General features: G+C 66.6%; 50 protein-coding genes (1 of these 50 running past the window's edge). 26 read left to right on the plus strand and 24 right to left on the minus strand.

Annotated features, from left to right (window positions below):
* Positions 1-67 precede the first annotated feature (67 nt).
* The 7 genes from KHY18_RS08485 to KHY18_RS08515 all read right to left on the minus strand — a co-directional run bounded on the left by KHY18_RS08485 (position 68) and on the right by KHY18_RS08515 (position 8,208).
* Complete coding sequence (locus tag KHY18_RS08485; protein WP_213297980.1) at positions 68-1,126, minus strand: adenosine deaminase; 1,059 nt, start codon at positions 1,124-1,126, stop codon at positions 68-70.
* A complete protein-coding gene (locus KHY18_RS08490) occupies positions 1,126-2,097 on the minus strand; it encodes an aromatic ring-hydroxylating dioxygenase subunit alpha (RefSeq protein WP_213297983.1) in 972 nt (323 codons plus the stop codon). Before KHY18_RS08490 ends, KHY18_RS08485 begins: the two co-directional genes overlap by 1 nt.
* Positions 2,098-2,169: 72 nt before the next feature.
* Complete coding sequence (locus KHY18_RS08495; RefSeq protein WP_213297986.1) at positions 2,170-3,327, minus strand: BMP family ABC transporter substrate-binding protein; 1,158 nt, start codon at positions 3,325-3,327, stop codon at positions 2,170-2,172.
* A gap of 118 nt (positions 3,328-3,445) precedes the next feature.
* Positions 3,446-4,591: a BMP family ABC transporter substrate-binding protein gene (locus KHY18_RS08500; protein ID WP_213297989.1), complete on the minus strand. Its 1,146-nt coding sequence runs from the start codon at positions 4,589-4,591 to the stop codon at positions 3,446-3,448.
* Positions 4,592-4,629: 38 nt separating this feature from the next.
* Complete coding sequence (locus KHY18_RS08505) at positions 4,630-5,550, minus strand: ABC transporter permease (RefSeq protein WP_213297992.1); 921 nt, start codon at positions 5,548-5,550, stop codon at positions 4,630-4,632.
* Positions 5,550-6,647, minus strand: coding sequence for an ABC transporter permease (locus tag KHY18_RS08510; protein WP_213297996.1), 1,098 nt, complete (start codon positions 6,645-6,647; stop codon positions 5,550-5,552). Before KHY18_RS08510 ends, KHY18_RS08505 begins: the two co-directional genes overlap by 1 nt.
* Positions 6,640-8,208 (minus strand): ABC transporter ATP-binding protein, encoded by a 1,569-nt coding sequence (locus tag KHY18_RS08515; protein WP_213297999.1) that lies wholly within the window; start codon positions 8,206-8,208, stop codon positions 6,640-6,642. Before KHY18_RS08515 ends, KHY18_RS08510 begins: the two co-directional genes overlap by 8 nt.
* 400 nt (positions 8,209-8,608) lie before the next feature.
* Between KHY18_RS08515 and xdhA the strand changes: the two genes are divergently transcribed.
* The gene (gene xdhA, locus KHY18_RS08520) at positions 8,609-10,117 is read left to right on the plus strand and encodes a xanthine dehydrogenase small subunit (protein WP_213298001.1); all 1,509 of its coding nucleotides are present in this window, start codon (positions 8,609-8,611) and stop codon (positions 10,115-10,117) included.
* A gap of 65 nt (positions 10,118-10,182) precedes the next feature.
* Positions 10,183-12,468 (plus strand): xanthine dehydrogenase molybdopterin binding subunit, encoded by a 2,286-nt coding sequence (gene xdhB / locus KHY18_RS08525; protein ID WP_249728997.1) that lies wholly within the window; start codon positions 10,183-10,185, stop codon positions 12,466-12,468.
* 10 nt (positions 12,469-12,478) lie between these two features.
* On the opposite strand, the gene KHY18_RS08530 is transcribed toward xdhB, so the two are convergent.
* The 4 genes from KHY18_RS08530 to KHY18_RS08545 form a co-directional block, all read right to left on the minus strand.
* The gene (locus KHY18_RS08530; RefSeq protein WP_213298006.1) at positions 12,479-14,605 is read right to left on the minus strand and encodes a sensor domain-containing diguanylate cyclase; all 2,127 of its coding nucleotides are present in this window, start codon (positions 14,603-14,605) and stop codon (positions 12,479-12,481) included.
* 129 nt (positions 14,606-14,734) lie between these two features.
* Complete coding sequence (locus KHY18_RS08535; protein ID WP_213298009.1) at positions 14,735-15,367, minus strand: Crp/Fnr family transcriptional regulator; 633 nt, start codon at positions 15,365-15,367, stop codon at positions 14,735-14,737.
* A gap of 44 nt (positions 15,368-15,411) precedes the next feature.
* On the minus strand, positions 15,412-16,785 hold the full coding sequence (locus tag KHY18_RS08540) for a glycerate kinase type-2 family protein (protein WP_213298012.1): 1,374 nt from the start codon (positions 16,783-16,785) through the stop codon (positions 15,412-15,414).
* Positions 16,786-16,824: 39 nt separating this feature from the next.
* Positions 16,825-18,081, minus strand: a complete 1,257-nt coding sequence (locus tag KHY18_RS08545; RefSeq protein ID WP_213298015.1) for a urate hydroxylase PuuD — start codon at positions 18,079-18,081, stop codon at positions 16,825-16,827.
* A 456-nt stretch (positions 18,082-18,537) separates the two neighbouring features.
* Here KHY18_RS08545 and KHY18_RS08550 point away from each other — a divergent pair, with 456 nt between their 5' ends.
* From KHY18_RS08550 to KHY18_RS08570, 5 genes are all read left to right on the plus strand, one after another.
* Entirely contained in the window at positions 18,538-19,350 is an 813-nt protein-coding gene (locus tag KHY18_RS08550; RefSeq protein ID WP_213298018.1) for an IclR family transcriptional regulator, read from the plus strand.
* Positions 19,351-19,361: 11 nt separating this feature from the next.
* Positions 19,362-20,069 (plus strand): dipeptidase PepE, encoded by a 708-nt coding sequence (gene pepE, locus KHY18_RS08555; RefSeq protein WP_213298021.1) that lies wholly within the window; start codon positions 19,362-19,364, stop codon positions 20,067-20,069.
* 12 nt (positions 20,070-20,081) lie between these two features.
* The gene (locus KHY18_RS08560) at positions 20,082-21,008 is read left to right on the plus strand and encodes a DUF1177 domain-containing protein (protein ID WP_213298024.1); all 927 of its coding nucleotides are present in this window, start codon (positions 20,082-20,084) and stop codon (positions 21,006-21,008) included.
* Positions 21,009-21,019: 11 nt separating this feature from the next.
* Positions 21,020-21,697, plus strand: coding sequence for an AroM family protein (locus KHY18_RS08565; RefSeq protein WP_213298027.1), 678 nt, complete (start codon positions 21,020-21,022; stop codon positions 21,695-21,697).
* A 62-nt stretch (positions 21,698-21,759) separates the two neighbouring features.
* Positions 21,760-22,731 carry a Bug family tripartite tricarboxylate transporter substrate binding protein gene (locus tag KHY18_RS08570; protein ID WP_502768579.1) on the plus strand — a complete coding sequence of 324 codons (972 nt, stop codon included), beginning with the start codon at positions 21,760-21,762 and terminating at the stop codon, positions 22,729-22,731.
* 22 nt (positions 22,732-22,753) lie between these two features.
* On the opposite strand, the gene xdhC is transcribed toward KHY18_RS08570, so the two are convergent.
* Entirely contained in the window at positions 22,754-23,584 is an 831-nt protein-coding gene (xdhC, locus tag KHY18_RS08575) for a xanthine dehydrogenase accessory protein XdhC (RefSeq protein WP_249728995.1), read from the minus strand.
* 90 nt (positions 23,585-23,674) lie between these two features.
* Here xdhC and KHY18_RS08580 point away from each other — a divergent pair, with 90 nt between their 5' ends.
* Positions 23,675-24,205: a hypothetical protein gene (locus tag KHY18_RS08580; protein ID WP_213298036.1), complete on the plus strand. Its 531-nt coding sequence runs from the start codon at positions 23,675-23,677 to the stop codon at positions 24,203-24,205.
* 97 nt (positions 24,206-24,302) lie between these two features.
* Here the strand turns inward: KHY18_RS08580 and uraH are convergent, their stop codons facing one another.
* The gene (uraH, locus tag KHY18_RS08585) at positions 24,303-24,653 is read right to left on the minus strand and encodes a hydroxyisourate hydrolase (RefSeq protein WP_213298039.1); all 351 of its coding nucleotides are present in this window, start codon (positions 24,651-24,653) and stop codon (positions 24,303-24,305) included.
* Between the two features lie 92 nt (positions 24,654-24,745).
* On the opposite strand from uraH, the gene KHY18_RS08590 reads away from it, so the two are divergent.
* The 6 genes from KHY18_RS08590 (at position 24,746) to KHY18_RS08615 (ending at position 33,581) form a co-directional block, all read left to right on the plus strand.
* Positions 24,746-25,423, plus strand: a complete 678-nt coding sequence (locus KHY18_RS08590; protein WP_213298042.1) for a GntR family transcriptional regulator — start codon at positions 24,746-24,748, stop codon at positions 25,421-25,423.
* Positions 25,424-25,434: 11 nt separating this feature from the next.
* Positions 25,435-26,391, plus strand: a complete 957-nt coding sequence (gene puuE, locus KHY18_RS08595; RefSeq protein WP_213298182.1) for an allantoinase PuuE — start codon at positions 25,435-25,437, stop codon at positions 26,389-26,391.
* A 5-nt stretch (positions 26,392-26,396) separates the two neighbouring features.
* Positions 26,397-28,172 (plus strand): 2-oxo-4-hydroxy-4-carboxy-5-ureidoimidazoline decarboxylase, encoded by a 1,776-nt coding sequence (gene uraD, locus KHY18_RS08600; RefSeq protein WP_213298045.1) that lies wholly within the window; start codon positions 26,397-26,399, stop codon positions 28,170-28,172.
* Positions 28,169-29,443: a M20 family metallopeptidase gene (locus KHY18_RS08605; protein ID WP_213298048.1), complete on the plus strand. Its 1,275-nt coding sequence runs from the start codon at positions 28,169-28,171 to the stop codon at positions 29,441-29,443. The genes uraD and KHY18_RS08605 overlap by 4 nt, the downstream gene beginning before the upstream one ends.
* A gap of 180 nt (positions 29,444-29,623) precedes the next feature.
* Positions 29,624-31,111, plus strand: a complete 1,488-nt coding sequence (locus KHY18_RS08610) for a nucleobase:cation symporter-2 family protein (protein WP_213298051.1) — start codon at positions 29,624-29,626, stop codon at positions 31,109-31,111.
* A 169-nt stretch (positions 31,112-31,280) separates the two neighbouring features.
* Positions 31,281-33,581 carry an NADP-dependent malic enzyme gene (locus KHY18_RS08615; protein WP_213298054.1) on the plus strand — a complete coding sequence of 767 codons (2,301 nt, stop codon included), beginning with the start codon at positions 31,281-31,283 and terminating at the stop codon, positions 33,579-33,581.
* Between the two features lie 67 nt (positions 33,582-33,648).
* Here KHY18_RS08615 and KHY18_RS08620 read toward each other — a convergent pair whose 3' ends face one another.
* On the minus strand, positions 33,649-34,290 hold the full coding sequence (locus KHY18_RS08620; protein ID WP_213298057.1) for a flavin reductase family protein: 642 nt from the start codon (positions 34,288-34,290) through the stop codon (positions 33,649-33,651).
* 317 nt (positions 34,291-34,607) lie between these two features.
* Here KHY18_RS08620 and KHY18_RS08625 point away from each other — a divergent pair, with 317 nt between their 5' ends.
* The 6 genes from KHY18_RS08625 to KHY18_RS08650 all read left to right on the plus strand — a co-directional run bounded on the left by KHY18_RS08625 (position 34,608) and on the right by KHY18_RS08650 (position 39,850).
* Positions 34,608-35,633, plus strand: a complete 1,026-nt coding sequence (locus KHY18_RS08625) for an ABC transporter substrate-binding protein (RefSeq protein ID WP_213298060.1) — start codon at positions 34,608-34,610, stop codon at positions 35,631-35,633.
* 36 nt (positions 35,634-35,669) lie between these two features.
* The gene (locus KHY18_RS08630) at positions 35,670-36,704 is read left to right on the plus strand and encodes an ABC transporter substrate-binding protein (RefSeq protein ID WP_213298063.1); all 1,035 of its coding nucleotides are present in this window, start codon (positions 35,670-35,672) and stop codon (positions 36,702-36,704) included.
* 38 nt (positions 36,705-36,742) lie between these two features.
* The gene (locus tag KHY18_RS08635) at positions 36,743-37,573 is read left to right on the plus strand and encodes an ABC transporter ATP-binding protein (protein ID WP_213298066.1); all 831 of its coding nucleotides are present in this window, start codon (positions 36,743-36,745) and stop codon (positions 37,571-37,573) included.
* 22 nt (positions 37,574-37,595) lie between these two features.
* Positions 37,596-38,366, plus strand: a complete 771-nt coding sequence (locus KHY18_RS08640) for an ABC transporter permease (RefSeq protein ID WP_213298069.1) — start codon at positions 37,596-37,598, stop codon at positions 38,364-38,366.
* A 54-nt stretch (positions 38,367-38,420) separates the two neighbouring features.
* Positions 38,421-38,939, plus strand: coding sequence for a nucleoside deaminase (locus KHY18_RS08645; RefSeq protein WP_213298071.1), 519 nt, complete (start codon positions 38,421-38,423; stop codon positions 38,937-38,939).
* A gap of 80 nt (positions 38,940-39,019) precedes the next feature.
* On the plus strand, positions 39,020-39,850 hold the full coding sequence (locus KHY18_RS08650) for an urease accessory protein UreD (protein WP_213298074.1): 831 nt from the start codon (positions 39,020-39,022) through the stop codon (positions 39,848-39,850).
* Between the two features lie 19 nt (positions 39,851-39,869).
* On the opposite strand, the gene KHY18_RS08655 is transcribed toward KHY18_RS08650, so the two are convergent.
* Positions 39,870-40,418: a hypothetical protein gene (locus tag KHY18_RS08655; RefSeq protein ID WP_213298078.1), complete on the minus strand. Its 549-nt coding sequence runs from the start codon at positions 40,416-40,418 to the stop codon at positions 39,870-39,872.
* 14 nt (positions 40,419-40,432) lie between these two features.
* Positions 40,433-40,888, minus strand: a complete 456-nt coding sequence (locus KHY18_RS08660; RefSeq protein WP_213298081.1) for a type III secretion system chaperone — start codon at positions 40,886-40,888, stop codon at positions 40,433-40,435.
* A 231-nt stretch (positions 40,889-41,119) separates the two neighbouring features.
* Between KHY18_RS08660 and KHY18_RS08665 the strand changes: the two genes are divergently transcribed.
* On the plus strand, positions 41,120-42,187 hold the full coding sequence (locus KHY18_RS08665; RefSeq protein ID WP_213298084.1) for a 6-phosphofructokinase: 1,068 nt from the start codon (positions 41,120-41,122) through the stop codon (positions 42,185-42,187).
* A 143-nt stretch (positions 42,188-42,330) separates the two neighbouring features.
* Here the strand turns inward: KHY18_RS08665 and urtE are convergent, their stop codons facing one another.
* The 5 genes from urtE to urtA all read right to left on the minus strand — a co-directional run bounded on the left by urtE (position 42,331) and on the right by urtA (position 48,126).
* Positions 42,331-43,023 (minus strand): urea ABC transporter ATP-binding subunit UrtE, encoded by a 693-nt coding sequence (urtE, locus tag KHY18_RS08670; protein WP_213298087.1) that lies wholly within the window; start codon positions 43,021-43,023, stop codon positions 42,331-42,333.
* Between the two features lie 16 nt (positions 43,024-43,039).
* Positions 43,040-43,918 carry an urea ABC transporter ATP-binding protein UrtD gene (gene urtD, locus KHY18_RS08675; protein WP_213298090.1) on the minus strand — a complete coding sequence of 293 codons (879 nt, stop codon included), beginning with the start codon at positions 43,916-43,918 and terminating at the stop codon, positions 43,040-43,042.
* Positions 43,915-45,063 carry an urea ABC transporter permease subunit UrtC gene (urtC, locus tag KHY18_RS08680; RefSeq protein ID WP_213298093.1) on the minus strand — a complete coding sequence of 383 codons (1,149 nt, stop codon included), beginning with the start codon at positions 45,061-45,063 and terminating at the stop codon, positions 43,915-43,917. Before urtC ends, urtD begins: the two co-directional genes overlap by 4 nt.
* Before the next feature lies 1 nt (position 45,064).
* Complete coding sequence (gene urtB / locus KHY18_RS08685) at positions 45,065-46,684, minus strand: urea ABC transporter permease subunit UrtB (RefSeq protein WP_213298096.1); 1,620 nt, start codon at positions 46,682-46,684, stop codon at positions 45,065-45,067.
* 173 nt (positions 46,685-46,857) lie between these two features.
* The gene (gene urtA, locus KHY18_RS08690; RefSeq protein ID WP_213298099.1) at positions 46,858-48,126 is read right to left on the minus strand and encodes an urea ABC transporter substrate-binding protein; all 1,269 of its coding nucleotides are present in this window, start codon (positions 48,124-48,126) and stop codon (positions 46,858-46,860) included.
* A 253-nt stretch (positions 48,127-48,379) separates the two neighbouring features.
* On the opposite strand from urtA, the gene KHY18_RS08695 reads away from it, so the two are divergent.
* The gene (locus KHY18_RS08695) at positions 48,380-49,762 is read left to right on the plus strand and encodes an ATP-binding cassette domain-containing protein (protein ID WP_213298102.1); all 1,383 of its coding nucleotides are present in this window, start codon (positions 48,380-48,382) and stop codon (positions 49,760-49,762) included.
* Positions 49,763-49,770: 8 nt separating this feature from the next.
* On the opposite strand, the gene KHY18_RS08700 is transcribed toward KHY18_RS08695, so the two are convergent.
* From KHY18_RS08700 to KHY18_RS08710, 3 genes are all read right to left on the minus strand, one after another.
* Positions 49,771-50,304: an ankyrin repeat domain-containing protein gene (locus tag KHY18_RS08700; RefSeq protein ID WP_213298105.1), complete on the minus strand. Its 534-nt coding sequence runs from the start codon at positions 50,302-50,304 to the stop codon at positions 49,771-49,773.
* A gap of 71 nt (positions 50,305-50,375) precedes the next feature.
* Positions 50,376-51,344 (minus strand): response regulator, encoded by a 969-nt coding sequence (locus KHY18_RS08705; protein ID WP_213298108.1) that lies wholly within the window; start codon positions 51,342-51,344, stop codon positions 50,376-50,378.
* Positions 51,344-54,886, minus strand: coding sequence for a hybrid sensor histidine kinase/response regulator (locus KHY18_RS08710; RefSeq protein WP_213298111.1), 3,543 nt, complete (start codon positions 54,884-54,886; stop codon positions 51,344-51,346). The genes KHY18_RS08705 and KHY18_RS08710 overlap by 1 nt, the downstream gene beginning before the upstream one ends.
* A 94-nt stretch (positions 54,887-54,980) precedes the next feature.
* Between KHY18_RS08710 and KHY18_RS08715 the strand changes: the two genes are divergently transcribed.
* The 4 genes in view from KHY18_RS08715 to ureC are tightly spaced (at most 21 nt apart) and all read left to right on the plus strand, a layout consistent with a single transcriptional unit that may run on beyond the window.
* The gene (locus KHY18_RS08715; RefSeq protein WP_159911062.1) at positions 54,981-55,283 is read left to right on the plus strand and encodes an urease subunit gamma; all 303 of its coding nucleotides are present in this window, start codon (positions 54,981-54,983) and stop codon (positions 55,281-55,283) included.
* Between the two features lie 21 nt (positions 55,284-55,304).
* Positions 55,305-55,913 (plus strand): HupE/UreJ family protein, encoded by a 609-nt coding sequence (locus KHY18_RS08720; RefSeq protein WP_213298114.1) that lies wholly within the window; start codon positions 55,305-55,307, stop codon positions 55,911-55,913.
* Between the two features lie 11 nt (positions 55,914-55,924).
* Entirely contained in the window at positions 55,925-56,251 is a 327-nt protein-coding gene (locus KHY18_RS08725; protein WP_213298118.1) for an urease subunit beta, read from the plus strand.
* Positions 56,252-56,253: 2 nt separating this feature from the next.
* A protein-coding gene (ureC, locus tag KHY18_RS08730; protein ID WP_213298121.1) for an urease subunit alpha crosses the window boundary here: on the plus strand, positions 56,254-57,098 show its start. Its footprint extends 874 nt past the window's final position; the window shows 845 of its 1,719 coding nt (coding positions 1-845); it begins with the start codon at positions 56,254-56,256; its stop codon lies beyond the right edge, outside the window.

The raw sequence follows: 57,098 nt of genomic DNA on the forward strand, positions 1-57,098 counted from the left end.
TGCTCAGGACGAACGGATTTTTAACGCCCGCTGTTTCTTTTGAACGCCTTGCGAGACCTCGTCTCGCTCACCCCGCGGCAATCGCATCCTCTGCGCCATGCCGCACAAAGCACTCATCAAGCTGCTCCATCCAGGCACGCTTGCGCGCCTCGCCGACGAAGCTGGCCTGCAGGCTGTTGCGCGCGAGCTGGTAGGCCTGGGCCGCGCCCATGCCGGTGGCGGCGAACAGCTGCTCGAAGTTCTCGTTGATGTAGCCGCCGAAATAGGCGGGGTCGTCGGAGTTGACCGTGACCATGAGGCCGGCTTCGAGCATCTGCGGCAGGTTGTGCTGGGCGAGATCGGGAAAGACCTGCAGCTTCTGGTTCGACAGCGGGCACACGGTCAGCGCGATTTGCTCGCGCGCCAGGCGCTGCATCAAGGCCTCGTCCTGCTGCGCCTGCACGCCATGGTCCACGCGCTCCACCTGCAAGGTGTCGAGCGCGCTCCAGATATAGGCCGGCGGGCCCTCTTCGCCCGCGTGGGCGACGAGATGCAGGCCGAGGTCGCGACACTGGGCGAACACGCGCGCGAACTTCTCGGGCGGGTGGCCCAGCTCGCTGCTGTCCAGGCCCACGCCGATGAAGCGGTCGCGCAGCGGCATGGCCTGGGCCAGCGTGGTGATCGCTTCCTCTTCGCTGAGGTGGCGCAGAAAGCACAGGATCAGCGCGCAGGAAATGCCCCAGTCGCGCTCCGAATCGCGGCTGGCGCGGTACAGGCCGTTGATCACCGACGCCATGGGCACGCCGCGCGCCGTATGGGTCTGCGGATCGAAGAAGATCTCGGCGTGCACCACATGGTCGCTGACCGCGCGCGCGAGATAGGCGCGCGCCATGTCGTAGAAGTCCTGCTCGTGCAGCAGCACGCTCGCGCCGGCGTAATAGATGTCGAGAAAGCTTTGCAGATCGGTGAACGCATAGGCGCTGCGCAGCGCCTCGACGTCGGCATAGGGCAGCTCGACCTGATTGCGTTGGGCCAGCGCGAAGATCAGTTCGGGCTCCAGCGAGCCTTCGATGTGGATATGCAGTTCGGCCTTGGGCATGTCGCGCAGCAGCGCCGTCAAGGAAGCATCGGTCAGGGCGTGGGGCATCAGCAGACTCCGAAGGAAATGCCGCGCGACTGGAGATAGCGGCGATAGGCGACCGACATGCGGTCGGCTGCGGAATTCAATTCTGCGCGCGAATCGAGCGGCAGGCATTTGGGTTGTTGCGACTCCAGCACCGGCTGGTCCTGGGTGAAGATGGTGTGCTGGAACGCCTGCAGCTGCGCGTCGGGCGTCTCGAAGTCGGCGACCGCGAGGCGAAACCACACGCGGCTGGTTTCGGGCGTGATCGGGCAGACGAACAGGCCTATCGATTCGTACCAGCCGTCCTTGCTCGTTCCCTCTTCTGGCAGCTTGTTGAGCAAGGCGGTGTAAGGATCGGTGACTTCGTAGGTGTAATGCACATCGGCCGCGGCCGTGGAATGCAGGTTCGACTGCGGCTGGCGCGCCTTGCAGTTGGTCGCCTTGACGCCCGTGGGCGTGGTCTCCACGCCATAGCGCTCCATGGCCGTGGCGTCGCGCGAGCCCAGCCAGCCTTCGTGCACGAAGCCGAAGTGCGACATGTCGAGAAAATTCTCGATGATGCGCGGCGCGCTCGCGGCCACATCGTAGGGGCCGCAGTTGAGCTTGCGCAGGCGCGCGTCATCTTCCGCGGGAAACTGCGGCAGCGGGGTCTCGGACACTTCGAGCTGCACCCAGACCAGGCCATGACGTTCCTGCACGGCGAAGCCGCGCACACAGTGCGCGGGCGGCGGCACGAAGTCGGGCACTGCGGGCACCAGCGCGCAATGGCCGTTGCCTTCGAATTGCCAGCCGTGATACGGGCATTCGAGCCGGTCGGCCTGCACGCGGCCCAGCGAAAGCCGCGCACCGCGGTGCGGGCAGCGGTCGACAAACGCGTGTACCTGCCCGGCCAGATCGCGCCACAGGACCAGGTCCTGTTCCAATAATTGCACGGCCAGCGGCGCATGCACGACGGCCTCGGCAAGAGCCACCGGGTGCCAGAGAGATTTTTCCATCGCGCCGAGTGTATGCGCCATGCAAAAGGGCTGCCGATGGCAGCCCTGATGACCTAGCGAAAAGGTAAATACTTACTTTTTGTCACCACCTGGGACGCTGCCTTCCACGCCCTTGACGTAGAAATTCACGCCCGAGAGGAACTTGTCATCGGCCACGGTGTCGGCTGCCACGACAGGCTTGCCGTCCTGGCCGGCGATGGGGCCCTTCCAGATCGTGAAGCTGCCGTCCTTGAGGCCGGCCTTGACTGCCTCGACCTTGGTCTTGATCTCGGCAGGCACGTCTTCGGCGATCGACACCAGATCGATCGCGCCTTCCTTCACGCCCCACCAGCTCGCGCCTGTGGCCCAGGTGCCGTCCAGCGCTTCCTTGGTCGCCTTGCTGTAGTAAGGCGCCCAGTTGATGATGGCCGAACCCAGGTGGGCCTTGGGGCCGTAGGCGGTCATGTCGGAATCCCAGCCGAACGCGCGCTTGCCCTTTTCCTGCGCGGTCTTGAGCACGGCGGGCGAATCGGTGTTCTGGAACAGCACGTCGGCGCCGCCGTTGATCAGCGACGTCGCGGCTTCGGTTTCCTTGGGCGGGCTGAACCATTCGTTGACCCAGACCACCTTGGTCGTGATCTTGGGGTTGACCGACTGCGCACCCAGCGTGAAGCTGTTGATGTTGCGGATCACTTCGGGAATCGGCACCGAGCCGACCACGCCCAGCGTGTTGCTCTTGGTCATCGCGCCCGCGATGATGCCGGCCAGGTACGCGCCTTCATAGGTGCGGCTGTCGTAGGTGCGCACGTTGGCCGCGGTCTTGTAGCCCGTGGCGTGCTCGAATTTCACGCCCGAGAAGTCGGGGGCGATCTTCTGCAGCGCTTCCATGTAGCCGAACGTGGTGCCGAAGATCAGCTTGTTGCCCTGGCCTGCCAGGTCGCGCAGCACGCGCTCGGCGTCCGGGCCTTCGGGCACGCTTTCGACATAGCTGGTCTGGATCTTGTCGCCGAACTCCTGTTCGAGCTTCTTGCGCGCCTGGTCGTGGGCAAACGACCAGCCGCCATCGCCCACAGGACCGACATACGCAAACGCGATCTTCAATGGCTCGGGCTTGGCCGCAGCCGCGGCTTCGGGCGCGGCAACCGGTGCCGGCGCGGGCTCTTCCTTCTTGCCGCAGCCGGCCAGGGCCGCAGCGGCAACGGCGGTCAGCGCCGCCAGCTTGAACATCGAGCGCTTGTGCAGATCAGTCATATTTCTTCCTTGGAAAAAAGCAAAGTCAAAACAACGGGAACAGGGCCTGAACCTGGCCCGGGGAGGCACGTCCTTGCCTGATCGCATGTATCAGCAAGTAACGTGCCTGGTCCGTGGTTTATTTGGCTGCGCCGGGCACGTTGCCGTCGATGCCTGCCACATAGAAGTTGATGCCGCTCAGGAAGGCATGGTCGCCGTTGGTGCCTTCGGCCAGCAGTTCCTTGCCGGCGTTGTCCTTGAGCGGGCCCTTCCAGATGTGGAACGTGCCTTCCTTGAGGCCGGCCTTGGCCGCAGCGACCTTGTCCTTCAGATCCTGGGGCACGTCTTCGGCGATGTTCACCAGGTCCATCGCGCCTTCCTTCACGCCCCACCAGTCCTGGCCCGTGCTCCAGGTGCCGGCCAGCGTGTCCTGCGTGATCTTCTTGTAGTACGGCAGCCAGTTGATTTCGGCCGAAGCCAGGTGGGCCTTGGGCGCGTAGGCGCTCATGTCCGAATCCTTGCCGAACGCGCGCACGCCGCGTTCCTGCGCGGTCTTGAGCACCGCGGGCGAGTTGGTGTTCTGGTAGAGCACGTCGACGCCGCCGTTGATCAGCGTGGTCGCGGCTTCCGATTCCTTCGGCGGGCTGAACCATTCGTTGACCCAGACCACGCGCGCCGTGATCTTGGGGTTCACGCTTTGCGCGCCCAGCACGTAGCTGTTGATGTTGCGCAGCACTTCGGGAATCGGCACCGAGGCGACCACGCCGATCTGGTTCGACTTGGTCATGCCGCCGGCGATGATGCCCGCCAGGTACGCGCCTTCGTAGGTGCGCGCGTCATAGGTGCGCACGTTGTCGGCGGTCTTGTAGCCCGTGGCGTGCTCGAACTTCACGCCCTTGCTGTCGGCAGCGACTTTCTGCACGGGTTCCATGTAGCCGAAGCTGGTGGCGAACACCAGCTTGTTGCCCTGGCCCACCATGTCGCGCAGCACGCGCTCGGCGTCCGGGCCTTCGGGCACGCTTTCGACCAGCGAGGTCTGGATCTTGTCGCCGAATTCGGCCTGCAGCGCCTGACGCGCCTTCTCATGCTGGAAAGTCCAGCCGCCGTCGCCCACCGGGCTCACGTACATGAAGCCGATCTTCAGCGGCTCGGCGGCAGCGGCTGCCACGGGAGCGGCAGCGGGCGCAACGGCCTCTTCTTTCTTGCCGCAGCCAGCCAGCACGGCCAGGCTCACGGCCGACAGCGCGGCGGCTTTGAGAAGGGAGCGTTTTTGCAGGTTCGTCATTCTTGTTCCTCGGATTGCTTGTTATGGAAAGGACCGCTTCAGGAGCCGGGGTAGAACGGCTTGCCCAGCGAGGCCGGCATGTTCGCACGAATCCAGGCCGGATTGCGCGAAATCAGCACCAGCACGACGATGGTCGCAAGGTAAGGCAGCATGCTCAGCAGCTGGCTCGCCAGTTGCACGCCCGACGCCTGAAGATGGAACTGCAGCATGGTGACGCCGCCGAAAAGGTAGGCGCCCAGCAGCACGCGCGCCGGCCGCCAGGTGGCGAAGGTGGTCAGCGCCAGCGCGATCCAGCCGCGGCCGGCGACCATGCCCTCGACCCACAGCGGCGTGTAGACCACGGAGATGAACGCCCCGGCCAGGCCGCACATCGCGCCGCCGAACATCACCGCCGCCAGGCGTATGCCGCGCACGTTGTAGCCCAGCGCATGCGCCGACTCGGGCGACTCGCCCACGGCGCGCAGCACCAGGCCGGCGCGCGAACGGTAGAGGAACCAGATCATCGCGATCGCCAGCAGCACCACGATGTAGACCAGCGGGTGGTGGCGAAACAGCGCCGGGCCCAGCAGCGGAATGTCGGCCAGACCGGGAATCGCGTACTTCGGCAGCTCGGGCAGCTTGGCCTGCACATAGTTGAGGCCGGCGAAGGCCGAGAAGCCCGCGCCGAACAGCGTCAGCGCCAGGCCGGTCGCCTGCTGGTTGGTGTTGAGCCAGATGACCAGCAGGCCGAACAGGCCCGCGAGCAGCGCACCGGCCAGCATGCCGGCGCCAAAGCCCACCCAGGTGTTGCCCGAGTGCACGACGGCCGCGAAGCCCGCGATCGCCGCGCACAGCATCATGCCTTCGGCGCCGAGGTTGATGATGCCGGCCTTCTCATTGATCAGCAGACCCAGCGCGGCCAGGGCCAGCACGGTGCCGGCGCTCAGCGTGGAGCCGAACAGCAATGCATACGACTCCATTACGCGCCTCCCTTGGTCACGGCCGCAGCCGCCGCACGCGGCGTGCGCTGCCAGCGCAGGCGGTAGGTCACCAGCGTGTCGCAGGCCAGCAGCGCGAACAGCAGCAGGCCCTGGAACACGCCGGTCAGGGATTTGGGCAGGCCCAGGCGCGACTGCGCGAGTTCACCACCGATATAGAACATGCTCATGAGAATGGCGGAGAAGATCATGCCCACGGGGTGCAGACGCCCGACGAAGGCCACGATGATGGCGGCGAAACCGTAGCCGGCGGGAACATAGGGGGTCAGCTGGCCCATGGGGCCGGCGACTTCGAGCGCGCCGGCAAGACCGGCCGCGCCACCCGAAATCAGCAGCGCGGTCCAGAGCGCGCGGCGCGAGGAAAAGCCCGCGTACAGCGCGGCGGCCGGCGCCAGGCCGCTGACCTGCTGGGCGAAGCCGGCGCGCGTGCGCGCCAGGAATGCCCACAGCAGGCCCGCGCCCAGCAGCGCCAGGATCACGCCGATGTTCATGCGCATGCCGTCGATCAGCTTGGGGATCTGCGTCACGCGTTCGAACGTCTTGCTCTGCGGGAAGTTGTAGCCCTGCGGGTCCTTCCAGGGGCCGTAGACCAGATAGCCCAGCACCAGGATGGCCACATAGACCAGCATCAGGCTGACCAGGGTTTCATTCGCGTTGAAGCGGTCGCGCAGGAAAGCCACGATGCCGGCCCAGACCATGCCGCCGAGCACGCCGGCGACGAGAATCGCCGGAACGATCCACGGCCCGGTGTTCTTGTCGGCCAGCAGCGCCAGCCCGCCCGCGGCGATCGCGCCCATGACGAACTGGCCTTCGGCGCCGATGTTCCAGACGTTGGAGCGAAAGCACACGGCCAGGCCCAGCGCCACGAGCAGCAGCGGCGTGGCCTTCATCACCAGCTCGCCCAGCGCGTAGCCCGACTTGATCGGCTCCCAGAAGAACGCCTGCAGGCCGCGCACCGGGTCCTTGCCCAGCAGCATGAACAGCACGACGCCGATCAGCACGGTGATCGCCAGCGCCAGCACGGGCGAGGCATAGGTCCAGACTTTCGAGACCTGGGCGCGGGGTTCGAGCTTAAGCATGCGAACCTCCCTGCGCGGCAGCGGGCGTTTCGGCATGCCACAGCCCGCTCATCCATTCGCCTATGCGCTGCACCGTGGCCTGGGCCCGGGGCACGGAAGGCGACAGCTGGCCCTTGGCCACGACATGCAGTCGATCACAGATTTCAAACAATTCGTCCAACTCCTCACTGAGCACCAGCACGGCGCAGCCCGCATCGCGCAGCGCCAGGATTTCGCCACGGATCTGCGCGGCCGCGCCCACGTCGACGCCCCAGGTCGGCTGCGAGATGATCAGCAGCTTGGGCTTGGCTTCGATTTCGCGGCCGACAATGAATTTCTGCAGGTTGCCGCCCGACAGCGACTTGGCCGCCGAATGCGGGCCGCCGGCCTTGACCTTGAAGCGCTCGATGATGCCGCGCGCCTGCTCCTGCAGGACATTCATGCGCAGCCAGCCGCCGCGGCCCACGGCGTCGTCGCGCGTGAGCAGCAGGTTGTGCGCCAGGCTCATCGACGGCACGGCGCCGCGGCCCAGCCGCTCCTCGGGAACGAAATGCAGGCCCAGCGCGCGGCGCTGGCGCGGCGACATGCGGCCCGCGGCCTGGCCCGAGACCTGGACCATGGCCGGCGCGGCGCGCCGGTCTTCGCCCGACAGGCTGTAGAGCAATTCCTTCTGGCCGTTGCCCGAGACGCCCGCGATGCCCACGACTTCGCCCGCGCGCACTTCGAAATCGATGCCCGCAAGGTCAACGCCAAAGTGATCGGTGCGCGCCAAGGTAAGGCCCTGCACGCGCAGCACGGTGTCGCCGGTGGCGACTTCACGGTGCGTCAGCGCGGGCGGCTCGGCGCCAATCATCAGCCGCGACAGCGAGGCATTGGACTCTTCGCCCGGGCGGCACACGCCCGTGACCTTGCCGCCGCGCAGCACCGTGCAGCTGTCGCACAGTTCGCGGATTTCATGCAGCTTGTGGCTGATATAGAGAATGCTGCAGCCTTCGGCCGCGAGCTTGCGCAGCACGATGAACAGCTTCTCGACGGCCTGGGGCGTGAGCACCGACGTGGGCTCGTCGAGAATCAGCACGCGCGGGCGCGTGAGCAGCGCGCGGATGATTTCGACGCGCTGCATTTCACCGACCGACAAGGTGTGTACCGGGCGCTGCGGGTCTATCGACATGCCGTAGAGGCTTGCGGTCTCCTCGATGCGGCGCACGACTTCGGCCAGCGCGATCTGCTTGTCGAGGCCCAGCCAGACGTTTTCCGCGACGGTCAGCGTGTCGAACAGGCTGAAGTGCTGGAACACCATGGCGATGCCCAACTGGCGCGCTTCCTGGGGATTGCGGATCTGCACCACCTTGCCATCGACCTGCAGCAGGCCTTCGTCGGGCTTGACCGAGCCGTAGATGATCTTCATCAGCGTCGACTTGCCTGCACCGTTTTCGCCCAGCACGGCGTGCACTTCGCCAGGCTGCACCGTCAGCGAGACTCCGCTGTTGGCCACGACGGCCGGGTAACGTTTGGTAATGCCCGTCAATTGCAAGCGCGGCGGTGTCATACCGGGCGCGGAATTTGTTTCAGGGGGATTCATGGGCGCGATTGTCTCTCAATTTCACAAACACATTCCATAAGATATCCTGCAAGTGCTTGCCTGGCTTAGTCAACAAGCTATTAAAAATATAGCAACAAAGTCCCGACTTGCATTGCCCGGCGCTGTCCTTTGCCTCATGCGCAGAGCCGTCAAGCAGGCCTGCAGGCACGGGGCATGCCGGGCAAACACAGCGCTGCCTGTGCGACGGCGCGCAATCGGCCAGTCTGCGGCAAGCAAAACCCGTGCGCATTGGTGCTTTACCGCATCGGGTGCGCGCCTCTCCGGTGCGGCACCGATGGACTCCGGCCGCGCGGCGCATGAAAATTGCTAGTAAACAAAGCCATGGCACCATGGCCACAACCCTTCGATGTTTTCCACCGCTGCTTTCCCACGTTGATCCATGACCCTCTCTGTCCTGCAATTCATACGCCGCGGCCAGACCGTGACACTGCACGATGTGCCGCCCGAACGCACGCTTCTTGAAGTGCTGCGCGAAGACCTGGGCTGCACCGGCACCAAGGAAGGCTGTGCCGAAGGCGATTGCGGCGCCTGCACGGTGGTGATCGGCGAAGCCGTCGCCGCGCCCGAAGGCGAGCAATTGCGCTATTCGGCGATCAACAGCTGCATACGCCTCGCGCATTCGGTGCAAGGCCTGGCGCTGTGGACCGTCGAAGACCTCACACGCGACCCATTGATCGCGCGCGCCGCGCCCACCGACATCCACCCGGCGCAGTCGGCGATGGTCAGCTGCCATGGCTCGCAATGCGGCTTTTGCACGCCGGGCTTCGTCATGAGCCTGTTCGGCATGTACCAGAACCGCGTATGCCAGGGCCAGGCCATCAGCCGCGAACAGGCCCAGCATGACCTGTCGGGCAATCTGTGCCGCTGCACCGGCTACCGCCCCATTCTCGACGCGGCCCAGCAGATGGCAGACCTGCCGCGCGCCCAGGTCGACGAAGCCGCGCTGCTCGCCCAGCTGAAGAAGCTGCCAGCGCCCCCGCTGGAAGGCGCCGACTATCTCGCGCCGCGCACGCTGGCCGAGCTGCTGCAGGCACGCGCCGACCACCCGCAGGCGCAGATCGTCGCCGGCGGCACCGATGTGGGTCTTTGGGTCACCAAGCAGTTCCGCGAATTCGGCAAGGTGCTCGATGTGACGCGCGTGGCCGAACTGCGCGCCATAGACGCCAGCGGCGAGCAACTGGTGATAGGCGCGGCAGCGACGCTGACCCAGGCCTTCGCGGCCCTGCAGGCGCTGTGGCCGCAGCTCGATGAATTCGCCGCGCGCTTCGCGGGCCTGCCGGTGCGCAATGCGGGCACGCTGGGCGGCAATGTCGCCAACGGCTCGCCCATAGGCGACTCGATGCCGCTGCTGATCGCGCTGGGCGCCCAGGTCGTGCTGGCCAGCCTGCGTGGCGAGCGCCATCTGGCGATCGAAGATTTCTACACCGGCTACCGCAAGAACCAGCTGGCCGCCGACGAAGTGCTGGTGCGCATCGAAGTGCCCAAGCCGCGCGCCGGCCAGCTGCTGCGCGCCTACAAGGTCTCCAAGCGCACCGACGACGACATTTCCGCGGTCTGCCTGGCCATACAGCTCACGCTGCTGGACGGCCAGGTGCAGACGGCGTCCATTGGCGTGGGCGGGGTCGCCGCCACGCCGGTGCGCGCGCGCGCCACCGAAGCCGTGCTGGCCGGCGCGCCCTGGAACGAAACCAGCGTGGCCCAGGCCGCAGACACCCTGCGCCACGAATTCCAGCCGCTGTCCGACATGCGCGCCAGCGGCGAATACCGCCGCGCGCTGCTGGCCCATCTGCTCGAACGCTACTGGCTTGAAAGCACGGGCTCGGGCAGCGTGCTCGCCACCCTGACTCCACTGGCGCAAGCCGCAGCGGTCCAGAAAGCCCCGGTATGAAAGTCCCCGCCCCGCTCTGCCCCGAAGTCGCCACGGCCATCGCGCCCGAGCGCCCGCTGCCCGCCATGGGCCAGTCGCATGTGCATGAAAGCGCCCAGGCCCAGGTGCTGGGCACGGTGCACTACATCGACGATCTGCCCGAAGTCAAAGGCACGCTCTACGCCGCGCCCATTCTTTCGAAAGTCGCGCACGGCCATCTGCGCGGCGTCGACAGCCAGGCGGCACTGCTGCTGCGCGGCGTGCGCGGCGTGGTGCTCGCGGCCGACGTCCCCGGCGACAAGCTGCTGGCCGCGTTCGGCCATGACGAGCCGGTGTTCGCGCTCGACAGCGTGCAGCATGTGGGCCAGGTCATAGGCCTGGTGGTCGCAGGCAGCATGCGCCAGGCACGCCGCGCCGCGCGCCTGGTCGAATGCGATATCGAAGCCCTGCCCGCGGTGCTCGACGTGCACAGCGCGCATGCCCAGCAAAGCTATGTGCTGCCGCCGGTGTTCGTGCGCCGCGGCGATGCCCAGGGCGCGCTGATGCGCAGCACGCACCGCCTCGGCGGCCGGCTCGAAGTCGGCGGCCAGGAGCATTTCTATCTCGAAGGCCAGATCGCCTATGCGCTGCCGCTGGAGCAAGACCAGTGGCAGATCCTGTCGAGCACCCAGCACCCGGGCGAGGTGCAGCACTGGGTCGCGCATGCGCTGGGCCTCGAGAACCACGCGGTCAAGGTCGAATGCCGGCGCATGGGCGGCGGCTTCGGCGGCAAGGAAACCCAGGCCGGCCACCTCGCGGTCTGGGCCGCCGTGGCGGCGCACAAGTTCGGCTGCCCGGTCAAGCTGCGGCTGGACCGCGACGACGACTTCATGATCACCGGCAAGCGCCACCCGTTCGCCTACGAGTACGACGTGGGCTTCGACGACAGCGGCCGCATCACCGGGCTGCAGCTCGAGATGCTGGTCAACTGCGGTTTCTCGGCCGACCTGTCTGGCCCGGTCGCCGACCGCGCTATCTTCCACGCCGACAACGCCTATTTCCTCAGCGACGTCGAGATCGCCTCGTACCGCTGCAAGACCAATACCCAGAGCCATACCGCCTTCCGCGGCTTCGGCGGGCCCCAGGGCGTGATCGTCATCGAGGCCATCATGGGCGACATCGCGCGCCAGCTGGGCCTTGATGCGTTCGACGTGCGCCTGCACAACCTCTACGACGCCGACCCGCAGGGCGCGCGCAGCCTCACGCATTACCAGATGCGCGTGGAAGACAACATCCTGCACGCGCTGCTGCCCACGCTCGCCGCGTCGGCCGACTACCGCGCGCGCCAGGCGGAGATCACGGCCTGGAACGCGGGCCAGCCCATCATCAAGCGCGGCCTGGCGATCACGCCCGTCAAGTTCGGCATCAGCTTCACGGCGACGCTGTTCAATCAGGCGGGCGCGCTGGTCCATGTCTACACCGACGGCAGCGTGCAAGTGAACCATGGCGGCACCGAAATGGGCCAGGGCCTGAACACCAAGGTCGCGCAGATCGTCGCCGACGAACTGGGCGTGCCGCTGGCGCGCGTGCTGGTCACGGCCAGCGACACCAGCAAGATTCCGAATGCCAGCGCCACGGCCGCATCGAGCGGCACCGATCTGAACGGCCGCGCGGCGCAGTACGCGGCGCGCACCGTGCGCAACAACCTCGCGGCGTTCGTCGCCGGGCTGGACCACTGCGGCGCGGGCGCGGTCGATTTCGTCGGCGGCCTGGTGCGCACGCCCAAGAGCGAACGCCGCTGGGAAGACGTGGTCGGCGAAGCCTTCGCCAACCGCATTCAGCTGTGGAGCGACGGCTTCTATCGCACGCCCAAGATCCACTACGACAAGCACACGCTCACGGGCCGGCCGTTCTACTACTTCGCGTATGGCGCGGCCTGCACCGAAGTCGCGATCGACACGCTGACCGGCGAGAGCCGCGTGCTGCGCGTCGACATCCTGCACGACGTGGGCCACAGCATCAACCCGGCGATCGACGTGGGCCAGATCGAGGGCGGCTTCGTGCAAGGCATGGGCTGGCTCACCACCGAACAGCTGGTCTGGAACGACAAGGGCCTGCTGACCACGCACGCGCCCAGCACCTACAAGATTCCGACGGCCGGCGACATTCCCGCGCATTTCCGTGTAGACCTGTGGCCCGAAGCCAACCGCGAAGACAACGTGGGCGGCAGCAAGGCCGTGGGCGAGCCGCCGTTCATGCTCGCGATCAGCGTCTACGAAGCCCTGCGCAACGCGATCGCCGCGACGCGCAGCGGCATGCTGGCGCAGCAGCCCCTGGCGCTCACCGCGCCGGCGACGGCGGAGAATGTGTTGCGGGCGCTGGGGAGGGTTTAGGGACGGGCGCTCAACCCGGCGCCACCTTCTCCGCCAACGCATCGGAATGCTGATGCACGCGCCCACGGCCCTGGCGCTTGGCTTCGTAGCAGGCCATGTCGGCCGCGTGCAGCATGGCCGCGATGCCGGGGCGCTGGGCGTCGAGCACCACCATGCCTATGCTCACGCCCAGCCAGAAGCGCTGGCCCTGGTATGAGGCCTCCCAGGCGCTGATGGCCTGGCACAGCTGGTCGGCCTGGGCCCGGCCTTCGCGGGCGCTGGCGTCGGGCAGCAGCACCGCGAATTCATCGCCGCCCAGGCGTGCCACCGCGCCCGGGTGGCGCACCAGCGTCTCGAGCAGGCGCGCGAAATGGCATAGCAAGGCATCGCCCGCGTCGTGGCCGGCAAGATCGTTGACGCTGGCGAAATGGTCGAGATCGAGAAACAGCAGCACGCCGCCAAGGCTTTGCCCCGGTGCGGGCCAGGCTTCGCCTGCAACCTGCGTGGGCCTGCGGCGTTCATCAAGCCAATGCTGCAGCCACAGCGTCAAGGCTTCGCGGTTGGGCAGTTGCGTCAAGGCGTCGTGCTGGGCCTGCCATTGCGGCTGGGTACGCGCTTCGCGCTGATCGGTCACGTCCCTGACCATCCAGACCACGGCCGCGCCCGCGCCGGCTTCGCGCCGCAGCGCCGGAGTCACGCGCCGCCCCTGCATGCGCAGCCACACCGGGCTGCCGTTCTTGCGCATCAGGCAGACTTCGCCGTCAAACTGGCCGTAGGCGCGTATCTCCCAATCGATGCGCTCCATCAGCCGGCGGTGTTCGGCATCGCTGGCGCAGAGCTGGCGTATCGGATAGCCCTGCAGCTCCAGCGGCTCGTAGCCCAGCATGCGCGCGGCCTGCGTGCCCAGCAGTTCGACGCGGTCGTGGCGCGTGACCACGATGGCCACCGGCGCCTCTTCGAGAATGGTCACGGTCTGCGCCTGAAAGCGCGCCGCACGGCGTGCCTGCGTATCGCGCTGGCGCGACAGCGCATGCAGCGCGCGCCACAGCACCGCGACTTCGCCCCATGCATGGGACAGCGCGGGCATGCGCGCCAGCCGCGGCGCGCCCCCGGGTGCATGGCGCTGCAGCATCTGCGCCGCGCGCGCCGTGAGTTCCATCCAGGGCTGGGCCAGCAGCACCATGATCGCCGCGGCCAGCAGCGCCAGCAGCGCGGCTCCCAACAGCGCCGCGCTGCCCCAGCCCGCAAGCCCCCACAGCGGCGGCGCGTCGAGCCGCGTGACGCGCACCAGAAACCACTGCGGCAGCGGCATGCCGGCCAGCGTGTAGAGATAGTCGCCCTGGGCGAGGCTGCTGCTGCGGATCTGCACCGGCAACTGCTGCTGCAGCGTGCGCACGAAAGGTACGCCCAGACCGATTTCGTCGCGCACATGGCCCAGCCAGCGCGCGGGATTGGAGTGGGCCACGATGGCGCCATCGGGCGCGACCAGCATCAGCCGGCTCGCGTTCCAGCTGTCGGCGGCCGCGGGCGGCAGCAGCGCCTGCGACGACAGCCGCATGCCGCCGGCCATCACGCCTATGACTTCGCCATCGCCGGTGCGCAGCGGCGCGGTGAACAGCAGCCGCAAGTCGTCGCTCTCGGCCTGCAGCACCGTGCCGACCATGGGCTTGCCGCCGGCCAGCGTGCGCCGCAGCAGCTCGCGTTCATTGGCATCGAGCGATTCGAGCGGGCGGTCCTTGCCGGCGCGCATATAGGCCATGAGCCGGCCGTCGGCCAGTGCCACGCTCACCGAATCGAACCAGTCGACCAGCGGCAGTTCTTCGTGCAGCGCGCGCGCCAGCGCCTGGGTGTCTTGCAAGCGCTTGAGGGGCATGGAGTCGGCGAGCGTCAGCAGCACTTTCTGCTGCTGCTCGACACGCGCGGCCAGCAGGCGCGCGACCAGTTCGACTTCATCGGTCTGCTGGTCGCCGGCATGCGCCTGCGACTCCTGCACCACGCCGCGATGCACATACCAGGCACTGCCCGCGCTGGCCAGCAGCACGCTCACGACCATGAGCAGCAGCAGGCAACGCAACAGCGCTCCCAGCCGAGCACGCGGCAGCAAACGGCCTTCGTCGGAGAGGCCTGCGGCACGGGAAAGATCGGCATCAAGGGCCATGAGCGTAGAGCGAACCAATGTGCAGCCAATATAAGCAGCGGTTTTGGTCGGCCCTAGGGGTGGAACCCTCATACCTCGATGAAAACATTTGTAACCCGTCGGCCCGCCGACAGTCGGCCTGGCGCAGGCTCAGGGCAGGCGACCTGCCAACTCGCGCAAGGCCTCGGGGCTGGGCAGCGCCAGTTGATTGCCCCGGCCCGCAATCAGGCCCTGGTCGCGCAGCCGGCCCAGCGCGCGTGAGAAAGTTTCGGGCGCGATGCCCAGCTGCGCGGCGATCTGGCGCTTGCGCTCGCCCAGCAGCACCTGCAGCCCGCCTTCGGGCGCGGCCTGCGCGTGCTGCAGCAACCATTGCGCGCAGCGGCCTTCGGCGTCCTGCAGCAGGCGGCTGATCGCCAGGTCGGTCTGCGCACAATAGGCCTGGGCCATGTCGTCGACCAGGCCGCGCAACAGCGGCGGCAAGTCCTTCAGGCCGGCTTCGAACGTGCGCAGCGGCACGCGGCGCAGCTGGACCGCGCCTTCGGCGACCATGTCCAGGCCGCAGCTGCGTCCGCGCAGCACAAAGGCCGCGTCCAGCCAGGCCGGGCCCTCCACCACTCCAAGCCGATGGCGCAATCCGCCCTGCGCTTGGCGTATGCCCAGCGCGACCCGGCCGCTGTCGAGGTACAGCACGTCTTCGCTGCGCACGGCGCGCGCGCGCAGCAGGGCGCCGGCGCAGCGCCGCTCAGCCGGAGAGAAAACTTCGATGCGGGACAAGGGCAACATGCGGCCACTGTGCCGCAGCGCGCCCGCCGACGAGTTGCGCCAGGTCAAGAATCCTGTGCGTCGGCGCCCAGAATCAGCAGCGCGCGGAAATCGTTGACGTTGGTGAACGTGGGGCCGGTGACCACCAGATCGTCAAGACCGTTGAAATAGGTCCAGGCGTCGTTGCGGTCGAGATGGTCCTGCACCGACAGCGCCAGGCCCTTGGCCCGCGCCAGCGTATCGGGCGAGACCAGCGCGCCCGCATTGTTCTCCACGCCGTCTATGCCGTCGGTATCGGCCGCGAGCGCCCAGACGCCGGCCTGGCCTTGCAGCGCCTGGGCCAGGCCCAGACAGAACTCGCCCGCGCGCCCGCCCCGGCCCTTGGCCGCGCCGGGCTGGCGCGCACGCACCGTGACCGTGGTCTCGCCGCCGCTGAGCAGCACGCAAGGCGTCTTGAACGGCTGGAAAGCCTGGCCCGGGCGCGCCACGGCGCGTGCCAGCGCCGCGTGCACCCGGCCCACTTCGCGCGACTCGCCTTCGATTTCATCGCTGAGCACCCAGGCATCGATGCCCGCGGCGCGCGCCCGGGCCGCGGCGGCTTCGAGCGCCTGCTGGGGCGCTGAAATCACCGCCAGCGTGTGGCCTGCGAAACAGGCGTCGCCGGGCTTGGGCGTTTCGAGCGCACCGCCTTGCAGCGCCGCGCGCACGCTGTCGGGCAAGGCAATGCCCAGCCGGTCGATGATGGCCAGCGCCTGCGCGCAGGTGCCCGCATCGGCCACGGTAGGCCCGCTGGCGATGGTTGCGGGGTCGTCGCCGGGCACATCGCTGATGGTCAGCGTGACCACGCGCGCCGGCGCGCAGGCCGCGGCCAGCCGGCCGCCCTTGATGCGCGACAGATGCTTGCGCACGCAGTTCATTTCGGCGATATCGGCGCCGCTTTCGAGCAATTGCCGATTGATGCGCTGCTTGTCTTCGAGCGTGAGGCCTTCGGCAGGCAGCGTCAGCAGCGAAGAGCCGCCGCCCGAGATCAGGCACAGCACCAGATCGTCGGCCGTCAGGCCCTGAACCAGCGCCAGAATGCGTTCCGCGGCGCGCATGCCGGCCGCGTCGGGCACGGGGTGCGAGGCTTCGACGACTTCGATGCGTTCGGCCAGGCCCGCGGGGCGCTCGGGTATGTGGTCATAACGCGTCACGACCAGGCCGGTCAGCGCGGCGTCGGCGGGCCACAGCGCCTCGACGGCCTGGGCCATCGAAGCGCCCGCCTTGCCCGCGCCTATCACCACCGTGCGGCCGCGCGGCGGCGCGGGCAGGTGCTCGGCGATCGCATGCAGCGGCAGCGCGCTGCGCACCGCCGTGGCGAAAAGGGCATTCAGGAATTCGCGCGGCTGCCGGTGTGGATCGGGCAGCGCGCTTGTCTCGTCAGGAGTTGTTGTAGTCATGGCCCCAGATTGTGCATGGCAAGCCGGCCGGAACGACATTTACTTGATCGGCGCGCCGCCTTCATACCAGCGCTTGACCAGATCGCGCTCGGCGTCGCTGAGCGCGCCCGGGTTGCCGAACGGCATCTTGCGCAGCACCACGACCTGTTGATAGATCTGCGCCGCATGCAGCTTGACTTCGTCGGGCGCATCGAGCTTGACGTTCTTCTGCGCCAGCGTCGCCGCGCTGTGGCACACCACGCAATGCTGCGTGAACAGCGGCGCCATCGCTTCATAGCCGGGAACGTCAGGAGTTGCGGCGGCGGGCGCTCCCGCGGCGGGCGTGGCTGCGGGTGCAGTGGACGCGACCGCAGCGGCAGCCTTCGGAATCGGCTTGAGCCAGACCGCCGTCGCCACCAGCACCATCACGCCGGCCAGCGCATAGGGCCAGGGGTGGGCGTTGCGGCCCAGCTTGAAGCCGTGGCGCATGACGAAGAACTGGCGAATCGCCGCGCCCGCGAACATCATCAGAATCAGCACCAGCCAGTTCTGCGCGTGGCTGTGCAGCCAGCCATAGTGATTGGACAGCATGGCGAACAGCACGGGCAGCGTGAAGTAGGTGTTGTGCACGCTGCGCTGCTTGCCGCGCTTGCCGTGGATGGGGTCGACCGGCCGGCCTTCCTTCAGATCCTTGACCACGGTGCGCTGGCCGGGAATGATCCAGAAGAACACGTTGGCGCTCATCGAGGTCGCGAGCATCGCGCCCATCAGCAGGAAAGCCGCCTGGCCCGGGAAGATCTGGCACGCGAGCCAGGCCGCGAAGCAGACCAGCACCAGCACCAGCGCGCCGACGATGGCGTCACCGCGCTCGCGCTGGCCGAAGATGCGGCAGATGCCGTCGTACAGCAGCCAGAACACCACCAGGAAGGCCAGCGCCGCGGCGATCGCCGCATGCGGGTGCAGCGCGTGCGGGTTCGACGGATCGACCAGATAGATGTTTGCGTTCCAAAGGTACGACACCGTGAGCAGCGCGAAGCCGCTGAGCCAGGTCGTATAGCTTTCCCAGTAGAACCAGTGCAGGTGGTCGGGCAGCTTGGGCGGTGACACCGCGAACTTGACCGGATGGTAGAAGCCCCCGCCGTGCACGGCCCAGAGTTCGCCGCTCACGCCCTGTTTCTTGAGGTCTTCGTCCTGCGGCGGCGTGAGACTGCTGTCGAGAAACACGAAGTAGAACGAGGACCCGACCCAGGCGATTGCCGTGATGACGTGCAACCACCGGAGCAGCAGATTGGCCCAATCGAGAATGTAGCTTTCCATAGCCTCAACCCTGGCAGCGTGGGGCTGCCGTGAAGATCCACCTGCCCACCACTGCGGGCGCTCTGGGCAGGAGAAGATCGCGCACCTGCGGTGGTTGAACCACCGTCATGGGCACCGCTGCGACCAAGTCTGTACTGGCGCGAGTGTATACAAAAAGTCACGAAATCCGCGCCTAAAAGTGGCTGCACCACGTTCGCGCAGCGCGCACCCCACAAGTGCAAGGCGATTCACGGCTTTGGTGCACCTTTTTCTCAGGGTTTACCACCAAGGCTTGAAAGATTAGCAAGCACTTACTCTTTGAATTGAAAATGGCGCATTAATAGCAAAAAACTACTAAAACTGGCATTTCCGATTGATGCAATTGCCATGTGCATCACCACCACTTTCCATGCGCATCCCGTATGATGAACGTAAATACCGAACCAAGTTCCAAAAAACCGAACAGAGACATCCGACATGAGCATTCTGGAAAACGTACAGCGCCTGCTGACCGTGTATGCACAAGGCGCTGCCGACTTGAGCTTCAGCGAAGTGGCCGAGCAACTGGACCTGCCCAAAAGCTCGGCCTCGCATCTGCTGCACCAGATGCACCGCTTCGGCCTGCTGGAGCAGAACCCGCGCACGCGCCGCTACCGCACCAGCGCCCTGCTCGCCCAGGCCTCCCATCCCCAGGGCCAGAACGCGTCCTGGGATGCGCTGTGCTGGCAGGTGCTCGAACAGCTGTCCGAGCGCACCGGCCTCACGGCCTATCTGTCGACGCTCAATGGCGCGCAGACCATGGTGATACAGCGCCTCGACGGCCGTTCGCCGGTGCAGGTGGTGTCGCCGCCGGGATCGCTGCGCGCCGCCTGCGACACCGCCATGGGCCGGGCCATGCTTTCGCGCCTGACCGCGGACGAATTCGAAACACTGTACGGCGATGACGCGCAACGCGTGCTCGAGCCCCCGAGCCAGGCGCGGCTGGCCAATGTGGGCGCGCTGATCGACGAAGTGGCCGTTGCCACGCGCCAGCACCACTCGGTGCTGGTCGACGCCGCCCTGCCCGGCGTGGGGGCGGTCGCGGCCGCGGTGCGCCACCCGGTGAGCGGCGAGCTGCGCGGCTTTTGCGTGTCGTTCGTCGCCGGCGTGCACGCGCCCATGGACGTGCCGTCGATCAACCGCTACCGCCAGCTGATGCTCGACGAAGTCGGCATGCTGGGCCGGCGCGTCAGCGACCGCTTCTGGACCGAACCCGCACTGCCCAGCGCGCAGTGGTCTCCCACCCTGTGAGGTTTTTCGCCATGCAACTTCTTCTCCTGAGCAACTCCACCAGCCCCCAGGGCTTTCTGACCCACGCACTGCCCGCGATCACCGAATGGGCCGGGCCCGCGACCGAAAACGCGCGCGTGCTGTTCGTGCCTTATGCCGGCGTCACGCGCACCTGGGATGCCTACGAAACGCTGGTCGCCGATGCGCTGCGCCCCGTGGGCCTCGACGTGCACTCGCTGCACCGCGAAGCCACGCCGCTAGAAGCCATTGCGCGCGCCACGCATATCGTGGTCGGCGGCGGCAACACCTTCGCGCTGGTGCGCCAGCTGCGCCAGACCGGCCAGCTCGCGGCCATCGCCGAGCGCGTGCGTTCGGGCGGTGCCCGCTACCTGGGCTGGAGCGCGGGCGCCAACCTCGCCTGCCCGCGCCTGAGCACCAGCAACGACATGCCCATCGTCGACCCGCTGGGCTTCGACACGCTGGGCCTGGTGCCGTTCCAGATCAACCCGCATTACACCGAAGCCCATCCCGAAGGCCACCGCGGCGAGACCCGCCAGCAGCGGTTGCGCGAGTTCGCGCTGCTCAACCCCGGCGTGGCCGTGCTGGGCCTGCCCGAAGGCACGGGCCTGCGCGTCGATGCCGACAACTACACCTTGCTGGGCGATACGCAAACGCCGGCCCGCTGGTTCACCGATGCCGAGGCCCCGGCAATCCTGCCCATGGGTGCCTGGAAATTCTGAAGTTCTGACGCCATGAAACACGTATCCCACCTCATCGACCTTCTGTCCAGCGCCCATGTGAGCGGCGCGAGCATCGCCGAATACCTTGGCGGCTTCGGCGTAGGCAGCATCACCGTCACGCCCGTGAGCCAGGACGGCCTGTCGACCGACTTCATCGCCATCGAAATTCCCGGCAGCAACCCCGAGGCGCCGCGCCTGGGCATCGTCGGCCGCCTGGGCGGCGTGGGCGCGCGCCCCAGCGTCATCGGTCTGGTCTCGGACAGCGACGGCGCCGTGGTGGCGCTCGCGGCCGCGGCCCAGCTGATGGAGATGCACAACCGCGGCGACGTGCTCGAAGGCAGCGTGGTCATCCACACGCATATCTGCCCGCGCGCCGGCACGCGCCCGCAGCACCCCGTGCCCATGATGAAGTCGCCATTCGCGATGCGCGAAATGATGCGCCACGAAGTCAGCCAGCGCATGGACGCCATCCTGGCCGTGGACACCACGCGCGGCAACCGCCTCGTGAACCAGCGCGGCGTGGCGCTCACGCCCGTCGCCAAGCAGGGCTACCTGCTGCCAATTCCCGATCTGATGCTGGACCTGATGGGCTGGGTCAGCGGCGAGCTGCCGCTCACGCTGCCGCTGACCACGCAGGACATCACGCCCTACGAAAACGGCTTGCCGCATGTGAACTCGATCATGCAGCCGACCATCGCCACCGACGCCCCCGTGGTCGGCGTGGCGCTGACCGCCCAGACCACGGTGCCGGGCTGCGCCACGGGCGTGACCAACGCCTGGGACACCGATGTCGCGATGCGCTTTTGCGTCGAAGTGGCGAAGATGTTCGGCGCGGGCAAGCTGCCTTTTGTGCATGCCGAGCACTGGGCCCAGCTGCAGGCGCGCTACGGCTCGCTGGCCCATCTGCAGACCGTGGGCAACGTGCCCGCGAACGCATAAGGAACGCCGCCATGGCACGCCGCATTGCCTTCTTCACCATTGGCGAATCGCCGCGCTCCGACGTCGTGCCTGAAATGGCGCTGTGCCTGGGCGAGCATGTTCGGATAGACGAATTCGGCGTGCTCGACGGCCTCGACGCCGCGCAGCGCGCCGCGCTCGCGCCCCAGCCCGGCAGCCACCGCTTCGCTTCGCGCCTGCGCGACGGCACGCCGGTCGAGCTGGACCACCATGCGACCGAAGCCCGCCTCGCGGCGCTGATGCAGCAGGCCGACGACAAGGGCTATGACGCGCTGGTGCCGCTGTGCACCGGCACGCTGATCCCGCGCATGCGCAGCCTCGTGGTCGAGCCGCAGCAAGTGGTCGACCACCATGTCGCGGCGCTGTCGGCGCATTGCACCACGCTGGGCCTGATCGTTCCGCTCGCGGCCCAGGTCGCGACCTTTCACCTGGCCCAGCCCGTGGCCTGCGCGGTCAAGACCGTGCATGCCTCGCCCTACGAGACCGACCCGCAGGCCGCGGCCGCGGCGTTCGACGCCGCAGGCCGCGCGCTGGCCGACTGCGATCTGATCGTCATGCACTGCATGGGCTACGGCCAGGCGATGCGCGCGCGCGTCGCCCAGGCCAGCGGCCGGCCCACGCTGCTGTCGAACCGCATCGTCGCCGACGCGCTGGCGCAGTTGCTGGCCTGAGTCTTTTGCCCCCCCGTTTTTTCACTCTGAGTTTGAGGAAGTCTTCCATGTCGATTCGTCCAATGATCCACGCCGGCGTCTGCGCTTTGACCCTGGCCACCACCGCCCTCGGCTCCACTGCGGCCCTCGCAGAGTGGAAGCCCGAGCGTCCCGTCAAGCTGCTGGTGGGCTTCGCGCCCGGCGGCTCGGCTGATACCCTGGCGCGCCTGATCGCCGAACCGCTGGGCCGCAAGATCGGCCAGCCCGTGGTCGTCGAGAACGTTCCCGGCGCGGGCGGCAACATCATGGCCCAGCGTCTGTCGACGGCCCCGGCCGACGGCTACACGCTGGGCATGGGCGCGGCCGGCTCGATGTCGGTGACGTTCAATCTGAACCCCGCGGCCACCAAGTACAAGCCCGAGAGCTTCGCTCCCGTGACGCTGCTCGCGACCCAGCCCAACGTGGTGATCGTCAACAACAACGTGCCGGCGTCGAACATCAACGACCTCAAGGGCTACATCCAGAAAAATCCGCAGGCCAGCTACGGCATCGCGGGCATTGGCATCTCCAACCACCTGATCGCCGAGTCCATGCTCAGCCGCCTGGGCGTGAAGATGGAAGCCGTGGCCTACAAGGGCGCAGCGCCCGTGATCACCGACCTGCTGGGCGGCCATATCGTGATGACCGTCGACAACATCACCACCGCCGCGGCGCTGGTCAAGGAAGGCAAGGTCAAGGCCCTGGGCGTGACCACCGCCAAGCGCGCTCCCCAGCTGCCCGATGTGCCCACGCTGCAGGAACAGGGCATCAAGAACTTCGACATGCCCACCTGGCAAGGTCTGTTCGCGCCCGCAGGCCTGCCTGCCGACGTGATGAAGACTTACTTCCAGGCCGTGCAGGAAGTGCTCAAGGACCCCGCAACGCATGAAAAGATGGCTTTGCTGGGCTCGGAGCCTGTGTCCGGCGTGTCGTCGGCCGACTTCGTGAAGTACCTGGCCAAGGACCGCGCACAATGGGCGCAGACCATCAAGGCTGCGAACATTCAACCCCAGTAAGTGCTGTCAGGCAGCGGCAGGCTCAGCCCCGCCGCTGCAGCAATTGCGCGGCCACGGCGACGGCGATCACGTCGGGCTCCTTGCCGGTGATTCCCGGCAGTCCTATGGGGCAGGTCACCTGGTCCATTTCCTGTTCGCTGAAACCGCGTTGCGCCAGCCGCTTGCGAAACACCGCCCACTTGGTCGCGCTGCCGATCAGGCCGATGAAATCGAGGTCGGCGCGCGCGCGCTGGCGTTGCAGGCAGGCCGCGACCACTTCGAGGTCTTCGGCATGGCTGAAGCTCATGATCAGCACCTGCGAATGCGCCGCAAGATCGGCGACCGCGGCCTCGACCGGCGCGGAATGCTCGCACACCACGGCACCCGTGCTGTCATCCACCCACTGCGTCTCGAACACCGCGTCGCGGCTGTCTATCCAATGCAGCCTGCAGGGCAGCGTGCTCAGCAGGCGCACCAGCGCATGGCCCACGTGGCCCGCGCCGAACAAGGCCACGCGCAGCGCGGGCGCCAGGCGCGCGGCGCTGCGTGCGGCCAGCGCGCGCAGCCCGGTCAGATCGCCCCGCGCCAACGGCTCGAAGCGCAACCACACCACGCCGCCGCAGCACTGGCCCAGGCTGGGGCCCAGCGCATAGCGTTGCTCCAGCGCGGGCTGGCCATCGTTGAGCAATTGCCGCGCCTGGGCCATGGCCTGAAACTCGAGATGGCCGCCGCCAATCGTGCCGACCAGGTCGTCGGCCAGCACCAGCATCCAGGTGCCGGCTTCGCGCGGCACCGAGCCCTGGGACCGCAGCACTTCGACCCAGCAGGCCGGCGCGGCGCCAAGCTTGTCACAGGCCGTTTTTAATGTATTCAAACGAAAATCCTTCCCCACTTTGCCAGCGCAGTGCATGGTTTTGGACGTTGGCGTCGCTGGACCCGCAGGCTTTCAGGATAACCTCGCAGCATGCCCGATAAGCGTTCCCCCACATCTTCCAAACCGTCCGACACCGGTCGTCCACGTTCCTGGCTCTGGGCCAGCCTCATGGCCGGCGTCGCCTCGCTGGTCGCGGCCTGCAAGTCGCCGCCCGTGCCGCCCGAGCCCGGCCCTGGCCCCGGTGCCGCCGAGCAAGGCCCGCCCAGCGCCGCATCCGCGCCGTCGGGCGCTGCGACGCCGCGCGCCTACCGCGCCGATGCCGCAAAGCACCTGTATGCCCACAACGCGCAGCGCATCTACAAGGGCCAGTTGCCGCCCATGCTGTATGCGGTGGGCGTGCTCGAAGTCGATATCGACCGCAATGGCCGCGTGCAGCGCCTGAGCTGGATGCGCGCGCCCAAACATGCGCCCGAAGTCATCGCCGAAATCGAACGCACGGTGCGCAGCGCCGCGCCCTACCCCGTGCCCGCGCGCATGGGCAAGGTGACCTATACCGATACCTGGCTGTGGGACAAGTCGGGGCAGTTTCAGCTCGATACGTTGACTGAGGGGCAGCGCTGAAGGCGTATTTCACCGCCCCTTGAACAAGCGCACCATCAATCGCTGATGGCCGTTCGCTCTGCGCCCTGAGCCAGCCAAAGGACCACAGGGCCGACTGTCACGACCCCCGATAAGTCGAATAACTCCACGGGCTCACCAGCAACGGCACGTGGTAATGCTGATCGGCATGGGCGACGCCGAAATCCAGGCTCACACGGTTCAGAAAGTTGGGTTCGGGCAGGGCCACGCCGCGCGCCTTGAAATAGGCGGCCACGTCGAAAGTCAGCCGGTAGGTGCCGGTCTGCAGGCTCGCGTTGTCGAACAGCGGGCTGTCCGTGCGGCCGTCGCTGTTGAGAACCAACTGGCGCAGCAGCGTGGCCTGGTCGCCCTCGGTGCGATAGAAAGATACGGCCATGCCGGCGGCCGGGCAGCCGTGCATCGTGTCGAGAACGTGGGTGCTCAGGCCCATGGGGAATCTCCTGTTTGCATTAGCCTTGCCGGATGGCGGCCTGCCGTCAAAATTGTATACAAATTTTGTTCTACACCCGCTAAGATTGCACCATGGAATCCACGACCACCCGCACCATTGCCGATGCGCTGACCCGCGCCATCGTGGAGCACAAGCTGCGCCCCGGCACCAAGCTCGGCGAACAAAAGCTCGCAGATCATTTCGGCGTGTCCCGCACGCTGGTACGCCAGGCGCTGTTCCAGCTCACGCAGAACCGCCTTGTCACGCTGGAGCCCGCGCGCGGCGCCTATGTTTCCACGCCTTCGGTGCAGGAGGCGCGCCAGGTGTTCGCCGTGCGCCGCATGCTCGAAACCGAAATGACGCGCGCCTTTGTCGCGGGCGTCACGCCCGCCAAGATCCAGGCGCTGCGCACCCATGTGGCCGCCGAGCAGGCCGCGATGGACCGCTCCGATGTCGGCGAGCGCACCGAACTGCTGGGCGACTTCCATGTGCGCATGGCCGAACTGATGGGCAACGAAGTACTGGCCCAGATGATCGCCGACCTCACGTCGCGCTGCGCGCTGATCATGCTGATGTACCAGTCCGACTCGGCCGCCGAGCACTCGCACGAAGAGCATGCCGAGATCGTTTCGGCGCTCGCGGCGAAAGATGCCGAGCTGGCCGTGCGCCTGATGCAGGAACATTTATTGCATGTCGAGGCCGGGCTGATGTTCGACCGCGAAATGCCCGCCAACGACCTGTCCCAGGCCCTCTCCTCCCTCTCTGTTTGAAACACCTGCGCATGCTGTACGACGCCACCGCCCCCTATCCCCGTGACCTGGTGGGCTACGGCCGCAAGCCGCCCCATGCGCGATGGCCGGGCCAGGCACGCATCGCCGTGCAGTTCGTTCTCAACTACGAGGAAGGCGGCGAAAACGCCGTGCTGCATGGCGACCCGGCAAGCGAGCAGTTCCTGTCCGAAATGTTCAATCCCGCGGCCTATCCCGAGCGCCACATGAGCATGGAAGGCATCTACGAATACGGCTCGCGCGCCGGTGTCTGGCGCCTGCTGCGCGAGTTCGAGAAGCGCGGCCTGCCGCTCACGGTGTTCGGCGTGGCGACGGCCCTGCAGCGCCACCCCGACGTGACCCAGGCTTTCGTCGAACTGGGCCACGAGATCGCCTGCCACGGCCTCAAGTGGATCCACTACCAGGGCGTTCCCGAGGAAGTCGAACGCGCCCACATGCGCCAGGCGATGGATATCTTCCAGCAGCTGTTCGGCGACCGCAAGGAGCACGGCCTGGGCTGGTACACGGGCCGCGACAGCCCCAACACCCACCGTCTGGTCGCCGATTTCGGCGGCTTCGCCTACGACAGCGACTACTACGGCGACGACCTGCCGTTCTGGATGAAAGTCGGCACCAGCAACGGCGACAGCGCGCGCCAGCTGATCGTGCCGTACACGCTCGACTGCAACGACATGCGCTTCGCGCTGCCCCAGGGCTTCTCGCACGCCGATCCGTTCTTCCAATACCTCAAGGACACTTTCGACGTGCTCTACGCCGAAGGCGACCCCGCGGGCGACAACGCGCCCAAGATGATGAGCATAGGCATGCACTGCCGGCTGCTGGGCAAGCCCGGCCGCATCACCGCGCTGCAGCGCTTTCTCGACCATATCCAGCAGCACGACGCTGTCTGGGTGTGCCGACGCATCGACATCGCACGCCACTGGGCACAGACCCACCCCTGCCAGGATTGAACCTCATGCCCTTGACGCTGGAACAACTGAATCAGGCCGACCCGGCCCAGGCCCTTGCCCTGCTCGACGGCCTGTATGAACACTCGCCCTGGATTGCTGCGGCGGCGCTGGCCGAACGGCCGTTCCGCTCGCTGGACCATCTCAAGCACGCGATGGTCAAGGTGCTGGCCGATGCATCGCCGCAATCGCGCATCGACCTGATTCGCGCCCACCCCGAACTCGCGGGCAAGGCCATGGTGGCGCGCAGTCTCACGGCCGAGTCGACCAACGAACAGAACCGCGCCGGGCTCACGCAATGCTCGCTCGAGGAGTTCGCGCGCATCCAGCAGCTCAACGCCGACTACAACGCGCGCTTCGGCTTTCCATTCATTCTCGCGGTGCGCGGCCCGCGCGGCCTGGGCCTGGGCAAGCAGGAAATCATCGCCACGTTCGCGCGCCGTCTGCACAACCACCCCGACTTCGAATGCGCCGAGGCGATACGCAACATCCACCGCATCGCCGAAATCCGCCTCAACGACAAGTTCGGCCATGTGCCCACGCTGGGCAACGATGTCTGGGACTGGCAGGAATCGCTGGCCCGGCACTCGGACCCGGGCTTTGCCGAACTCGGCCAGCTCACGGTGACCTATCTCACCGACGCCCACCGCGCCTGCGCCCAGCGCATCAGCGGCTGGATGCGCGACTGCGGCTTCGATGAAGTCGCGATCGACGCCGTCGGCAATGTCGTCGGCCGTTATCACCCCAGCGACGCCGCCGGCCGCTATCTGCTCACGGGCAGCCATTACGACACCGTGCGCAACGGCGGCAAGTACGACGGCCGCCTGGGCATCTTCGTGCCCATGGCCTGCGTGCGCGAGCTGCACCGCGCGGGCCGGCGTCTGCCGTTCGGCATCGAAGTCGTGGCCTTCGCCGAAGAGGAAGGCCAGCGCTACAAGGCCACGTTCCTGGGCTCGGGCGCGCTGATCGGCGACTTCCGCCCCGAATGGCTGGACCAGGAAGATGCCGACGGCATCACCATGCGCGCCGCGATGCAGCACGCGGGCCTGTGCCCCGACGACATTCCCGCGCTGCAGCGCGATCCTGCGCAGTACCTGGGCTTTGTCGAAGTGCATATCGAGCAGGGTCCGGTGCTCAACGAACTCGACATTCCGCTGGGCGTGGTCACGTCGATCAACGGCAGCGTGCGCTATCTGTGCGAAATGACCGGCATGGCCAGCCATGCAGGCACCACGCCCATGAACCGCCGCCGCGACGCGGCCACGGCCGTCGCCGAGCTCGCGCTGTTCGTCGAGCAGCGCGCGGCGCGCGATGGCGACTCGGTGGCCACGATAGGCCAGTGGCAGGTGCCCAACGGCTCGATCAACGTCGTGCCCGGCCGCTGCTGCTTCAGCCTCGACATGCGCGCGCCCACCGACGCCCAGCGCGACGCGCTGGTCGCCGACATACTGGCCGAACTGCAGGCGATCACCGCGCGCCGCGGCCTGCGCTGCAGCAGCGAACTCGCCATGAGCGCGTGCGCCGCGCCCAGCGATCCGGTGTGGCAGCAGCGCTGGGAGAAAGCCGTCGATGCGCTGGGCCTGCCGGTGCTGCGCCTGCCCAGCGGCGCGGGCCATGACGCCATGAAGCTGCACGAAATCATGCCCCAGGCGATGCTGTTCGTGCGCGGCCTCAACGCCGGCATCAGCCACAACCCGCTGGAAAGCACCACGGCCGACGACATGCAGCTCGCGGTCGATGCCTTCACCCACGTACTGAACCAATTGAGCGACGAAGCACGATGAGCCAAGCCACCGATTCCACCTACTGCGCACTCGACGCCTGGATAGACGCGCATTTCGACGCCGAAGTGCGCTTCCTGCAGGCGCTGGTGCACGTGCCCACCGACACCCCGCCCGGCAACAACGCGCCGCATGCCGAACGCACTGCCACGCTGCTGCAGGACTTCGGCATGCAGGCCGAAAAGCATGCCGTGCCCACGGCCGAAGTCCAAGCCTATGGCATGGAATCGATCACCAATCTGATCGTGCGCCGCCCCTACGGCCCCGCGGGCTCGGGCCGCACGATTGCGCTGAACGCGCATGGCGACGTCGTGCCACCGGGCGAAGGCTGGAGCCGCGACCCGTATGGCGCCGAGATCGACGAAGGCAAGCTCTACGGCCGCGCGTCGGCCGTGAGCAAGAGCGATTTCGCGAGCTTCACGTTCGCCGTGCAGGCGCTCGAAGCCGTGGCCAGGCCCACCCAGGGCGCGATCGAACTGCACTTCACCTATGACGAGGAATTCGGCGGCGAACTCGGCCCGGGCTGGCTGCTGAAGAACCAGCTGACAAAGCCTGATCTGATGATCGCCGCAGGCTTCAGCTACGAAGTCGTCACCGCGCACAACGGCTGCCTGCAGATGGAAGTCACGGTGCACGGCAAGATGGCGCATGCGGCCGTGCCGCATACCGGCGTCGACGCGCTGCAGGCGGCCGTGGCGCTGATGAACGCGCTGTACGCCGAGAACGCCAAGTACCGGCAGATCACTTCCGCCGTGCCGGGCATCTCCCACCCTTACCTCAACATCGGTCGCATCGAAGGCGGCACCAATACCAACGTCGTTCCCGGCAAGGTGCTGCTCAAGCTCGACCGGCGCATGATTCCCGAGGAAGATCCGGTGGCCGTCGAAGCCAGCATACGCGCAGTGATTGCCCAGTCCGCGGCCGACTTCAACCAGCTGCATGACCTGCAAGGCAACGATGCGGTGCGCATCGACATCAAGCGCATCCTGCTGGCGCGCGCCATGACGCCGCTGGCCGGCAACCAGCCGCTGGTCGATGCCATCCAGCAGCACGGCGAAGCCGTGTTCGGCGAGAAGCCGCCGGCCGTGGGCACGCCGCTCTACACCGATGTGCGCCTGTATGCCGAGCAAGGCATTCCCGGCGTGATCTACGGCGCCGGCCCGCGCACGGTGCTCGAATCGCACGCCAAGCGCGCCGACGAACGCCTTGACCTCGAAGACCTGCGCCGCGCGACCAAGGTCATCGCGCGCAGCCTGCACGATCTGCTTGGCTGAGCCCCACCCTGCCCCGTTCCAGGCCCTGTTTTCACAGGGCCTTTTTCTTGTGTCATTCAAGCGCCGATTAGGGTAATCGCCATCCAAATGCGCGGGGTCTTGCGGTTCAATCTGTATACACATTCTGTATGGAAATTGAACCCGGCGCAGCAGCTTTCGCTGCCTGTGCAAAGGACCCCCATGGAAACTGCGATTCACCCCGTCGACGAGAAACTTCCCATGGGCCGTCTCACGGCCCTGGGCCTGCAGCATGTGCTGGTGATGTATGCCGGCGCCGTCGCCGTGCCGCTGATCATCGGCCGCGCGCTGAACCTGCCTGCGGAACAGGTGGCGATGCTGATTTCAGCCGACCTGTTCTGCTGCGGTCTGATCACGCTGATCCAGGCCATGGGCGCGACGCAATGGTTCGGCATACGGCTGCCGGTGATGATGGGTGTGACGTTCGCGAGCGTCGCGCCCATGGTGTCGATGGCGCAGAGCACCTCGGGGCCTGCGGGAGCCGGGCTGATCTTCGGCTCGGTCATAGGCGCGGGCGTGGTGTCGCTGCTGCTGGCGCCGGCCATCAGCCGCATGCTGCGCTTTTTCCCGCCCGTGGTGACCGGCACCATTATTCTGGTCATTGGCATCAGCCTGATGCGCGTGGGCATCAACTGGATTTTCGGCAACCCCGTGGGCCCGACCGCGCCCAGCGTGCCCAACCCCGAACACATCAAGTGGCTGGCCGAAGCCCAGGCCGCGGCCGGCGCGCCCGGCAGTTCGCTGCAGCCCGTGCCCAAGGGCCTGTCGGTCGTTCCCACGCTGCCCAACCCGCGCTACGGCGACCTGACCGGCGTGGGCATTTCCGCGCTGGTGCTGGTGTCCATTTTGCTGATCGCGCGCTTCGGCAAGGGCTTCATCGCCAACATCTCGGTGCTGCTGGGCATCGTGATCGGCGGCGTTGCCACCACGCTGATGGGCCTGATGGACTTCCACAAGGTGGCCGAGGCCCAATGGTTCAACATCGTGCTGCCGTTCGAGATAGCACTGCCGGTGTTCGACCCGATGCTGATACTGACCATGTCCCTTGTGATGATCGTGGTGATGATCGAGTCCACGGGCATGTTCCTCGCGCTGGGTGAAATGACCGGGCGCAAGATCAGCCAGGACGACCTCACGCGCGGCCTGCGCACCGACGGCCTGGGCACGCTGATCGGCGGCATCTTCAACACCTTCCCCTACACCAGCTTCTCGCAGAACGTGGGTCTGGTGGCCGTCACCGGCGTCAAGAGCCGCTGGGTCTGCGTGGCTGGCGGCGTGATCCTGGTGGTGCTGGGCCTGCTGCCCAAGATGGCCGCGCTGATCGAGTCCCTGCCCACCGTGGTGCTGGGCGGCGCGGGACTGGTGATGTTCGGCATGGTGGCCTCCACCGGAATCCGCATTCTGAGCAATGTCGATTTCCAGAAGAACCGCAACAACGCCATGATCGTCGCGGTGTCGATCGGCGTCGGCATGGTGCCGCTGGTCGCGCCCAATTTCCGCCAATGGATGCCGCATGCCATCCATCCGCTCATTGAATCCGGTATCCTGCTGGCCTCACTTGCCGCTGTGGCATTGAACATTTTCTTTAACGGAACGCGCGGCGACACTGCCGACGTTGTGCGAGCTGCCCGCCAAGCCGACGCCCACTGAGCGACGCACAGGCCCGCAGCTGCCGCCGGCTACCGCCGGCCCTCCTCCCCCCTGCCACAAGGCTCGGGGGATTTGTTTTCCCTGCCAGTGGGACATGGTCATCTAGGCCATGGACCGCGCTGCCATCAGGTAAGCTAGCAGTAAGCCATTTGTTGTCGAGAATTTTCGTATGACCCAGAACCTGTCCACTGCCGAACAAGCCCTGCGCGAAGCTGCGCGCGAATACCACCGCAGCCCCAACAAGGGCAAGATTTCGGTCACCCCGACCAAGCCGCTGTCCAACCAGCGCGATCTGTCGCTGGCCTACTCGCCCGGCGTCGCCTACCCCTGCCTCGACATCCAGGCCGATCCCACGCTGGCGGCCGAGTACACCGCGCGCGGCAACCTGGTCGGCGTGATCACCAACGGCACGGCCGTGCTGGGTCTGGGCGACATCGGCCCGCTGGCCAGCAAGCCGGTGATGGAGGGCAAGGGCTGCCTGTTCAAGAAGTTCGCCGGCGTCGACGTGTTCGACATCGAACTCGCCGAACGCGATCCCGACAAGCTGATCGACATCATTGCCGCGCTCGAGCCCACGCTCGGCGGCATCAACCTCGAGGACATCAAGGCCCCCGAGTGCTTCTACATCGAGCAGGAGCTGTCCAAGCGCATGAACATTCCGGTGTTCCATGACGACCAGCACGGCACGGCCATCATCTCCAGCGCCGCGCTGCTCAACGGCCTGGAGCTGGTGGGCAAGGAAATCGACAAGGTGAAGATCGCCGTGTCGGGCGCGGGCGCCGCGGCGATCGCCTGCGTCAACGTGATGGTGGGTCTGGGCGTGAAGCGTGAAAACGTGTTCATGTGCGACTCCAAGGGCCTGATCTATGAAGGCCGCCCCGGCGGCTTCGACGCGTCCAAGGCGCAGTACGCGCAAAAGACCGAAGGCCGCACGCTGGCCGACGCGGTCAATGCGGCCGACGTGTTCCTGGGCTGCTCGGCACCTGGCGTGCTCACGGCCGAGATGGTCAAGACCATGGCCGACAAGCCAATCATTCTGGCGCTGGCCAACCCCGAGCCTGAAATCCGCCCCGAGCTGGCCAAGGCCATCCGCCCCGACTGCATCATCGCCACCGGCCGTTCGGATTACCCGAACCAGGTGAACAACGTGCTGTGCTTCCCCTACATCTTCCGCGGCGCGCTCGATTGCGGCGCGACCAAGATCACCGAGGAAATGAAGCTGGCCTGCGTGCGCGAAATCGCCAACCTGGCCAAGGCCGAGATGAGCGACGAAGTCGCCGCCGCCTACCAGGGCAAGGAACTGTCGTTCGGCCCCGACTACATCATTCCCACGCCGTTCGACGTGCGCTTGATCCTGCGCATCGCACCCGCCGTGGCACGCGCCGCCGAAGCTTCGGGTGTCGCCACGCGCCCCATCGCCGACTACGACGCCTACCGCGAAAGCCTGTCGCGCTTCGTCTACTCGACCAGCATGTTCATGCGCCCGGTGTTTGCCGCGGCCAAGCAGAACCTGCAACGTGTTGCCTACGCCGAAGGTGAAGACGAGCGCGTTCTGCGCGCCGTGCAGGTCGCCGTCGACGACGGCCTGGCCAAGCCCATCCTGATCGGCCGCCCCGCAGTGATCGCCACGCGCATCGCCAAGGCCGGCCTGCGCCTGCAGCCGGGCAAGGATGTCGAGATCTGCGACCCCGAAGACGACCCGCGCTTTCGCCAGTACTGGGAAACGTATCACAAGCTGATGGGCCGCAACGGCGTCACGCCCGAGAACGCCAAGGTGGCCGTGCGTCGCTCGAACACGCTGATCGCCGCGCTGATGGTGCATCTGGGTGATGCCGACGCGATGCTGTGCGGCCTGGTGGGCCGCTTCGACAGCCACCTCGAGCACATCGAGAAGGTGCTGGGCCTGAAAGATGGCGCTCCTGGTTTCGCCACCGTGAACGCGCTGATGCTCGAAAGCCGCACGCTGTTCATCGCCGACACCTACATCAACGACAACCCCGACGCCGACCTGCTGGCCAGCATTGCGCAGATGGCGGCCGAGGAAGTGCAGCGCTTCGGCCTGCCGCCCAAGGTGGCGTTCCTGTCGCACTCGAACTACGGTTCGTCGACACGCCCCTCGGCGCTGAAGATGCGCGCCGCGCGCGAGCAGTTCGCCAAGAACGTGCCGCACATCGAATGCGACGGCGAAATGCACGGCGATGCCGCGCTGTCGCCCGAAGTGCGCGCCCGCGCGCTGCTGGAAAGCTCGCTCGACGGCGAAGCCAATGTGCTGATTTGCCCGAATCTCGACGCCGCGAACATCCTGTTCAACGTGCTCAAGACCACGGCCGCGCACGGCACGACCATCGGCCCGATGCTGCTGGGCAGCGCCGCCGCCGCCCATGTGCTGACGCCTTCGAGCACCGTGCGCCGCGTCGTCAACATGACCGCGCTGGCCGCGGCCCAGGCCCAGACGCTGCACGCCGCCTGAAGCTGCACCCTGCGCTGGCAGGGTCTGCGCTAAAAGCACGCTTTCGGGCGTGCTTTTTTATGCCCGTCTAGATCTCATCGATCGCGGTACTGGCCTGCGCGGTCTGGGCAGCGTCGCCGGTGATCGCAAAGCGATCGCGGCAAGTCACATAGAAGCTCGCGCCGAAACGGCCCACGGGAAAGTAGTCCTGCAGCGACACGCGCCACTTCTCGGTGTCTACCAGGCCGTCGCGCACCGCGAGCCAGACCACGCGGCCTATGAACACATAGCGGCTTTCGGTTTCCATCACCTCGTGCAGCACGCACTCGAAGGCGACGGGAGCCTGGGCGATGCGCGGCGGCTGCACGCGCTGCGACGGCAAGGTATCGAGCCCCGCATGCACCAATTCGCTCTGCGTGACCGGCAGGCGGTCACCACAGCGGTGCATGGCTTCGGCAATCGCTTCGTCGGCGATATGCACCACGAATTCGCGCATGCGCAGAATGTGCGCGGCGGTGTCCTTGAGGTGGCCGTCGCTGAGCTTGTTGATGCTCACCATCACGATGGGCGGGTCCTCGCCCACCATGTTGAACATGCTGAACGGCGCGGCGTTCACCGTGCCATCTTCGGCCAGCGTGGTGATCAGCGCGATTGGGCGCGGCACGATCAGGCTGGCCATCAGCTTGTAGCGCGCATAGCTGTCTATCTGGGTGAAATCGATCTCGGTCATTACGGGCCTTCGGGAATGTCGGGGGCGCGCGCTTGCATACAAGCGCGGGAATTGAACAGATTTTCGCAATAAGCATGCCGAGGAACATGGCGCCCCCTCATGTTTTGCCTAGGGGCGGGCAAACAGTGCGGCCGGCAGCACGCACCAACTCGGCGCACAACGACGCCCCAGTAAGTGTATGCAAGCACTGTATGCAACTTTTGTCGCACCGCATCGGTGCACACCGGGCCCTGCAGCAATGCGCAGCGGCGTTTGCAAGCTGGCATTGTTTTTGCGCTGTCATGGTTATTAACTGCCCACTCCTTTCAAGGATCACCATGCAAAAGCGTTTCTTCCTGAAGGCCAGCGCGGCCGCCCTCGCCCTTTCCTGCGTTGCCGCCCATGCGGCCGACACGCCGATCAAGTTCCAGCTCGACTGGCGCTTCGAAGGCCCGGCGGCGTTCTTCCTCCAGCCGGTGGCCAAGGGCCACTTCAAGGCCGAAGGTCTGGACGTGCAGGTCGATGCGGGCAGCGGTTCGGGAGGAGCGGTGCAGCGCGTGGCTTCGGGCACCTATGACATGGGCTTTGCCGATCTGGCCGCGGTGATGGAGTTCCACGCGAACAACCCCGATGCGCCCAACAAACCCGTGGCCGTGATGGTGGTCTACAACAACACGCCGTCGTCGGTGATGGCGCTGAAGAAAAGCGGTATCAAGACCGCCGCCGATCTGACGGGCAAGAAGCTGGGCGCGCCGGTGTTCGACGCCGGGCGCAAGGCCTTCCCGATCTTCGCCGCCGCCAACAAGGTGGGCAACGTGGCCTGGACTTCCATGGACCCGCCGCTGCGCGAAACCATGCTGGTGCGCGGTGACATCGACGCGATCACCGGCTTCACCTTCACCTCGCTGCTCAACCTCGAAGCGCGTGGCGTCAAGGCCCAGGACGTGGTGGTGCTGCAGTACGCCGACTACGGCGTGAAGATGTACGGCAACGTGATCATCGCCAGCAGCAAGCTGATTCAGGAGAACCCCGAAGCCGTGCGCAAGTTCCTGCGCGCCTTCACCAAGGGCGCGAAGGAAGTCATCGCCAAGCCCGCCGACGCGATCACCGCCGTCAAGGCGCGTGACGGCATCGTCAACGTGCCGCTGGAAACGCGCCGCCTGCAACTGGCGATCGACACCGTCGTCAACAGCCCCGACGCGCGCGCCGAAGGCTTCGGCCAGATCAACGCCGCGCGCCTGTCGCTGATGGCCTCGCAGGTCTCGGACGTCTACGCGACCAAGCAGCGCGTGCCCACGGCCACGGTGTGGAACGGCAGCTTCCTGCCGACCGCCGCCGCGCTCGACATCCTGCCGCGCAAGTAAGCCGCGCGCGCCGCCCCACCTCACCAGGAAACTCCAGTGAACAAACGCTCCTTCCTCCAGACCGCCGTTGCCATCGCAGCGCTGACCGCCTCCGCCTGGAGCATTGCCGCGGCACCCGCCGTCACGCCCCTGAAATTCCAGCTCGACTGGCGCTTCGAAGGCCCGGCAGCGTTCTTCGTGCACCCCGGCGCCAAAGGCTACTACAAGGACAACGGCCTGGACGTGACGGTGGAAGCAGCGAGCGGCGCGGGCGCGATCCAGCGCGTGGCCTCGGGCACGCACGACCTGGGCTTTGCCGACCTGTCGGCGCTGATGGAATTCCACGCCAACAACCCCGACGCGCCGATCAAGCCCGTGGCCGTGATGGTGATCTACAACACCACGCCGGCCTCGGTCATGGCGCTGAAGAAAAGCGGCATCAAGACGGCCGCCGATCTGACGGGCAAAAAGCTGGGCGCGCCCATCTTCGACGCCGGCCGGCGCACCTTTCCGCTGTTCGCGCAAGCCAACAACGTGGGCGAAGTGCAGTGGACCACGATGGATCCACCGCTGCGCGAAACCATGCTGGTGCGCGGTGACATCGATGCCGTCACGGGCTACACCTTCACCAGCCTGCTCAACCTCGAGGCGCGCGGCGTCAAGCGCGAAGACATCGTCGTGCTGCCCTATGCGACGCATGGTGTGAAGCTCTACGGCAACGTCATCATCGCCAGCCCCAAGCTGATCGCCGAGAAGCCCGAAGCGCTCAAGGCCTTCCTGGCCGCGTTTGCCAAGGGTGCGAAGGAAGTCATCGCCCAGCCCGCTGCCGCGATCGCCTCGCTCAAGGCCAAGGACGGCCTGGTCAACACCGAAGTCGAAATCAAGCGCCTGCAACTGACCATCGAGACCGCGATCGACGGCCCGGGCGCACGCGAAGAAGGCTTTGGCCAACTGCGCCTGCCACGGCTGCAGTTGATGGCCGAACAGGTCGCCAAGGCCTACGGCACGAAGAACCCCGTGCCGGCCAATGCGGTCTGGAACGGCAGCTTCCTGCCCTCCGCCGCAGCGCTCGACGTGCTGCCGAAGAAATGATGCCCGCGGGCTGACACCGCACCAAAGAAAAGAACCGCATGACGGACACCGCCCCTCCTTTTGTCGACTTCCGCAATGTCTGGCTCGCCTACAACGAAGAGCTGCGCGCGCAGAACCACTTCGCCGTCGAAGCCATCGACCTGCAACTGCAGCAAGGCGAATTCATTGCCATCGTCGGGCCTTCGGGCTGCGGCAAGTCCACCTTCATGAAGCTCGCCACGGGCCTGTGCATGCCCTCCATCGGACGCATCCTGATCGACGGCCAGCCCGTGACCGGGCCGCTGAAGATATCGGGTATGGCCTTCCAGGCGCCGTCGCTGCTGCCCTGGCGCACCACGGTCGAGAACGTGCTGCTGCCGCTGGAAATCGTCGAGCCCCACCGCAGCCAGTTCAAGGCCAAGCGCGCCGAGTATGAAGAACGGGCGCGCCGTCTGCTGCAGAAAGTGGGTCTTGCCGGCTACGAAGACAAGTTCCCCTGGCAGCTTTCGGGCGGCATGCAGCAGCGCGCGAGCATCTGCCGCGCGCTGATCCACGAACCCAAGCTGCTGCTGCTCGACGAGCCGTTCGGCGCGCTCGACGCGTTCACGCGCGAGGAACTCTGGTGCATCCTGCGCGACCTCTGGACCGAGCAGAAATTCAATGTGATCCTGGTGACGCACGACCTGCGCGAATCGGTGTTCCTCGCCGACACGGTCTATGTGATGAGCAAGAGCCCGGGCCGTTTCGTCGTCAAGCGCGAGATCGAGCTGCCGCGCCCGCGCGATCTGGAGCTGACCTACACCAAGGAATTCAGCGACATCGTGCACGAGCTGCGCGGCCACATCGGCGCGCTGCGCCACGCCGCGCCCAGCACCGCCGCCAGCGTTTGAGACGCCGCAAGAAAGTCACACCATGAAAATCTCTCCGCGCGTCGAACGCTGGTCTCCCTGGCTGCTGATGCTGGCCATCATCATCCTCTGGCAGGTCATCTGCTCGGCCTTCCAGGTTTCCGAATTCATCTTCCCCAGCCCCTGGCTGATACTCACGCAGTTCGTCGAGTTCAGCGGCGTGATCGCCATGCATGCCTGGCGCACCTACTGGGTGACGATGGCCGGCTTCGGCCTGGCCATCGTCGTCGGCGTGCTGCTGGGCTTTCTGATCGGCAGTTCGCGCCTGGCCTATGCCGCGCTGTACCCGCTGATGACGGCTTTCAATGCGCTGCCCAAGGCCGCGTTCGTGCCGATTCTCGTGGTCTGGTTCGGCATTGGCGCAGGCCCGGCCATCCTGACCGCGTTCCTGATCAGCTTCTTTCCCATCATGGTCAACATCGCGACCGGCCTGGCCACGCTCGAGCCCGAACTCGAAGACGTGCTGCGCGTGCTCGGCGCCAAGCGCTGGGACGTGCTGACCAAGGTCGGCCTGCCGCGCTCCATGCCCTACTTCTACGGTTCGCTCAAGGTCGCGATCACGCTGGCCTTCGTCGGCACCACGGTCTCGGAAATGACGGCCGCCAATGAAGGCATAGGCTATCTGCTGATCTCGGCGGGCTCGTCGATGCAGATGGGCCTGGCCTTCGCCGGCCTGCTGGTCGTCGGCGCGATGGCCATGGCGATGTACGAACTGTTCAGCTGGGTCGAAAAGCGCACCACCGGCTGGGCCCACCGCGGCTCGAACAACCACTGAGCATCCGCCGCCCCGCCGCCATTCCATGCCGCCCGCCCATACCGGAGACATGCCTTGACCCAGCCTGCCCAACACCCGTCGCAACTTTCACTTGCACCACAGGCCAGGGACGAGGACTTGCTGCGGCTGGCATTCCAATGGGCGGCGACGGCGCGGGCGCGCGGCAACCGGCCTTTTGGCGCGGTCATCGTCTCGGCCGAAGGGCAGCTGCTGGCCGAGGCCTACTGCAACATCAGCGAAAGCGGTGACTGCACGGGACATGCCGAAATCAACGCGCTGCGCCAGCTGCGCACGCCGGCCCAGCTCGAAAGCCTGGCGCAGGCGACTCTTTATGCGTCGGCCGAGCCCTGCATGATGTGCGCAGGCGCCATCCTGTGCAGCGGCATACGCCGCGTGGTCTACGGCCTGGCCAACGACCATCTGCGCCAGCTCTGCGGCCAGCGCATCGACAGCTTTCGCAGCAGCATGGCCGCGGCCGAACTGCTGGCGCTCGCGCCCCAGCCCATCGCCTGCATAGGGCCCATGCTGACCGAGGAAGCGCTGGAACCCCACGCGGGCTATTGGGGCAACTGAACCCCGGCCGGCACCACAACAGTGCATGCGGCGCGCTTCTTGCTTATCCTGGGGTATCTGGATTTGTTTGGATTTCCCCCATGGCCTGGCTTGCAGAACTTGAACTCGACTATGCCGTTTCGCACGGCCGCAGCGTGGTGCACCACCGCCACAACGGCCCGCTGCGCGTGCTGCGCAGCCTCTACCCCGAAGGCGATGCGGTGTGCCACAACGTGCTGGTGCATCCGCCCAGCGGCCTGGTCAGCGGCGACACGCTCGACATCCGCGCGCACGTGGCGAGCGGCGCCCATGCACTGGTCACCACGCCGGGGGCGACGCGCTTTTACCGCGCCAATGGCGCGCCCGCGCTGCAGGACACGCGCCTGACGCTGGACGCCGGCGCGCGCATGGAATGGCTGCCGCTGGAAAACATCGCCTACAGCGGCTGCGACGCGCACAACCGGCTGGAGTTGCAGCTCGCACCGGGCGCCGAGTTGATAGGCTGGGACATGACGGCGCTGGGCCTGCCCCACGCAGGCCTGCCCTTTGCCGCCGGCCGCTATACCCAGCACCTGGAACTGCCCGGCCAATGGCTGGAGCATGGCACGCTGGCCGCGGGCGACGCGCTGCTGATGGACGGCCCGCTGGGCCTGGCCGGCCAGCGCTGCCTGGCCTCGCTGTTCTTCGTCAGCGGCAGCGCGATCGCGCGCGAGCGCCGCGAAGCCGCATTGGAGATGACGCGCACGCTGATCGAAAGCCATGCGCTCGCGCCCCGCTGCGGCGTGACCAGCCCGCACGACCAGATGATCGTGCTGCGCGCGCTCGCACCCATGGTCGAGCCCGTGATGCAGCTGTGGCAGCAGGTATGGCGGCTATGGCGCACGCATTTCTGGGACATGGCTGCCGTGGCGCCGCGCATCTGGGCCATGTAGCCCGCCCGGGCTTGTGCGGCTAGGCCCGCGCCCGGATCTTTTCGGTCTGAGCCATCGTCAGCGCGCGCGCGGCCCGCACCTCATCCCCCGCAGCTTTCATGGCCCGGTAGTTGCGCTCATTGGGCGACTGCTGGCACAGCTTGGTCTTTTGCGCGTGGACCGCCTCCTTCTTCTTGAGGTCCGCCATCAGCGGCTTCATTTCGGCCATCAGTTTCTTGAGCTCACGGTTGCCATCGAGCAGCTGGGACCTGGCATTCGACACATCGATGATCTCGCGGCTGGTTAATGGCTTGCTGCTGTCGGCGTCGAAGCCCCCGCGGCGCAGCACGTCTTCCAGACCCTTCTGGCTCAGGCCCTTGCTGATCGAGGCAATGAAGGCGCTCTTGGTGTCCTGGTTGACCTTGGTCGACGATTCACCCCGCAGCCAATTCATCACCCGGGTGAAGAAGCCTTGCTTTGCCGAAGTCGTGGATTGCAGCGTGCCGCCCTTGAGCGCGACCGCTTCGCCGGATTTCGCCAGAGCCTGGAAACTGGCAAGACTGGGCCCGGAAGATTGAATGCTCGACATGGGCTGCTCCTGCGTTAGCCGCGAATGAACTGCTCGAAGCGCGAAGGCGCGGCGGCTGCCTCAGCCGCGGCTGCGGGCGCGGCATCAAACAGCGCCGCGCAGCTTTCGGCCGCATCGACAAAAGCCTTGATCACGGCCTCCCAGTCCAGCACCTCCATGCCCGCAGCATCCACGACACGCGTGATGGCGACGCCGCCCGTAGGGCCGTCCAGGCCTATCGTCGCGCCCCCCGTGCCATGAAAGAAGTAGTTGGCTTCGAGCAGACGACGGCAGGCTTCGGGGCCGGCATCGGCGGACAGCACGCCCAGGCTGCTGTACAGCAGCACCAGGGAGCTGTCGCCCACGGACTCGATATTCACCACGACGTCGTCAAAGCTCAGGCAGCAGTAGCCGTTTTCATCGAGCGCCAGGCCTTCGAGGCCCAGGGCATTGCCAAAATCGGTCAGCAGGCGGTTGATATGGTCGTTCATGGTATTTCCTCAAGGTCGTTTGCGCGCAAGCCGCGGCATGGCGAATGGCTGCCATGTCCGTGAGTCACGCAGCGTCAATACAAGTTCCAACGCAACGCTTTCCCGGGCCCGGCGCAGGCCGCAAAAATCTGCGCCTGACACCGGCACCGGAGGCCATGGTCTGGGGCAAAATGCATTGATCCCCTGCGCCTCAACCGGCCTGCCCCCAATGAACAAAGAAGCTCTTTTGCCATGCGCGTAGCCATACTCACCGGGGGCGGCGACTGCCCCGGACTCAATGCCGTGATCCGCGCGGTCACCAAATCGCTGATCCACCACGGCAACGCCGAAGTGCTGGGCATTGCCGACGGATTCGAAGGCCTGATGGGCGAGAACCCGCGCGTCAAGCCGCTGGCCTGGGACGAAGTCTCGGGCATCCTGCACCAGGGTGGCACCATCCTGGGCACCAGCAACAGCGCCAACCCGCTGCGCGACGCGGCGACGCTGGCGCAGACCGGCAGAAACATCCAGGCGCTGGGATTGGATGTGGTCGTGGCAATTGGCGGCGACGGCACGATGAGCCTGGCCCATGGGCTGGAGAAAGTCGGCCTGCGCTGCGTGGGCGTGCCCAAGACCATAGACAACGACATTGCCAACTGCGAGCGCAGCTTCGGCTTCGACACCGCCGTGGCCACCGTCACGGACAGCCTGCGGCGCATAGAGAGCACGGCCATGAGCCACCACCGCGTGATGATCGTCGAGACCATGGGCCGGCACGCGGGCTGGCTCGCGCTCGAGTCTGGCATCGCGGGTGCAGCCGACATCATCCTGCTGCCCGAAATCGACTACGACCTGCAAGCCGTGATCGACGTGTGCCGCGCGCGCGAGGAACGCCAGCGCTACACCATCATCTGCATAGGCGAAGGAGCAAAGGAAAGCGGCGCGAGCCAGACCGTGCGCGAGCGCGTGGCGCACAGTCCCGACCCGGTGCGCCTGGGCGGCGTGGGCCATGTGCTGCGCGAACGGCTGCAGCCGCATCTCAAGAGCGAAGTCCGCACCACGGTGCTGGGCCATGTGCAGCGCGGCGGCGATCCCACGCCCTTCGACCGCGTGCTCGCCACGCGCTTCGGCCACCACGCGGCGCAGTTGGTGATACGCGGCCAGTTCGGCCGCATGGTCACGCTGCAGGGCGGTGAAATCACCAGCGTAGAAATTTCCGAAGTGGCGAATGTGCAGCGCACCATCGCGCTGGACCACAGCCTGCTGGTGATGGCGCGGGATATCGGGATTTCGCTGGGGGAGGCGGGACCGGGGGGCTGATTTCCGGCTACCCGTTCGTCCTGAGCCTGCCTCGCCGGCCGCGTCGAAGGATGAACGGCCTGCGCTCAAGTCATGAGGATTGGGCGTTCATGGTTCGACCGGGCCGCGCAGGCAGGCTCACCACGAACGGGGAGCTCACTCCCTCAAATCGCCACCAGCTGGCGTATGCCTTTTTCCTGCATCTCACTGCCCGGCCCCTGGGCGATCACCGCGCCGCGCTGCATCACCAGGTACTGGTCGGCCAACTCCTCGGCAAAGTCGTAGTACTGCTCGCACAGCAGCACGGCCATGCCGCGCTCGCGCGCAAGCATGCGGATCACACGGCCTATGTCCTTGATGATGCTCGGCTGAATGCCTTCGGTGGGCTCGTCGAGAATCAGCAGTTTGGGCCCGGGAGCGAGCGCGCGTGCGATCGCGAGCTGCTGCTGCTGGCCGCCCGAAAGATCGCCGCCGCGGCGCTGCAGCATCTGCGCGAGCACGGGGAACAGTTCGAACAGATCGGGCGGAATCGGCGTGGACGCGCTGCAATAGGCCAGGCCCATGCGCAGGTTGTCCTGCACCGTGAGGCGCCCGAAGATCTCGCGCCCCTGGGGCACGAAGCCTATGCCCGCGCGCGCGCGTTCGTAGGGCGTGAGGCCCGCAATCTGGCGGCCCTGCCATTCGATGGAGCCGCTGCGAATCGGCACGCGGCCCATCAGGCTCTTGAGCAGCGTGGTCTTGCCCACGCCGTTGCGCCCCAGCAGCACGGTGACCTGGCCGGGTTCGGCGCAAAGGCTCACATCGCGCAGGATGTGCGAGCCGCCGTAGTACTGGTGAAGGTTCTGGACTTTAAGCATGATGTGTGCAGGCGACTCAGCGCCCCAGATAGACCTCGACCACACGTTCATCGGCCTGGACCTGGGCCAGCGGGCCCTCGGCCAGCACCGCGCCGTCGCACAGCACCGTGACCTTCTCGGAGATCGCGGCGATGAACGACATGTCGTGCTCGACCACCATCAGCGAATGCTGGCCCTTGAGGCGCAGGAACAGTTCGGCGGTGCGCACGGTTTCCTCGTCGGTCATGCCGGCGACGGGTTCATCGAGCAGCAGCAGCTTGGGCTCCTGCATCAGCAGCATGCCGATTTCCAGCCACTGCTTCTGGCCGTGGCTCAGCACGCCGGCCATGCGCCGCACCGCATCGGCGAGATGGATGGTGTGCAGCACTTCGGCGAGGCGGTCCTTTTGCGCGCTGTCGAGGCGAAAGAACATCGAGTGGCGCACGCCCTTGTGCGTCTTCAGCGCGAGTTCTAGGTTCTCGAACACCGTGAGGTTTTCGAACACCGTGGGCTTCTGGAACTTGCGGCCAATGCCCAGCTGGGCGATCTCGGGTTCGTTGTGGCGCAGCAGATCGATGGTCGAGCCGAAGAACACCGTGCCGCGATCGGGCCGGGTCTTGCCGGTGATGATGTCCATCATCGTCGTCTTGCCTGCGCCGTTCGGGCCGATGATGCAGCGCAGCTCGCCGGGCGCGATGTCCAGGCTCAGGCCGTTGATCGCCTTGAAGCCGTCGAAGCTCACATGCACATCTTCGAGGTACAGAATGCGCCCGTGCGTCACGTCGACTTCGCCGGGCACGGCCGCGCGCGCGTAGCTCGCGCTGCGCCCGCCCGAGTCGCCCTGCTGCTGCGCCGCGCGGCGCACCGCGAGGGCTTCGAGGCGCTCGGCGCCGGCTTCCATTTGGTCGGGTGTCATTGCCCACCTCCTTCTTCGGGCTTGGCGCGGCGACCCAGTCGCAATTGCCGCACCCAGCCCACCACGCCCTGCGGCAGGAACAAGGTCACGGCAATGAACAGCGCGCCCAGGAAATAGAGCCAGAACTCGGGCGCGCTGACGGTGAGCCAGCTCTTGGCGCCGTTGACGATGAACGCGCCGACGATGGGGCCGATCAGGCTCGCGCGCCCGCCGACCGCAGCCCACACCGCCATCTCGATCGAGTTCGCGGCGCTCATTTCACCGGGGTTGATGATGCCCACCTGCGGCACATAGAGCGCGCCCGCGATGCCGCACATCATGGCGCTGATGCACCAGATCGTGAGCTTGTAGGGCAGCGGCGAATAGCCCGAGAACATCACGCGCGTTTCGGCGTCGCGAATCGCCTGCAGCACGCGGCCGAACTTGCTTTGCACCAGCCAGCGCGCGAACAGGTAGCAGCCCAGCAGCACGCAGCCCGTGAGAACGAACAGGAACATGCGCATTTCCGGCGTCGCGATCGCCACGCCCAGGATGCGCTTGAAATCGGTGAAGCCGTTGTTGCCGCCCAGACCCGTCTCGTTGCGGAAGAACAGCAGCATCGCCGCATAGGTCAGCGCCTGGGTGATGATCGAGAAATACACACCCTTGATGCGCGAACGGAAGGCGAAGTAGCCGAACACGAAAGCCACGAAGCCGGGCACGGCCACGATCAGGAACAGCGTGGCGACAAAGCTGTCGCTGAGCTGCCAGTGCCAGGGCAGTTCCTTCCAGTCGAGGAAGACCATGAAGTCGGGCAAGGCGCTGCCCGAGTTGCCGTCGGCGCCGATCTGGCGCATCAGGTACATGCCCATCACATAGCCGCCGAGCGCGAAGAACAGGCCGTGGCCCAGGCTCAGAATGCCCGCGTAGCCCCAGATCAGGTCCATGGCCAGCGCGCAGATCGCGTAGCACATGATCTTGCCGATCAGCGAGACCGCGTAGTCGGACATATGGAAGGCGCTGCCCGCGGGCACCCACAGATTGAGCAACGGCGCGACGGCGCAGATGACCACCAGCGCGGCGAGAAACACCGACCAGCCGGTGCGCGTGAGCAGGGGCTTGGGGCCGGGCAGCACGAGAGAGGGAGAAGAAGAATTCAGCTGCATTTCAAGCCTCCGCGCTGCGGCCTTTCATTGCGAAGATGCCTTGCGGCCGCTTCTGGATGAATATGATGATGAACACCAGCACCGCGATCTTGGCCAGCACCGCTCCGGTCCAGCCCTCGAGGAATTTGCCCAGGATGCCCAGACCCAGCGCCGCATAGACCGTGCCCAGCAACTGGCCCACGCCGCCCAGCACCACGACCATGAAGGCATCGACGATGTAGCTCTGTCCCAGGTCGGGGCCCACATTGCCCACCTGGCTCAGCGCGCAGCCCGCAAGGCCGGCTACGCCAGACCCCAGCGCAAAGGCCATGGTGTCGACGCGTGCCGTGTTCACGCCCATGCAGGCGGCCATGGCGCGGTTCTGCGTCACGCCGCGCACGAACAGTCCCAGGCGCGTGCGGCTGATGGTCCAGGCCATGGCCAGCAGCACCGCGGCCGCGAAGACGATGATCACCAGGCGATTGAGCGGCAGTGTGAGGTTGGGCAGCAGCTGCCAGCCGCCGCTCATCCAGACCGGGTTTTCAACACCCACGTTCTGCGCTCCGAACAAGGTGCGCACGGTCTGCATCAGCACCAGGCTGATGCCCCAGGTCGCAAGCAGTGTTTCAAGCGGGCGGCCGTAGAGAAAGCGCAGCACCGAGCGCTCCATGAGCGCGCCCACGGCGGCCGCGGCCAGGAACGACAGCGGCACGGCAGCGAGCAGGTACCAGTCGAACGCGCCCGGGAAATAGGTCTGGAACAGGTTCTGCACCATGTAGGTCGCATAGGCGCCGATCATCATCAGCTCGCCATGCGCCATGTTGATCACGCCCATCAGCCCGTAGGTGATCGCCAGGCCCAGCGCGACCAGCAGCAGGATGGAGCCCAAGCTGATGCCCGTGAACACCACGCCCAGGCGTTCGCCCCAGGCCAGGCGGTCGTCCACCTGGGCCAGCGAGCGCCGTAGCTGGGCCTGCACCTTCTCGTCGCTCTCTTCGGACAGCCGCGTCTGCAGCAGCAGGCGGGCCTGCGGCGAGCCGCTTTCGCCCAGCGAGCCGGCCGCTTCGCGGCGCTGGTCGACGTGGTCGCTGCCCAGCAGCGCGGCCGAGCGCGCGAGTTCCAGCGACTGGCGCACGGCGCTGTCCTTTTCCTCGGCCAGCGCGCGTTCGAGCAGAGGAATCGCCGCGGGCGAGGCCTGCTTGAGCATCGCCTGCGCAGCGTCGCGGCGCAGCGCGGTGTCGGGCGCAAACAGATTGAGCGCGGCCAGCGCGGCAGAGATCTCGCCGCGCAGCCGGTTGTTGTTCATGACATCTTCCGCGCCTTCGGGCAGCGCGGTGGCCGCGCCCGTGGCCGGGTCGCTGACCTGGCCGTTGCGCACCACCAGCGCGCGGCCGTCGGCGACGACCACCGCATCATCGGCAAGCGCGCGCAGGTAAGGGGCCAAGGTGGCGTCGGGTTGCTGCAGTGCCGACTGGATGGCGGCGATGCGCGCGTCCGAGTCGCCCTGCGCCATCGCCAGCGCCTGCGCGGGCGTGAGCGCCTGTGCGGCCGTGGCGCCCAGCAGCGCACAGGCCAGCGCCGCCCGGCGCAGCAGGGCTGCGAGGGCCGGGCGCAAGCCGGTGGTCAGAAAGTTTCCAAGCATGGTGGTGCCGATTCCGAAGTAATTTATCCATGCCGAGTGCCCTACCCCCAGTCTTTGCAACTGGCGCGCCCCAGCAAGGGGGCAGCGAGGAAGGGCCGCCCCGCACCGAGGCTGCCGTCCCCCTCCACCGAAGGTTGAGAGGGGGAAGCCGCGTGAGCGGCTCAGGGGGTGCCTTACTTTTTCTCGGGTTCGTCTTTTTTCTTGTCGTTGCCTGGGATGTACGGGCTCCATGGCTTGGCCTTCACCGGTGCGGGCGTCTTCCAGACCACGTTGAACTGGCCGTCGGCCTTGATCTCGCCGATGAACACGTTCTTGTGCAGATGGTGGTTCTTCTCGTCCATCTTGCTGACGATGCCGCTGGGCGCCTTGAAGGTCTGGCCGGCCATGGCGGCGATCACCTTGTTCACATCGGTGGACTTGGCCTTCTCGACGGCCTGCTTCCACATGTGGATGCCGATGTAGGTGGCTTCCATCGGGTCGTTGGTCAGCGGACGGTCCTTGTGGCCGGCGATGTTCTTGGCCTTGGCGTAGTCGCTCCACTTCTTGATGAACGCCGTGTTCTCGGGGTTCTTGATCGACATGAAGTAGTTCCAGGCGGCCAGGTGGCCGACCAGCGGCTTGGTGTCCACGCCGCGCAACTCTTCCTCACCCACGGAGAAGGCGACGACGGGCACGTCGGTGGCCTTGAGGCCCGCATTGCCCAGTTCCTTGTAGAACGGCACGTTGGAGTCGCCATTGATGGTCGACACCACGGCCGTCTTGCCGCCCTGGCTGAATTTCTTGATGTCGGCAACGATGGTCTGGTAGTCGCTGTGGCCGAACGGCGTGTACTTCTCGTCGATGTCGCTGTCCTTCACGCCCTTGGTCTTGAGGTAGGCGCGCAGGATCTTGTTGGTGGTGCGCGGGTAGACGTAGTCGGTGCCCAGCAGCACCCAGCGCTTGGCGCCGCCGCCGTCCTTGCTCATCAGGTAATCGACCGCAGGAATGGCCTGCTGGTTGGGCGCCGCGCCCGTGTAGAACACGTTCTTCGACAGTTCCTCGCCTTCGTACTGCACGGGGTAGAACAGCAGGCCGTTCATTTCCTCGACCACGGGCAGCACCGACTTGCGGCTCACGCTGGTCCAGCCGCCGAAGATCACGGCGACCTTGTCCTGGCCCAGCAACTGCTTGGCCTTCTCGGCGAACAGCGGCCAGTTCGATGCCGGGTCGACGACCACAGGCTCGAGCTTCTTGCCCAGCACGCCGCCCGAGGCGTTGATTTCATCGATGGCCATCAGCACCGTGTCCTTGAGCACGGTTTCCGAAATCGCCATCGTGCCCGACAGGCTGTGCAGCACACCGACCTTGATGGTGTCCGCGGCCCATGCCGGCATGGCACCGAAACCCAGGCCGGCAACGGCTGCCGCGGCAGCAAGGGATTGAAGGGTGAAACGACGATGCATGGTCAGCGGCTCCTGAGGTGGTTGGACAGGTGCTGCGAAAGCCATCGGCTTTGTTCAGCACCATGGGACCAATGCTAGGGAGGGGGCCGCTTTTTAGATATACGCCGGATGGCGTATGGGGCGGGAAATGCGGGCTGGTCGCGTCGAACGGTGGACGACCTGAGGTCCAAACGCGGCATCTTCCGGCATCACACCACGGCAACATCGATTCAGTATCCAAGTCCGCAATAGCTTTCGTCGGTTTGCACAAACCATGCTGATCCGTGACCCGCGCTTTGTTTCAGCCCTGGGCCTGACGCTGGCCCAGCAACTGCTGCTCGCGTTCTCCACCTACTTCATCGCCCGGGCAGGTACAGCGCTGGCCCTTGGCAACATCGATCGCGTGCTGCGCGAGATCTCGCTGTTCTTCGGCTTCGCTCTGCTGGCCTATGCAACCAGCTCGGCGGCAAGCTTGCTGAGCGCGCGCGCAGCCAACCGAATCTGGCACAACTACACCGAAGCCACCCTTCGCGATGCGACCCAGAGCCTGCAGTACGCATCGGATGACAACCGAAAATCCATCGCCCAATGGCTGGGTGGTGAGGCACTGTCCACCATCGTGCATGCCTGCAACTTTCATCTCGAGATGCTGTCGGTGGGCCTCAATATTCTTTTCACGCTGGCGGTGTTCCATTTGGCCCTGGGCTGGGAAATTGCAGCGGCCATCACTGGTTCGCTGGTGGTGGCGTTGGTTCTCGTCCTGCTGCTGCGTCCGAGAATTGAAATCCTGGCGAACGCCATGCAGCGGCGCCGCCTGGCTGCGCTGCTGGCCATAGAGCCGACGTGGAACCGCGCTCTTTTTGGCTCTCCCGAAATGCGCTCGCAAGGCTTGCGCACGCTGGACGCCAAAATGCAGCGCTACTTTGGCGAGCTCAACCGGTATGTGCTGCTGGAGCAGATGATCGCCTGCGGCCCCATCGTCTTTTCGACACTCGCATTGATGGGTGTGTTGCGCTTCACCGATCTGTTCACCGCAACCATTGCCGGCGCGCTGGTCGCACTTCTTCCGCGCAGCCTTCAGGTGTTTGGCAATGTGCATGCGCTGAGCGTCTCGCTGAGCCAGTTCTTTCTGGTCAGGGCCAAACTGCGCAATCTCGATGGCTTTTGCGCCACGCTGGAAAAATTCGACATGCACGAGGTGTCGCTGCAAGCCATTTCCATACAAGGCCCACAAAGGCAGTGGGCGCCTGCCGAACTGCTGGAGGCATTGCGGCAAAACAAGCTTCCGCGCGGGCGCTGGACCGTGACCGGGGCCAATGGCTCGGGCAAGTCCACCTTGCTCAAGCGCATCAAGGAGATGCGGGTCGATGCGCTGCTCCTTGGCGCGGAGACCGGTTTTCTCGAAGCCGACAACGGCCTTTCGACGGGTCAGCGACGCGTCAAGGACATCGAGAATGCGCTTTCCATGGCGCCGACCTTGCTCATGCTGGATGAGTGGAATGCAAATCTGGATGGGGAAAATTGCCGGAAGATCGATCAATTGCTGGACGACGCATCAAGGCGAATGGTCGTGATCGAGGTGAGGCATCTGCGGCCCGGGGAGCATCCGAGCGCAGGCCGTTCATCCTTCGACGGGCTCAGGACGAACGGGGGGTGAGGCGTGCCCTAACCACCCTGCCCACGCAACACCGCCACCGCCTCCTGCGCGCCCATCGCCAGCGCGCAGCCCAGTGGCGTCGTGCCTTGCGCATCGGTCGCATCGACCCGCGCGCCGCGCGCGATCAGCAGCTGCATGATGTCGAGGCGATTGAACATCGCGGCAAACATCAGCGGCGTGCGGCCGTCGGGCGAGGGGCTGTCGACGCCGGCGCCATGGTCCAGCAGCAACTCGGCCATCGCCAGATCGCCCTTGAACGCCACGCCGGCCAGCGGCGTCTGGCCGCGCAGATTCGCCAGCGCCGCGTCGGCGCCGTGCTGCAGCAGCACGGCGGCCGCGGCCGCATGGCCGTGGTAGCTGGCGAGCATCAGCAGACTGTCGCCCTTGGCGTTGCGCAGATCGGGCGGCAGGCCCGCGGCCAGCCATTGCGCGAGGCTGTGGGCGTCGCCCTGGCGCGCGGCGTCGAACACCTTGTCGGCAAAGGCCAGCGTTGCATCGTCGAGGCTCTGGGGCGCGGGGGAATTGGAAGTTTCTTGCGTCATGAAGGCCAGTGTAGACAGCGCGGCCCCCGCCGTGGGTTGTAAATCTGGATGATGCGGATTGCCAATCCTCATCACGCCGGCAGGCGCGCCATCGCCATCGCCGCGGCCGCGGTGCGCGTCTCCACGCCCAGTTTGGCGAAGATGCGTTCGAGGTGCTTCTTCACCGTCGCCGGGCTGCAGCCGACGATGTCGGCGATGTCGCGGTTGATCTTGCCCTGGGCCAGCCAATAGAGCACTTCGGCTTCCTTGGCGGTGATGCCAAAGCCCTGGCGCAGCGTCTCGCGCGCCGCGAGATCCGACTCCTCGCGCATCACCAGCAGCAGCTCGCCGTCTTCGGCTTCGGGCGAAGGCGGGTGCAGGCGCAGAACCACGGGGCCCAAGCCCGTATCGAAGGTCCAGCGCGGCGGCTCGAGCTGCAGCGCCAGCGTGGGCTGCTGGCGTTGAATCCACGACGTGATGTCGTCGGGCAGCACGGCGCGCAGGCCTTCGAGCCCGAGGTGGCGGCGCAGCAGTTCGCGCGCCAGCGGCGTCTGCCACAGCACGCGGCCGTCGGTGATGCGCACCGTGAGGCTCGCATAGCCGAACGCGTCCAGCGCGCTGCGCGCTTGCACCGCCTGCTGCTGCTGGGCGCGCGCGCGCCGCGCCGTGCCCAGGTGCACGCCCATGCGCGCCAGCACTTCGGCGGGCTTGATGGGCTTGGTCACATAGTCGACGCCGCCGGCCGCGAGCGCGGCGATCAGGTGCTCGGTCTCGGTCAGGCCGGTCATGAAGACGATGGGAATCGGGGCCGTGTGCGCGTCGGCCTTGAGGCGGCGCGCGACTTCGAATCCGTCCATGCCGGGCATCATCGCGTCGAGCAGCACGATGTCGGGCAGGGCCTGGGCGGCGCGCGCCAGCGCGGCTTCGCCGCTGGTCGCGACCAGCACGATATACCCCGCGGCATCGAGCGCGTCGTGCAGCATCGCGAGGTTGTCGGGCACATCGTCGACGATCAGCACCAGGTTGGCGTCGCGTACGGGAACGGGGGGGAAATCCATCATCAGACCTTTGTCTCTGCGGCGCCAGGCGCGTTCAATTGCTGGGCCATGGCCTCGAACTGGAATTGCTGGGCCTGGGCCTGCAGCCTGCGCCACGCGGGCGCGGCCTGTGGGTAGTCCTGGGCGAGCTGGGCCAGCGCCTGCACCACGCCGCGCACATAGCCCCATTCGATCGCCTGGCGCAAGGCCGTGAGCGCCGCGGCGGGTATGCCGTCGAGCCCGGTATCGGTGTCTTGGCACAGCGTGACGGGCGCCGGCAGCGGCGCACTGCGCCACACAAGTTCAAGCCGGTCTTCGAGCCACTGCAGCAGCTCGCTGTGGCGCACCGGCTTGACCAGGAAGTCCTGCGGCGTGATGCCTACGTCGTTGGGCATTTCACGGTCGAAGGCATTGGCCGAAACAATGGCGCAGGCGACTTCGCCCAGCGGCATCTGGCGCAGCTGGCGCAGGCATTCCCAGCCGTCCATTCCCGGCATCGCCAGGTCCATGAAGATCGCCTGCGGGCGGTAGCCCGCGGCCAGCAGCGCCAGCGCCTCCTGTCCGTTGGCCGCGTGCTGCACCGCAAAGCCCAGCGGCACCAGCAGCTGCGCCAGCAGTTCGCGGTCGGCCTCCTCGTTGTCGACGACCAGCAGCCGGCGCGTCGCGCCCGCATAGCCCACGGGCCGCGGCACGGCGGGCAGCTGGGCCGGCCCGCGTTCGAGCGACGGCAGGAACAGGCGGATATGAAAAGACGCGCCCTGGCCCGGCTGGCTGCTCACGCTCAGCGCGCCGCCCATCAACTCGGTCAGCATCTTGGCCATGGTCAGGCCCAGGCCCGCGCCCGCGCTCGACTGCGCGCCCGAGCCGCGCGCGAACGGCTCGAAGACCTGGGCCTGCTCGGCTTCGCTCAGGCCCGGGCCGGTATCGATCACCGACACATAGGCCATCTGCCGGCTGTGGCGCACGCGCAAGGTGACCGCGCCGCGCGCCGTGAACTTGATGGCATTGCCCAGCAGGTTGAACAGAATCTGGCGCAGGCGCTTCTCATCGGTGCGCACCCACTCCGGCAGCGCGCCTTCGGGTTCGTAGTGGAAGTTCAAGCCCTTGGCCGCGGCCTGGAGTTCGAACATGCCGGCCATCTCCTGCAGGCCCGCGGCGAACTGCATGGGCTGGACCTGCAGCGCGAGCTTGCCCGATTCGATGCGCGCGATGTCCAGCGTGCCCTCGATCAGCGACAGCAGATGCTCGCCGCCGCGGCGTATCACGGCCACCGCCTGGCGCCGGTGCGGCGGCACTTCGGCGTCTTCACCCATGAGCTGGGCATAGCCCAGGATGCTGTTGAGCGGCGTGCGCAGCTCGTGGCTGATGGCGCTGATGTAGCGGCTCTTGGCCTGGTTGGCGAGATCGGCCGCGCGGCGCGCGTCCTCGGCCACGGTGCGCGCATCCTCGGCCGCGCGCCGCGCCTGCTGTAGTTGGCCGTCGGTGGCGCGGTGCAGCGCGATTTCGCGCACCAGCAGGCCGGTCTGGCGGTTCGACTCCTGCTGCGCGACCTTGCGGCTGTGCTGGGCCAGCACCAGCCACCAGGCGACGACGCCCGAGACCAGCAGCAGGCCCACGCCCACCTTGAGCAGCACGGTCTGCAGCACGGCTTCGGCCCCGGGCAGCGCATTGACCGGCAGGCTGCGCGCATGCGTCTGCAGCTCCAGCAGATACAGCAGACCGATCACCGCGGCGAGCGTGGGCACGATCAGCAGCATCAGCAGCACAAAGTGCAGCAGCCCCTTGTCGAGCAGGCGCCACATGCTCGTCGGCAGCAGCCGGCGCGCGGCCGCGCGCCACTGCACGGCGAGATGCGCCTGGGGCCGGCACAGATCGCCGCAGCGCGCGTCCAGCGTGCAGCACAACGAACAGATGCCGCCCTGGTAGGCCGGGCAATGCACCATGTCGGGCGCTTCGTATTCGCGCTCGCAGACCACGCAGCGCTGCAGCCGCGGCGGGCCCGCAGAGCGCAGCGCCGCGCAGCCTGCAGGCTCCACGGCCTGGGCGGCGTCGGGCACCAGGTAGTAGCGCCCACGCGTCCACCAGGCGATCAGCGGCGACGCGATCAGCGCCACCAGCATCGCGATCACCGCCGAGAACGCCTGCGCCAGCGGCCCGAACGCGCCCAGGTGCGCGGCCACCGACAGCAGCGACGACAGCGCCATCGCGCCCACGCCCACCGGGTTGATGTCGTAGAGCCGCGCGCGCTTGAACTCTATGCCGCGCGGCGACCAGCCCATGGGCTTGTTGATCACCAGATCGGCGACCACGGCCATGATCCAGGCGATCGCCAGATTCGAGTAAAGCCCCAGCACTTCGCCCAGCGCGCGGAACACGTTCATCTCCATCAGCATGAAGGCGATCAGCGTGTTGAACACCACCCACACCACGCGCCCCGGGTGGCTGTGCGTGACGCGCGAGAAGAAATTGCTCCAGGCCAGCGAGCCCGCATAGGCATTGGTCACATTGATCTTGAGCTGCGACAGCACGACGAACAGCGCCGTCGCCGCCACGGCCCAGCCGTAGTCGGGGAACACGTAGTTGTAGGCCGCGAGGTACATCTGGTTAGGGTCCACCGCATGGTCGGGCGGCACGGCCTGCGAAATGGCGAGATAGGCCAGCAGCGCGCCGCCCAGCATTTTGGCCACGCCCAGCAGCACCCAGCCCGGCCCGCCCAGCATCACCGCGCCCCACCAGCGCCAGCGATTGGCCCGCGTGCGCACCGGCATGAAGCGCAGATAGTCGGCCTGCTCGCCCATCTGCGTGATCAGCGCAATGCCCACCGTCAATCCAGCACCAAAAAGAGGCAGACTGAAGCCTGCCATCAGGCCTTCACGCTGCTGCGACGCACCCGGATAGTGCAGAACTTCGGAAAACACCCCAGGCTGGTGCATCAGCACAAAGACGAAAGGCACGATCAGCATCAGCAGCCACAGCGGCTGGGTCCAGACCTGCAGCCGGCTGATCGCCGAGACCCCGTGCGTGACCAGCGGAATCACCACCAGCGCGCAGATCAGATAGCCCCAGCGCGGTGGAATGTCGAGTGCAAGTTCAAGCGCATAGGCCATCACGGCCGCCTCGAGCGCAAAGAAGATGAAGGTGAAACTCGCGTAGATCAGCGAAGTGATGCTGGAGCCGATATAGCCAAAGCCCGCGCCGCGCGTGAGCAGATCCATGTCGACGCCGTGGCGCGCCGCGTAGACGCTGATCGGCAGGCCCGCGGCAAAGATGATCAGCCCGGTGCAGACGATGGCCCAGAAGGCATTGATGAAGCCGTACTGCACCAGCAGCGTCGCGCCCACGGCTTCGAGCACCAGAAACGAGGCCGCGCCGAACGCGGTATGCGCCACGCCCCACTCCGACCAGCGGCGCGCGCGCTGCGGCGTGTAGCGCAGCGCGTAGTCCTCCAGCGTCTCGGTGGCCACCCAGCGGTTGTAGTCGCGCCGCACCTTGACCACGCGCTGCTGCGCGGGCGCACCCAAGGGTTCCGATGGCGGGCAGTGTGGATCAGGAGTGGCATGAATCATGGCAACACGACTGCGTGCAGCTTCTGTGCCATGTTGCAGCATGGCACGTACCTTGCTGCAAACCCCTTATCTGCACCGTCCCCGCCCCTAAGCCATGGAACTCACTCCGCGCGAAAAAGACAAGCTGCTTCTGTTCACCGCCGCACTGGTGGCCGAGCGCCGCAAGGCCCGTGGCCTGAAGCTCAACTACCCCGAAGCCATGGCCCTGATCAGCGCGGCCGTGATGGAAGGCGCGCGCGACGGCAAGACCGTGGCGCAGCTGATGAGCGAAGGCCGCACGGTGCTCACGCGCGCCGATGTCATGGACGGCATCGCCGAAATGATTCCCGACATCCAGGTCGAAGCCACGTTTCCCGACGGCACCAAGCTGGTCACCGTGCACGACCCCATCGTCTAAACCCCTTTTCAAGCCTTCGCCATGCAAGTCAAACCCCTGATCGCCGCCGCCGGCGCAGCCCTCGCCGCGCTGCCCTTTGCCGCCCTTGCCCACCCGGCCGCGGGCGGTGCGCACAGCCACGGCCTGCTCGATACCGCTGTGCACGCCTTTGCGCACCCGTTCACCGGCGCCGATCACCTCGCGGCCATGGTCGCCGTGGGCGCCTGGAGCGCGCTGACCACCAGCCCGGCCTGGCGCGCGCCCGCGGCCTTTGTCGCGCTGCTGGTCGCCGGTGCCCTCGCCGGTTTCGCCGGCCTGCAACTGCCTGGCGTCGAACCCATGATCGCGGCTTCGGTGCTGGTGCTGGGCCTGCTGCTCGCACTGCAAAAGAAAATGCCCTGGGGCGCGGCGGCCACGCTGGCCGGCGTGTTCGCGTTCTTCCACGGCGCGGCCCACGGCTATGAACTCGCGGGCGATACCGGCCTCACGGCCGTTGCCGCGCTGGCCGGCATCGCGCTGGGCTCGGCGACGCTGCACCTCGCCGGCATGCTGCTGGGCCGCGCGGTGCTGCAACGCCACCGCGTTCTCACGGCGCTGGGCGGTGCGGCCACGGCCGCGCTGGGCGTGTTCATGCTGACCCGCCTGGCCTGAGGAGAAAAGCCATGGTGCCCGGTGAACTGATTCTCGACGCGGGCGAACATGCCCTCAACACAGGCCGCCGCTGCACCACGCTGCTGGTGCGCAACGCCAGCGACCGGCCCATTCAGGTCGGCTCGCACTACCACTTCGCCGAAACCAATGCGGGTCTGGACTTCGACCGCGCCGCGGCCCATGGAATGCGGCTGAACATCGCCAGCGGCATGGCCGTGCGCTTCGAGCCGGGCCAGCAGCGCACGGTGGAACTCGTCGATTTCGCGGGCGAGCGCCTGGTCTACGGCTTTCGCGGCCTGGTCCAGGGCGCGCTCGACAACCAGCCTGGAGACCACTGAACATGGCCACGATGGAACGCCGCGCCTATGCGGAAACCTTTGGGCCCACGACGGGCGACCGCGTGCGCCTGGCCGATACCGATCTGCTGCTTGAAGTCGAACGCGACTACACGCTGGCCGCGGGCAGCTACGGTGAAGAAGTCAAGTTCGGCGGCGGCAAGACGATTCGCGACGGCATGGCGCAAAGCCAGCGCAGCCGCGCCGAAGGCGCAATGGACACGGTGCTGACCAATGCGCTGATCGTCGACCACTGGGGCATCGTCAAGGCCGATATCGGCCTCAAGGGCGGGCGCATCGTCGCCATCGGCAAGGCCGGCAATCCCGACACCCAGCCGGGCGTGGACATCATCATCGGCCCGGGCACGGAGATCATCAGCTGCGAAGGCTGCATCGTGACGGCCGGCGGCGTCGACACGCATATCCACTTCATCGCACCGCAGCAGATCGAGGAAGCGCTGACCAGCGGCATCACCACCATGATCGGCGGCGGCACGGGCCCGGCCACGGGAACGTTTGCCACCACCTGCACGCCCGGCCCCTGGCACATGGAGCGCATGATGCAGGCCGCTGACGCCTTCCCCATGAACCTGGGCTTCCTGGGCAAGGGCAACACCAGCCTGCCCGCGGGCCTGCACGAACAGATCGACGCCGGCGCCATCGGCCTCAAGCTGCACGAGGACTGGGGCAGCACGCCCGCGGCCATCGACAATTGCTTGAATGTGGCCGAAGCCACCGACACGCAGGTGGCGATCCACACCGACACGCTCAATGAAAGCGGCTTTGTCGAAGACACCGTGGCCGCGTTCAAGGGCCGCACCATCCACACCTTCCACACCGAAGGCGCGGG

Origin of the sequence: Acidovorax sp. CCYZU-2555, from assembly GCF_018413525.1 — a bacterium.
Lineage (GTDB): Bacteria > Pseudomonadota > Gammaproteobacteria > Burkholderiales > Burkholderiaceae_C > Comamonas.

Bases quoted from the DNA above. Each gene is read 5' to 3' on its own strand.
- KHY18_RS08540 (WP_213298012.1), bottom strand. From the start codon at position 16,785: ATGACTACAACAACTCCTGACGAGACAAGCGCGCTGCCCGATCCACAC.
- urtD (WP_213298090.1), bottom strand. From the start codon at position 43,918: ATGACACCCGACCAAATGGAAGCCGGCGCCGAGCGCCTCGAAGCCCTC.
- KHY18_RS08565 (WP_213298027.1), top strand. From the start codon at position 21,020: ATGGCACGCCGCATTGCCTTCTTCACCATTGGCGAATCGCCGCGCTCC.
- KHY18_RS08725 (WP_213298118.1), top strand. From the start codon at position 55,925: ATGGTGCCCGGTGAACTGATTCTCGACGCGGGCGAACATGCCCTCAAC.
- KHY18_RS08610 (WP_213298051.1), top strand. From the start codon at position 29,624: ATGGAAACTGCGATTCACCCCGTCGACGAGAAACTTCCCATGGGCCGT.
- KHY18_RS08625 (WP_213298060.1), top strand. From the start codon at position 34,608: ATGCAAAAGCGTTTCTTCCTGAAGGCCAGCGCGGCCGCCCTCGCCCTT.
- urtE (WP_213298087.1), bottom strand. From the start codon at position 43,023: ATGCTTAAAGTCCAGAACCTTCACCAGTACTACGGCGGCTCGCACATC.
- KHY18_RS08605 (WP_213298048.1), top strand. From the start codon at position 28,169: ATGAGCCAAGCCACCGATTCCACCTACTGCGCACTCGACGCCTGGATA.
- uraD (WP_213298045.1), top strand. From the start codon at position 26,397: ATGCCCTTGACGCTGGAACAACTGAATCAGGCCGACCCGGCCCAGGCC.
- KHY18_RS08515 (WP_213297999.1), bottom strand. From the start codon at position 8,208: ATGAATCCCCCTGAAACAAATTCCGCGCCCGGTATGACACCGCCGCGC.
- uraH (WP_213298039.1), bottom strand. From the start codon at position 24,653: ATGGGCCTGAGCACCCACGTTCTCGACACGATGCACGGCTGCCCGGCC.
- xdhA (WP_213298001.1), top strand. From the start codon at position 8,609: ATGACCCTCTCTGTCCTGCAATTCATACGCCGCGGCCAGACCGTGACA.
- KHY18_RS08705 (WP_213298108.1), bottom strand. From the start codon at position 51,344: ATGATGGATTTCCCCCCCGTTCCCGTACGCGACGCCAACCTGGTGCTG.
- xdhB (WP_249728997.1), top strand. From the start codon at position 10,183: ATGGGCCAGTCGCATGTGCATGAAAGCGCCCAGGCCCAGGTGCTGGGC.
- urtA (WP_213298099.1), bottom strand. From the start codon at position 48,126: ATGCATCGTCGTTTCACCCTTCAATCCCTTGCTGCCGCGGCAGCCGTT.
- KHY18_RS08510 (WP_213297996.1), bottom strand. From the start codon at position 6,647: ATGCTTAAGCTCGAACCCCGCGCCCAGGTCTCGAAAGTCTGGACCTAT.
- urtC (WP_213298093.1), bottom strand. From the start codon at position 45,063: ATGCAGCTGAATTCTTCTTCTCCCTCTCTCGTGCTGCCCGGCCCCAAG.
- KHY18_RS08700 (WP_213298105.1), bottom strand. From the start codon at position 50,304: ATGACGCAAGAAACTTCCAATTCCCCCGCGCCCCAGAGCCTCGACGAT.
- KHY18_RS08665 (WP_213298084.1), top strand. From the start codon at position 41,120: ATGCGCGTAGCCATACTCACCGGGGGCGGCGACTGCCCCGGACTCAAT.
- KHY18_RS08580 (WP_213298036.1), top strand. From the start codon at position 23,675: ATGCCCGATAAGCGTTCCCCCACATCTTCCAAACCGTCCGACACCGGT.
- KHY18_RS08530 (WP_213298006.1), bottom strand. From the start codon at position 14,605: ATGGCCCTTGATGCCGATCTTTCCCGTGCCGCAGGCCTCTCCGACGAA.
- KHY18_RS08620 (WP_213298057.1), bottom strand. From the start codon at position 34,290: ATGACCGAGATCGATTTCACCCAGATAGACAGCTATGCGCGCTACAAG.
- KHY18_RS08560 (WP_213298024.1), top strand. From the start codon at position 20,082: ATGAAACACGTATCCCACCTCATCGACCTTCTGTCCAGCGCCCATGTG.
- KHY18_RS08500 (WP_213297989.1), bottom strand. From the start codon at position 4,591: ATGACGAACCTGCAAAAACGCTCCCTTCTCAAAGCCGCCGCGCTGTCG.
- KHY18_RS08590 (WP_213298042.1), top strand. From the start codon at position 24,746: ATGGAATCCACGACCACCCGCACCATTGCCGATGCGCTGACCCGCGCC.
- KHY18_RS08490 (WP_213297983.1), bottom strand. From the start codon at position 2,097: ATGGAAAAATCTCTCTGGCACCCGGTGGCTCTTGCCGAGGCCGTCGTG.
- KHY18_RS08720 (WP_213298114.1), top strand. From the start codon at position 55,305: ATGCAAGTCAAACCCCTGATCGCCGCCGCCGGCGCAGCCCTCGCCGCG.
- KHY18_RS08535 (WP_213298009.1), bottom strand. From the start codon at position 15,367: ATGTTGCCCTTGTCCCGCATCGAAGTTTTCTCTCCGGCTGAGCGGCGC.
- KHY18_RS08715 (WP_159911062.1), top strand. From the start codon at position 54,981: ATGGAACTCACTCCGCGCGAAAAAGACAAGCTGCTTCTGTTCACCGCC.
- KHY18_RS08695 (WP_213298102.1), top strand. From the start codon at position 48,380: ATGCTGATCCGTGACCCGCGCTTTGTTTCAGCCCTGGGCCTGACGCTG.
- KHY18_RS08545 (WP_213298015.1), bottom strand. From the start codon at position 18,081: ATGGAAAGCTACATTCTCGATTGGGCCAATCTGCTGCTCCGGTGGTTG.
- KHY18_RS08640 (WP_213298069.1), top strand. From the start codon at position 37,596: ATGAAAATCTCTCCGCGCGTCGAACGCTGGTCTCCCTGGCTGCTGATG.
- KHY18_RS08495 (WP_213297986.1), bottom strand. From the start codon at position 3,327: ATGACTGATCTGCACAAGCGCTCGATGTTCAAGCTGGCGGCGCTGACC.
- KHY18_RS08570 (WP_502768579.1), top strand. From the start codon at position 21,760: ATGATCCACGCCGGCGTCTGCGCTTTGACCCTGGCCACCACCGCCCTC.
- KHY18_RS08710 (WP_213298111.1), bottom strand. From the start codon at position 54,886: ATGATTCATGCCACTCCTGATCCACACTGCCCGCCATCGGAACCCTTG.
- KHY18_RS08660 (WP_213298081.1), bottom strand. From the start codon at position 40,888: ATGAACGACCATATCAACCGCCTGCTGACCGATTTTGGCAATGCCCTG.
- KHY18_RS08485 (WP_213297980.1), bottom strand. From the start codon at position 1,126: ATGCCCCACGCCCTGACCGATGCTTCCTTGACGGCGCTGCTGCGCGAC.
- urtB (WP_213298096.1), bottom strand. From the start codon at position 46,684: ATGCTTGGAAACTTTCTGACCACCGGCTTGCGCCCGGCCCTCGCAGCC.
- KHY18_RS08635 (WP_213298066.1), top strand. From the start codon at position 36,743: ATGACGGACACCGCCCCTCCTTTTGTCGACTTCCGCAATGTCTGGCTC.
- KHY18_RS08650 (WP_213298074.1), top strand. From the start codon at position 39,020: ATGGCCTGGCTTGCAGAACTTGAACTCGACTATGCCGTTTCGCACGGC.
- puuE (WP_213298182.1), top strand. From the start codon at position 25,435: ATGCTGTACGACGCCACCGCCCCCTATCCCCGTGACCTGGTGGGCTAC.
- KHY18_RS08550 (WP_213298018.1), top strand. From the start codon at position 18,538: ATGAGCATTCTGGAAAACGTACAGCGCCTGCTGACCGTGTATGCACAA.
- KHY18_RS08655 (WP_213298078.1), bottom strand. From the start codon at position 40,418: ATGTCGAGCATTCAATCTTCCGGGCCCAGTCTTGCCAGTTTCCAGGCT.
- KHY18_RS08615 (WP_213298054.1), top strand. From the start codon at position 31,281: ATGACCCAGAACCTGTCCACTGCCGAACAAGCCCTGCGCGAAGCTGCG.
- pepE (WP_213298021.1), top strand. From the start codon at position 19,362: ATGCAACTTCTTCTCCTGAGCAACTCCACCAGCCCCCAGGGCTTTCTG.
- KHY18_RS08505 (WP_213297992.1), bottom strand. From the start codon at position 5,550: ATGGAGTCGTATGCATTGCTGTTCGGCTCCACGCTGAGCGCCGGCACC.